Genomic DNA, 57,671 nt, shown 5'->3' with positions numbered 1-57,671 from the left:
GCCCGAGTCGGTCTGTGAGGGCCATGACCATGCTGCGCATCCTGCTGATCGACGACACCCAGAAGCAGCTTGGCCGCCTCAAGGCCGCATTGCGCGAAGCCGGATTCGAAGTGATCGAGGCGCCAGACCTGACCATCGACCTGCCCGCCTGCGTCGAAACGGTGCGCCCGGACGTCATACTGATCGATACCGATTCACCTGACCGTGACGTGATGGAGCAGGTGGTGCTGGTCAGCCGCGACCAGCCACGGCCCATCGTGCTGTTCACCGACGAGCATGACCCGACGGTGATGCGCCAGGCGATCCAGGCCGGGGTCAGTGCCTACATCGTCGAAGGCATCCAGGCGGCGCGGCTGCAGCCCATTCTCGATGTCGCCATGGCGCGCTTCGAGAGCGACCAGGCACTCAAGGCTCAGTTGCTGGCCCGTGACCAGCAACTGGCAGAGCGCAAGCGCATCGAGCAGGCCAAGGGGCTGCTGATGAAGATGAAGGACTGCAACGAAGAACAGGCCTACACCTTGATGCGCCGGCAGGCCATGAGCCGGCAGCAGAAGCTCATCCAGGTGGCCGAGCAGATCATCGCCATGCACGAAATGCTCGGCTAACGCTGCAGGCGCCTGCCTTTTGGTCTCTGGCGCCTGTGAGATCGAGCGCCGCGCGGGCGGCGCTCGATCTCACAGGCGCTAAAAAACCAAAGGCAGGCACCTGCCAGCCCTGACAGTGCCGACAAGGCTGACAAAGTTGGCCCAGCTCTTGCTGAACATAATTCACCGGTAGCCAACGGCGGTTGCCTCATACCCCCCCGACAAAGACGTCGCTCTTCGCTCCACGCCAGTGGACCGGGCAGCGGCGTCTTTTCGTTTCCGCTGCATTGCCGAGTGAGGTGTTCGATGAGTACCAGCTTCTGGAAATCCGGGCATGTGCCCACGCTGTTCGCCGCGTTCCTGTATTTCGACCTGAGCTTCATGGTCTGGTACCTGCTTGGCCCGCTGGCGGTGCAGATCGCTGCCGACCTGCAACTGAGCGCCCAGCAGCGCGGCCTGATGGTGGCTACGCCGATCCTTGCCGGTGCAGTGCTGCGCTTCGTCATGGGCGTGCTGGTCGATCGCCTGTCGCCAAAGACCGCCGGGCTGATCGGCCAGACGATTGTCATCGTCGCCCTGACCGGCGCCTGGTACCTGGGGGTGCACACCTATGAGCAAGCCCTGCTGCTGGGCGTGTTCCTCGGTGTGGCCGGCGCCTCGTTCGCCGTGTCGCTGCCGCTCGCCTCGCAGTGGTACCCGCCACAGCACCAGGGCAAGGCCATGGGCATCGCCGGTGCAGGCAACTCCGGCACGGTGTTCGCCGCCCTGCTGGCCCCGGTGCTGGCTGCCGGGTTTGGCTGGAACAACGTGTTCGGCTTTGCCGTGCTCCCGCTGTTGCTGACCCTGGCGCTGTTCGCCCTGCTGGCCCGCAATGCCCCGCAGCGGCCCAAGCCAAAGGCAGCAGCCGATTACCTCAGTGCCCTGGGCGACCGTGACAGCTGGTGGTTCATGTTCTTCTACAGCGTCACCTTCGGCGGCTTTATCGGCCTGGCCAGCGCCCTGCCCGGCTACTTCAGCGACCAGTACGCCCTGAGCCCGGTGACCGCCGGCTACTACACCGCCGCCTGCGTGTTCGCCGGCAGCCTGATGCGCCCGCTGGGTGGTGCCCTGGCCGACCGCTTCGGCGGCATCCGCACCCTGCTCGGCATGTACAGCGTGGCTGCCATCTGCATCGCGGCAGTTGGCTTCAACCTGCCCAGTGCCGCAGCCGCCCTGGCGCTGTTCGTCAGTGCCATGCTCGGCCTCGGCGCTGGCAATGGCGCGGTGTTCCAGTTGGTACCGCAACGCTTCCGCCAGGAGATCGGCGTGATGACCGGGCTGATCGGCATGGCCGGTGGCATCGGCGGCTTCCTGCTGGCAGCGGGGCTCGGCGCCATCAAGCAGCACACCGGCGACTATCAGCTGGGCCTGTGGATGTTCGCCAGCCTCGGCGTGCTCGCCTGGTTCGGCCTGCACGGGGTCAAGCAACGCTGGCGTACCACCTGGGGCTCGGCAGCGGCTACCGCTGCACGGGTCTGAGGATGACCATGAGCCTGCAGCTCAGCTTCGCCCAGGCCAGCGCCACCGGGCCACGCATGGAAAACCAGGATGCCCTGCGCCTGGTCACGCCGGCGGCAGAGCTGGCCGCCAGCAAGGGCTACCTGTTCGCCCTTGCCGATGGCGTCAGCCAATGTGCCGACGGTGGCCTCGCCGCTCGCGCCAGCCTGCAGGCGCTGGCCATGGATTACTACGCGACGCCCGCCACCTGGGGTGTGGCCCAGGCCCTCGACCGCCTGCTGCTGGCACAGAATCGCTGGTTGCGTGCCCAAGGCAGCCAGCCGCTGCTGACCACACTGAGCGCCCTGGTGCTGCGCGGGCGCCGTTTCACCCTGGCCCACGTGGGCGATTGCCGGGCCTATCGCTGGCAGGCCGGGTGCCTGCAATGCCTGAGTGAAGACCACGTCTGGGACCAGCCCGGCATGCAGCATGTGCTCAAGCGCGCCCTGGGCCTGGACCAGCATCTGCTGGTCGACTATTTGGAGGGCGAACTGCAAGCTGGCGAGTGCTACCTGCTGCTCAGCGACGGCGTCTGGGCCAGCCTTGGCGACCAGCACATTCAGGCCATTCTGCGCGAGCAGCCCGACCTGCAGACGGCCGCCGACACCCTGGTTGCCAGCGCCCATCACAACGGCAGCCAGGACAACGCCAGCGCCTTGCTGGTGCGGGTCGAGCAACTGGGCACGGTCAACCTCGGCGACACCCTGGTGCAACTGCAGCAATGGCCATTGCCTGGCCCGCTGCGCGAGGGCCAGGCGCTCGATGGCTGGCAGGTCGAAACGTGCCTGGCGCACAGTCGCCAGTCACTGCTTTACCGCGTACGTGATGCCAACGGCCAGCCCTGGCTGTTGAAAACCTTGCCCGCCGAGCGGGAACAGCAACCTGGTGCAGCCCAGGCCCTGCTGCTGGAAGAGTGGTTCCTGCGCCGGGTCGCCGGCCGCCACTTCCCCGAACTGCATGCCGCCGGCCGGCGCCAGCACTTGTATTACGTGATGCGCGAACACAGCGGCAAGACGCTCGCCACGCACCTCGAAGCCCATGGCCCGTTAGCGCTGGCACAATGGCTGGAAATCGCCCGTCAGCTGCTCCAGGCCATCGGCGTGCTGCACCGACGAAACCTGCTGCACCGCGACATCAAACCGGAAAACCTGCACCTGGGCGACGACGGCCAGGTACGCTTGCTGGACTTCGGCCTGGCGTATTGCCCGGGGCTGTCCGAGGAACCGTTGCACGAATTGCCCGGCACGCCGTCGTATATCGCCCCGGAAGCCTACCAAGGCCAGCCACCGAGCCCGCGCCAGGACCTGTACGCCGCCGGCGTCACGCTCTATCGCTTGCTGACCGGGCATTATCCTTATGGGGAGATCGAGGCCTTCCAGCGCCCACGCTTTGGTCAGGCGGTAAATCCATCCCGCTATCGCCCCGACCTGCCCGAATGGTTGCAGCACCATTTGCTGCAGGCCGTGGCGGCGGACCCGGCGCATCGCTTCGAGACCGCCGAGCAATGGTTACTGTTGCTCGAACGCGGCGACCGCCAGGAACTGCCCAGCCGCCCTCGCCCGCTGCTGGAGCGTGAGCCGGTGAAGGTGTGGCGCAGCTTGGCCCTGCTGTCCCTGGTGTTGAACGTGATGCTGCTGTTCGCCCTGCTAAAAGCTTGAACGGGCCTTGCCGGGCATACAGTGGCTGCATAAATGACAGACAAAGAAAAACCCGGCCGAGGCCGGGTTTTTCATTGAAGCGTCAAACCAATTACTTGGCCTGGGCTTCTACCTGAGCTTCAACGCGACGGTTGATAGCGCGGCCTTCTTCGGTGGCGTTGTCAGCAACCGGACGGGTTTCGCCGTAGCCAACCGACTGAACGCGGCTGGATTCAACACCGTACTGCTGGGTCAGAACCTGCTTCACAGCATTGGCACGACGCTCGGACAGCTTCTGGTTGTAGGCGTCTGGACCAACGGAGTCAGTGTGACCTTCAACCACGGTGGTGGTCTGTGGGTACTGCTTCATGAAGTCAGCCAGGTTCTTGATGTCGCCGTAGCTGTTTGGCTTGACGACCGACTTGTCGAAGTCGAACTTGACGTCCAGCTCAACGCGAACGACTTCGGCAACAGCCGGGCAGCCATCAGCGTCAACGGTTACGTTGGCTGGGGTGTCTGGGCACTTGTCGACGTTGTCGCAAACGCCATCGTTGTCGGAGTCGGAGCAGACTTCAGCAACTGGAGCCGGAGCAGCAGCCACTTTGCCACCGCTACCACCGAAGTTCAGACCAACACCAACGGTTGGGCCCCACTCGGTGTTGCCGTCGTCGATGTTGTACATGGCTTCAACGCCAGCACGGGCGAAGAACATGTCGGTGATGTACCACTTGGCGCCAGCGCCAACGTTGGCGAAGGTGGAGTGGTCGCGGCCGCTACGAGTGGCCTGGCCCAGGCTCTCGTGAGCGAAACCGGCGGAAACGTACGGACGCAGAGCGTCGCCAACGGTACCGAAGTGGTAGGTAGCGTCCAGCTTGGCCTTGGAACCTTTGATGTCTTTGTTGAAGACTTCGCCACGAGCGTTGTGAGTCTCGTTGTAGCCCAGGTCCAGGGAGACGTCGTCAGTCAGGAAGTAACCCAGACGAACACCAGGGTTGGTGCCGTCGTTCTTGAAGTTACGCTCGCTGTCGTAGTACTGCTTGGTCACGTTGCCTTCGACTTCGACCGCGCCTTGGCCTTGAGCCAGAACGCCGAACGAAGTAGCAGCGACGAGCGAGCCAATGGCCAAGCCCAAGGTGTTTTTCAATTTCATCCGTTAAATCCCCATCTGGTGATAGTTAAGCAGTCCCACCAACATCCGGGGGACAACTCGACGGCAAGTCTAGCAGAACTCGCCGATCCGTTAGAGATATTTGCAGAGGGCTAAGTTTCATCCAGCCCTGCAAATTTCTCACGAAGCTTGTCTAGCGCGCGCTTGTAGCGCATTTTCGTTGCGCTCAAGCCCATGTGCATGATATCGGCGATTTCCTGAAATTCCAGTTCTGCGACAAAACGCAGCACCAGAATTTCCCGATCAATCGGGTTCACATGCACCAGCCACTTGTCCAGACCGCCTTTTTCTTCCGGCTTCGGAGCCTTCTCTTCGGACGCCTCTTCTACAGGGTCCAGGCTCAAGGCATCCATCAACCGGCGTTTACGACGCTCCTTGCGGTACTGGGTAATGCATTCGTTATAGGTAATGCTGTAGAGCCAGGTCTTGAACTTGGACTTGCCCTCGAAGTTCTTCAGACCGTAGAGCACCTTCAGCATCACTTCCTGACAGACATCATCAGCATCGCGGTCGTTCCCCAGATAACGCGCACAGACGTTGAACAGGGTCCGCTGGTAGCGCCGCATGAGCTCCTCATAGGCGCGGGTTACGTGATACAGCTCTTCATGCGAACGCGCCACCAACTCCTCGTCGGTGAGTTCGCGGGGGTCGTAACGCATGGGCGGCGAATGAACTTTATTCAAAACGGATCTGGCCGACAGTCAGGTCAATGTCGCCGCTCAACCCCTGGGGCTGATTTCGCGGCGGCATACATTAACAGCTTTTGTGCGGTTAGCGGCTATTGACTCGTTGCTCGAGCAGCTCGCGATTGGACAGCGACACCAGCTCGCCCTCATCGGTCAGCAGCGTCGTCTTGACCGTGCCGATCTCTTCGATCATTCCTTCAACCTCTCCAATCCGCACCTGCTGGCCGACCTGGTAGAGTTCGCGAACATAGATGCCGGCCAGGATCTGCCCGGCGATTTCGCGGCTGCCAAGGCCCATGGCAAGCGCAACGGCCAGACCAACGGTAATCAGCCCGATGACGATCACGTGGTTGAGCAGGTCGGTCTTGACCTCCAGCTGGCTGATGGCCACCGAGATGCTGATGATGATCACCAGGCCCTGGGTGATGCGCCCAAGGCCGGCGGAATACTCCAGGCCGATACCTTCGGCCGCACCGCGCACCAGGCCATTGGCCACCTGCGCCAGCAGCACGCCGGCCAGCAGTACCAGGGCTGCGCCGAACACCTTGGGCAGGTACAGGGCGAGCATGTCCAGGGTCGCCGAAACCCGCTCCAGGCCCAACGACTCGGCGGCCGAGACGAGGAAGATGAGCAACACGAACCAGTAGACGATCTTGCCGACCAAGGTCGAGATCGGCACCTGGATGCCAACCCGGCCAAGCATCTTGGTCAGCCCGGTGCCAGCCATGAGACGGTCCAGGCCGAACTTGGCCAGGAGCTTGGAAAGCAGTGTGTCGAGCAGCTTGGCCACCACGAAACCGAGCAGCACCACGACCAGCGCGCCGAACAGGTTGGGGATGAAGTTCGCTACCTTGGTCCATAGGGCGGTCATGGCAGTGACCAGGCTCTGGGTCCAGAGATCGAGTTCCATATTCAATCGGCCTTATCTGCTTTGCTGCCATGGGCAGCGTTGCGGGTAGAGTGTCGACGCACCGGCGCAACGTGCGCCGAGCCATTGTTCACGGCGATCAGCAGCGCCTGGCTCCAGCGGCCAAGCAGGCTGAACAGATCACCGGCACCGACCTGGCGGTTGGCGGTTTTCAGCACGCGACCCAGGCACGCGGCATCGTCTCGCTCCTCACCGGAGGGCGACGCCTTGAGCAGGTCACGCAGTGATTCTTCAAACGGATCGTGCATGGGCACCTCGCGCAGTGTCACTCAGAGACGAGGCGGCCGGGCGATGGGTCACACATCGCAGTGGAACGATTGTTTCATGACGACTCGGCATGTTCATACCCAGCGCAACCGCCGGAACAACCACCACTGCCCCACTGCCAGGCCGAGCACGACGATGCAGGCCAGCAGGAAGCCATAAGGGTTGCTCGCCCCCGGAATGCCGCCGACATTGATACCGAGCAACCCGGTGACGAAGCTCATGGGCAGGAAGATGCAGGTGATGATGCCGAAGCGGTACATGGTCCGGTTCATCCGCTCGCTGCGCCGGCGGTCTTCGCTTTCCAGCACCAGCGCTGCCCGCTCGCGGGTCAGCTCAAGCTCTTCGAGGTAGCGGATCAGGCTGTTGTTCAGCTCGTTCCAGTAATCGGCATCGGCATCGCAGAACCAGCTCCATTTGCTGCGTGAGAGCTGGGCGTAGATCTCACGCTGAGGTGCCAGGAAGCGACGCAAGCCCGCCGCGCGGCGGCGAATCTGCTGCAGGCTGCCGTGCTCCGGTGTATACCGTTCGTCAGATTCAACCTTCTCTTCTTCCAGATCGACCAGCTCCGAGAGGTCGCTGACCAGGCTCTGGACTTTCTCGGTCAGCAACTCCCCCATCAACAGCAACAGCTCGGACGCCGATTTCGGCCCCCTGCCCTCTTCAAGCTGCTGAAGGATTTCATCGCTGGCACGCAATGGCCGCAAACGCAGCGAAATGACCCGCTGCGCCTGGGCATGAATGCGTACCGAAACCATGTCCTCGGGCTCTGCCCCCGGGTTGAGGTTGACCCCGCGCAGGAACAGCAACATCTGCTCACCGGCCTGCGGTAACAGCCGTGGCCGGGTGTTTTCTTCCAGCAGCAGGTCGCAGGCGAACTCGCTCAGGCCACTGTCCTGCAACAACCAGGTGCGGGTTTGCGGATGACTGCGATCCCAGTGCAACCACAGGCTTTGCTGTGGTTGCAGCTGCAGGCCGTCCAGCTCGGTCCGTGCAATCGAACGCGCGCCACCTTTACCATCGAGCACCAGGGCATGCACCAACCCCCACTGCGCGTTGTCTTCCTCGAACATCAAAGCTCCATCAGCGCGTACCGCGCGTCACTCCGGCATTTTCAGCGGGCTTGGCGAGATGATCACGCCATTGTTGTCGGCATACAGGTACTCGCCCGGGCGGAAGGTGACACCGGCAAAGGTCACGGCCACGTTAAGGTCGCCGATGCCGCGTTTGTCGGTTTTCATCGGGTGGCTGGCCAGCGCCTGTACACCGACGTCGGTCTGGATCAATACATCGACGTCACGCACGCAACCGTAGATCACCAGGCCTTCCCAGCCGTTCTTGGCTGCCTTTTCGGCGAGCATGTCACCCAGCAGCGCACGGCGCAGCGAGCCACCCCCGTCGACCACCAGGACCTTGCCCTTGCCATCGAGCTCGACCTGCTCCTTGACCAGCGAGTTGTCTTCGAAGCACTTGATGGTCACGATCTGGCCACCGAAGGAGTCGCGGCCACCGAAGTTGCTGAACATGGGTTCGAGCACCTGAACCAGGTCCGGGTAGGCGTCACACAGGTCGGGCGTTACGTAATGCTGCATGGGAAGCTCCTGTCAGTCACAACGAAGGCGGGTATCGGCCAAGGCTACACCGTAGAAGCTGTTGCAGTCATCCGCGACTGAGCGGTCGTGTTTTGCCTGTGCCGGCCACTTCGCGGGCCAACCCGCGAAGAGACCACGACAAGTGAAGCAGGATCAACTGACCGGCACGGGCTCACGCACCAGCGTCGACTCATGCACCGGCAACAGCGGGTCGCGCAACCAGCGCTCAACCAACGGCCATACCTGCACCTGCGCCGCCTTGCTCACCAGCATGTCGACATGGCCAAAGGCCTCGAACCCCTCTTCACGGCCCAGGCGCAGGAACTGCTTGCGCTCCCCGCCCAGCTGATCGAACAGTTTGCGGCAGGCCCATACCGGGTCCTGGAAGTCCCCCGCGCCGGCCACCGCCAGCAACGGTACGTCCACTTCGGCCAACCCCGCCCACCAGTCGTTCTGCTTGTCGCCAAAACGCCCGAACAGGCCATGCCAGCGCATGCTCTCCAGCGCCAGGCCAATCGGCTCGTCCTCCGGCCCACGCTTGAAGCGCGGCCCGGAAATCTGCCCCCAACGCTTGAGCAGCAGCTTTGCCCCCCAGGTCAGCGGAGGCACCTTGAGCGGCCAATAGACTCGGCTGACCTGGGTTCCGAAAAGCGCCACGCTGGCCACCTGTTCAGCCTTTATAAAGCCGCCACCCAAGGCTGCCACCAAGGTAGTGCCACCCAGAGAGTGGCCGACCCAGTGCGGCGCCTGGCCAGACTGCTCGCGCACGAATGCACCGATCAGTGGCAGATCGTCGCGGGCATAATCGGCCACGCTGTTGTGCTTCCAGTTGCGGTTACGCGGCGACAGCCCGTGGCCGCGCATTTCCGGGATCCATACGTCGAACCCGGCCCGCGCCAGATGGGCCCCAAGGCCGATACCCTTGGGCGAGTACCAGAAGCGCCGGTTGGAGAAACTGCCATGCAGCAGAATCACCGGCACACCTTGGGGCCGGCCTTGATCGGCCAGTCCCAGGCGGGTCACGGCCAGCTCGACGCTGGGGTCCGGGCCGTTGCCGGCCTTGATCCGGTACACGTCTTCGCTGAGGTCGCCGCGGCGCTCGGCACTGAGCAAGGCCACGGGAAAAAGGTTGCTGCTGCTTTGCATAAGGTTGCTTGGTGCACAAAAAAGGGCGGGATCCATCACTGGAGCTCGCCCTGGAAAAAACCAGGCGGAGGCGCGCCAGACGCGCCCCCGCAATTTACCGCATCAGGCCGCGCCCTGGCCTTCGGCCAGGAAGAACCAGGTCTCCAGGACCGAGTCCGGGTTCAGCGACACGCTTTCGATGCCCTGCTCCATCAGCCACTTGGCCAGGTCCGGGTGGTCCGATGGGCCCTGGCCGCAAATGCCGATGTACTTGCCGGCCTTGTTGCACGCCTGGATGGCGTTGGCCAGCAGCTTCTTCACCGCCGGGTTACGCTCGTCGAACAGGTGGGCGATGATGCCCGAGTCACGGTCCAGGCCCAGGGTCAGCTGGGTCAGGTCGTTGGAGCCGATGGAGAAGCCGTCGAAGTATTCGAGGAACTCTTCGGCGAGGATGGCGTTGGACGGCAACTCGCACATCATGATCACACGCAGGCCGTTGTCGCCACGGGCCAGGCCGTTTTCGGCGAGCAGGTCGACGACCTGGCTGGCTTCGCCCAGGGTACGCACGAACGGCACCATGATCTCGACGTTGGTCAGGCCCATCTCGTTGCGCACGCGCTTGAGCGCACGGCACTCGAGCTCGAAGCAGTCGCGGAACGACTCGCTGATGTAGCGCGAGGCGCCGCGGAAGCCCAGCATCGGGTTTTCTTCTTCCGGCTCATAGAGCTTGCCGCCGATCAGGTTGGCGTACTCGTTGGACTTGAAGTCCGACAGACGCACGATGACCTTTTTCGGGTAGAAGGCTGCCGCCAGGGTGCTGATGCCCTCGACCAGTTTCTCGACATAGAAACCGACCGGGTCGTTGTAGCCAGCGATGCGCTTGTCGACGCTTTCCTTCAGCTCGGCGGGCAGGCCGGCATAGTTCAGCAGTGCCTTGGGGTGCACGCCGATCATGCGGTTGATGATGAACTCCAGACGTGCCAGGCCGACACCGGCGTTCGGCAGCTGGGCGAAGTCGAAGGCGCGGTCCGGGTTGCCGACGTTCATCATGATCTTGAACGGCAGCTCCGGCATGGCGTCCACCGAGTTCTGCTTGACGTCGAAGCCCAGCTCGCCCTCGAAGATGAAGCCGGTGTCGCCTTCGGCGCAGGATACGGTCACGCCCTGGCCGTCCTTGAGCACCTGGGTGGCATTGCCGCAACCGACCACGGCCGGGATGCCCAGCTCACGGGCAATGATCGCCGCGTGGCAGGTGCGCCCGCCACGGTTGGTGACGATCGCGCTGGCGCGCTTCATCACCGGTTCCCAGTCCGGGTCGGTCATGTCGGAAACCAGCACGTCGCCGGGCTGCACCTTGTCCATCTCGGACACGTCGTTGATCACGCGGACCTTGCCGGCGCCAATGCGCTGGCCGATGGCGCGACCTTCGACCAGCACGGTGCCCTTCTCTTTAAGCAGGTAACGTTCCATGACGTTGGCGCTGGCGCGGCTCTTCACGGTCTCAGGGCGAGCCTGGACGATGTACAGCTTGCCGTCATCACCGTCCTTGGCCCACTCGATGTCCATCGGGCGCTGGTAGTGCTGCTCGATGATCATCGCCTGCTTGGCCAGTTCGTTGACTTCATCGTCGCTCAGGCAGAAACGGGCGCGATCGGCACGGTCGACCTCGATGGTCTTGACCGAGCGGCCGGCCTTGGCTTCGTCGCCATAGACCATCTTGATCGCCTTGCTGCCCAGGTTGCGGCGCAGGATGGCCGGGCGACCAGCCTGCAGGGTTTGTTTGTGCACGTAGAATTCGTCAGGGTTGACCGCGCCCTGCACCACGGTTTCACCCAGGCCGTAGGCGCCGGTGATGAACACCACGTCACGGAAGCCCGACTCGGTGTCGAGGGTGAACATCACGCCGGCGGTGCCGGTTTCCGAACGGACCATGCGCTGCACGCCGGCGGACAGGGCCACCAGCTTGTGGTCGAAGCCCTGGTGCACGCGGTAGGCGATGGCGCGGTCGTTGAACAGCGAGGCGAACACTTCCTTGGCCGCGCGGATCACGTTGTCGACGCCACGGATGTTGAGGAAGGTTTCCTGCTGGCCGGCGAACGAGGCGTCCGGCAGGTCTTCGGCGGTGGCCGAGGAACGCACGGCCACGGCCATGTTGTCGTTGCCCTGGGACATTTCGGCGAAGGCGGTGCGGATTTCTGCATCCAGGCGGGCCGGGAAGTCGGCCTCCATCACCCACTGGCGGATCTGCGCGCCGGTCTTGGCCAGGGCGTTGACGTCATCAACGTCCAGCGCATCGAGCGCAGCGTGAATCTTGTCGTTCAGGCCACTCTGTTCGAGGAAGTCACGGTACGCCTGAGCCGTAGTGGCAAAGCCGCCCGGCACCGACACACCGGCACCAGCGAGGTTACTGATCATCTCGCCCAGGGATGCGTTCTTGCCCCCCACATGCTCCACATCGTGGACGCCGAGCTTATCGAGGGAAACTACGTACTCTACCAAGGTGATCTCTCCACTAACTGTATTGGAAAAGCTCAAGGGCGCCCGCCTGCCTTCGTTGACTGGGCCGGACGCTTGTGGCCTGTACCTGGAATATAGGTTCGCAAAATATGGCAGAATTGCTGACAGCCGCATTCGGCAAACCGAACTTATCATATCCAAGAAACGTCATCAGCTTAAGGCCCAGATCGCAAATGAAACGAACCGCGTTCTTCATCTCCGATGGCACCGGCATCACCGCCGAAACCCTGGGCCAGAGCCTGCTCGCTCAATTCGAAAGCATTCCGTTCAATAAATTCACTCGTCCGTACATCGACAGCCCGGAAAAAGCGCGGACCATGGTGCAGCAGATCAATGCCGCCGCAGAGCGCGATGGCATGCGGCCGATCATCTTCGACACCATCGTCAATCAGGACATCCGCGAGATCCTGGCGACGTCGAACGGCTTCATGATCGACATCTTTTCTTCGTTTTTATCCCCGCTCGAGCAGGAACTGACGGCCCATTCGTCGTATTCCGTCGGCAAATCGCACTCGATTGGTGGCAACTCCAACTACATGGAACGCATCGAGGCGGTGAATTTCGCCCTGGACAACGACGACGGCGCGCGCACCCACTACTACGACAAGGCCGACCTGATCCTGGTCGGCGTATCGCGCTGCGGCAAGACGCCCACCTGCCTGTACATGGCCATGCAGTTCGGTATTCGCGCCGCCAACTATCCGCTGACCGAGGACGACATGGAGCGCCTGCAATTGCCGGCGGTGCTGAAGAAGCACCACAGCAAGCTGTTCGGCCTGACCATCGACCCCGACCGCCTGACCGCCATCCGCCACGAGCGCAAGCCCAACAGCCGCTATTCGAGCTTCGCCCAGTGCGAATTCGAGGTGCGCGAGGTGGAGAACCTGTTCCGCCGGGAGAACATTCCCAACATCAATTCGACGCATTTTTCGGTGGAAGAGATTTCGGCGAAGATCCTGGTGGAAAAAGGCGTGGAGCGCAGGTTCAAGTAGGACAAAAGGCTCGCCACCAGATCTTTATCGCCGGTGAGATCGAGCGCTACCACAAATTCCACGCCAGTCGCCCATGAAAAAGCCCCGACATCGCTGCCGGGGCTTTGTTTTACCTCACTGAAAGTTTCAGGACGGCAGCACCGCCGCCTGGCCACTCAGCGCCAGGTCGACCAGCTCGCGGTTGGCCACCGCGTACATCGCATAGTCGGTGCCGGTGGCGTTGCGCAGGTCGTCGAGCATGGCGCGCCAACGCTCGACCATCACCCGGTGCTGCTCGGCCCACAGCGCCACCCGGGCGTCCATGTCTTCCGGCGCATCGGCCATCTGCAAGACCGAGATGGTGATCGCCCGCTGCTGCAGGTCGATGTCGTCACGGAACGCCTCGCGGGCCAGGGCCTGCCAATTGTTCTCCACCGGCAGGTTGCTGATTTCCTGCAGGTACCAGGTCAGGTCCAGCGCGCTGCCCACGGCGAAGAACGCCTTGGCCACCTGCGCCGGGTCATGGCCGGTCACGTCCGAGGCCTCGATGATCGGCAGCAGGGTGTACAGGTGGGTGGTACCGGCAACCATGCGCGCCAGCAGCTCCGGCACACCGGCATCGACGAAGCTCTGGTAGCGCACCATCCAGCGCTCGCGGGTCGGGCCTTCCAGCAGCTCGTCGAGCTTGAGCCCCAACTGGGCGATCTTCGGCCCGAAGTGCGCGCTGTCACGCCCGGCATCCTGCTCGTTGCGGCGGCTGCGCAGGAACCAGCGGGTGGCGCGGCGGCCCAGGCGCATCAGCTCGTCCATCAAGGTCAGCTGGATCTCCGCCGGCACCTGATAGTCCAGCGCCTCGATCTGACGGAACCAGTGCGGCAGGTGGAAGATGTCACGCACGATCACATAGGCCCCGGCGACGTTGGCCGGGCTCATGCCGGTCGACTCCTTCAGGCGCTGGACGAAGGTGATCCCCATGTTGTTGACCAGGTCGTTGGCGATCTGGGTGCTGACGATTTCGCGCTTCAGGCGGTGACGGCGCATGGCGTCGGCGAACTTGCTGACCAGCGACGGCGGGAAGGCGGTTTCCATGTCGCGGGTCAGGTAGTCGTCGTCCGGCACCAGCGACTTGAGCAGCTGCTCCTTGAGGTCGATCTTGCTGTACGAAATCAGCACCGACAGCTCGGCGCGGGTCAGGCCCTGGCCAGCGGCCAGTCGCTCGGCCAGCTGTTCCTCCGACGGCAGGAACTCGATGGCGCGGTCCAGCTTGCCACGGCTTTCGAGGTCGGCCATCAGGCGCTTGTATTCGGCGATCCGCTCGCGGGCGCGGCGGGCTGCCAGCGACAGGGCCTGGGTCTGCTTGTAGTTGTTGCCCAGCACCAGGCCAGCCACTTCGTCGGTCATGCTGCCGAGCAACTGGTTGCGCTGTTTCTCGGTCATGTCGCCACCCTGCACCACTTCGTTGAGCAGGATCTTGATATTGACTTCGTGGTCGGAGCAGTCCACGCCACCGGCGTTGTCGATGAAGTCGGTGTTGGTGGCGCCGCCATGCAGGCCGAATTCGACACGACCGAGCTGGGTCATGCCGAGGTTGCCACCCTCGCCTACCACCTTGCAGCGCAGTTCGTTGCCGTTGACGCGCAGGGCATCGTTGGCCTTGTCGCCGACATCGGCGTGGCTTTCAGTGCTGGCCTTGACGTAGGTACCGATGCCGCCGTTCCACAGCAGGTCGACCGGTGCCTTGAGCAGCGCGTGCAGCAGTTCGGTCGGGGTCAGGCGGTCGGCTTCGATGGCGAAGCGTTCCTTCATCTGCGGGCTGATGGCGATGCTTTTGGCGCTGCGCGGGAAGATCCCGCCGCCTTCGGACATGATGCTGGTGTCGTAGTCGCTCCAGGCCGAGCGCGGCAGGTCGAACAAGCGCTTGCGCTCGACGAAGCTGGTGGCCGGGTCCGGGTTCGGGTCGATGAAGATGTGCAGGTGGTTGAACGCCGCCACCAGTTGCAACTTGTCGGACATCAGCAGGCCGTTGCCGAACACGTCGCCGGCCATGTCGCCGATGCCGATCACGGTGATCGGGTCCTGCTGCACATTGATGCCGCGCTCGCGGAAGTGGCGCTGCACACCGACCCAGGCGCCACGGGCGGTGATACCCATCTTCTTGTGGTCATAACCGGCCGAGCCACCCGAGGCGAACGCGTCGCCGAGCCAGAAGCCGTAGTCGATGGCGATGCCGTTGGCGATGTCGGAGAAGGTCGCGGTGCCCTTGTCGGCCGCCACCACCAGGTACGGATCGTCGTCATCGTGACGCACCACGTTGGCCGGCGGCACCACGCCACCGTCCTTGAGGTTGTCGGTGATGTCGAGCAGGCCGGAGATGAAGATGCGATAGCACGCCACGCCCTCGGCGGCGATCTCGTCGCGGCTACCGCCCAGCGGCAGCCGGCGCGGCAGGAAGCCACCCTTGGCGCCGACCGGCACGATCACCGAGTTCTTCACCTGCTGGGCTTTGACCAGGCCCAGCACTTCGGTGCGGAAGTCTTCCTCGCGGTCCGACCAGCGCAGGCCGCCGCGGGCGACATTGCCAAAGCGCAGGTGCACGCCCTCGACCCGTGGCGAATAGACGAAGATCTCGAACTTCGGCACAGGCTTGGGCAGCTCGGGAATCAGCTTGGGGTTGAACTTGAAGCTGAAGTACGACTTGTTCTGGCCGTTGCCATCCGGCTGGTAGAAGTTGGTGCGCAGGGTGGCCTTGATCAGGTCCAGGTAGCGGCGCAGGATGCGGTCCTCGTTGAGCACCTGAACATTGTCCAGGGCGGTGAGGATCGCCTGCTCCAGGCGTTGCTGCTTGTCGTCCAGGTCTTCGGTGGTGAGCTTGCGCGCCAGGTAGAAGCGGGTCTTGAACAACCGGGTCAGTTCGCGGGCGATCTCGGTGTGGTTGTTCAGGGTGCTGGCGATGTAGCCAAGGTCGAAGCCCAGGCGGATCTGCTTCAGGTAACGGGCATAGGCACGCAGCAACGCCACGTCACGCCATGGCAGGCCGGCGGTGAGCACCAGACGGTTGAAGGCATCGTTCTCGGCGTCGCCCTTGACGATGTGGATGAAGGCATCCTGCAGGATGTCGTTGAGCTGCTGGATGTCCAGGTCCAGGCCTTCGCTGTAGGTGAAGGCGAAGTCGTGGATCCAGAACTCGCGCCCGCTGGTGTGGCGCAGGCGGTATGGGAATTCGCCGAGTACGCGCAGGCCAAGGTTTTCCAGGATCGGCAGCACGTCCGACAGCGCCAGCGGGGTATCGGCATGGTACAGCTTGCAGTGCAGCAGGCGGTCGCCCAGGCGGGTCAGCGGCTGGTAGAAACTCATCGCCAGCGGCTTGTGCTCGGACAGCGCCACCACGTGCTGCAGGTCGACCACCGCCGAATGCGCCGGGAAGCGCTCGCGGTAGCCAGCCGGGAAGCCTTTGGGGAAGTCCGCCAGGATGTTGGTGCCCTGGGCTTCGCCGAAGTTCTCGATGACCAGCGCCGAGTAGTCGTCATGCCACGAGCGGCAGGCCTGGATCACTTCGTTTTCCAGTAGCTGCGGGTCGATGTCGATGCGGTTCTTCGGGTCGACCCGCAGAATCAGCTGCACGCGCGCCAGAACCGATTCGGAGAAGAAGGTCCAGAACTCGCAGTCGCTGGCCTTCAGGCGCTCCATCAGCACCTGCTGGATCTTCTGCCGCACTTCGGTGGAGTAGATCTCGCGCGGCACGTAGGCCAGGCAGTAGCAGAAGCGCCCGTACGGGTCCTTGCGCAGGAACACGCGGATCTTGTTGCGTTCCTGGATCTGCACGATCGACATGACGGTGTTGAACAACTCGTCGATCGGGGTCTGGAACAGGTCGTCGCGTGGCAGCACTTCGAGCACCTGGGCCAGTTCCTTGCCCAGGTGCGCTTTCGGGTCGAAGCCGGACCGGCGTTCGACTTCGGCGACCTTCACGCGAATGTAAGGGATGGCATGCACGCTCTCGCCGTACACCGACGACGTGTACAGGCCCATGAAGCGGTGCTCCTTGATGACCTTGCCGTCGGCATCCAGCTGGCGGATCGACACGTAGTCCGGGTAGGCCGGGCGATGCACGCGGCTGGGCAGCGCGGCCTTGGCGAACGACAGCAGCAGCGGCTCGTTGAGGTAGGCCACGGCGTAGTCTTCGATGCGCAGTTCTTCCGCCGTCAGGCCCACCCGCAGGCGGCGCGGCAGGCCGAGGAACGACTGCTCGTCGTAGTCCATCTGGCCACCGTCGCTGTCGGCCTGGACGGTGAATTCTTCATAGCCGAGGAAGGTGAAGTGGTTATCCAGCAGCCATTCGAGGAAGGCCTTGACCTCGCCCTTTTCATGCTGGGCCGGGCCGTAGGCGGTGTTTTCCACCTCGGCGAGGATTTCGCGCAGCTTGGCTTTCATCGGCTCGAAATCAGCCACCGCCACGCGTACCTCGGCCAGCACCTGCTCGATCTCGCGGGCCAGCACGGTCAGTTCGGCGGCATTGGCGCAGCGGTCGATCTCCAGGTACATCAGCGACTCATGGCGCACACCTTCGCCCTGGGTGCCCTTGGGCAGCAGTTCGAGCAGTTCGCCCTTGGCACCGCGGCGCACGCTGAGCACCGTGGTCTGCAGGGTGTGGATGCTGTAGCCGCGGCGGTTGAGCTCGGTGCGCACCGAGTCGACCAGGAACGGCAAGTCGTGATGCAGCACTTCGACCACGGTGTGGGTCGACTGCCAGCCATTGCGCTCGTAATCAGGGTTGTACACCCGCACTTGCGGGTATTCGGGGTCGAAGCGCTCGATGATGCGCCACGCCGAGAGGGTACAGCCGGCAAGGTCCGAAAGCCTGCGCTGGGTGAGTTCGTCCAGAGAGATGATGCCGAAGAACTGCTCGGCGAACAGCGCCACTTGTGGCAGGGACTGTTCGCTGATGTGCTGCGCCAGGGCCGCTTGCAGTTGGTGCTGGAAGTCGGCTTTGCTGGCTGCGGTGAAGAACGCCATCTGTGGTACTCCGCTTGGGCTTTGTAATAGTTGAAGCGTCGCGCATGTCCGCCATGTACGGATCAACGATAGCCAACCCATGGCAAGCCGGACGGTAAAAACCAGACGTTGAACGTGGCAGGCACGTCCAGGGCTCGCCGAAGCTTAACGACTGAGCGGTCATCGCCGCTTGCGAGGCTGCGACAATTTCGGTCAAGGGCTGGCAACTTTACGTTTATGGATGGCTGCAAGGCTGTCAGAATTCCCTCCCATTACCCTTGACCCGAGTCGTAGCCATGCAAATCCACACCGCCGTGCTGTTCGCCACCCCTTGCGATGACGAGGAAGACAACATGGCGACCTTGTGCTGCCACAGCGACAAGGGGCAGATGTTCTTGCTGACCCGCTATCCGGATGAAGACACCGTCGACCTGACCCTGGATGATGAGCCGTCGACGCTGGATGGGTTGAAGGTGACCTTGAGCGCGCAGCGCCTGCTGATCGAAGTGGCAGCCGGTGATCGGGATGCACTGAAAGGGGACGAAGCGCTGGAGATCGTGCTGACTTCGGCGGGGACTGACCTTGAGGAGGTGGCGCTGACATTGCGAAATATCCTCGATGGCACCGGCACCTTTGTCAGCGAGCTGTGATTTTTTAGTGGGTGCCGGGTGCACGCCGGTCGATTTGCAGCGCAGATGAGACCAGACACTCATGCACCCGTAGCTCCCACTGACCCCATTGACACCCCGCCCCCACTACAGGCATTGTCTGACAACCTGATAACTAGGCAAGCGTTCCCATGCTAGAGCTCCAGCGCCCTGACACCTTGGTAGACCGGGTCGTCAGCGCCATCCGCGCCGAAATCGATTCCGGTCGCCTGGCCGCCGAATCGCGCCTGCCCACCGAACAGCAACTGGCCGAACAGCTGAACGTCAGCCGCTCGGTGGTGCGCGAGGCCGTGGCGCAACTCAAGGCCGATGGCGTGCTGATCGCCCGTCGCGGGCTCGGTTCCTACATCTCGCAGACACCCGCCGGCACCGTGTTCCGCTTCCCCGGTAGCCAAGGCCGCACGCCGGACCTTACGCAGATGTTCGAAATGCGCCTGTGGATCGAGACCCAGGCCGCCGCCATCGCCGCCCGCCGTCGTGACGAGCAGGACCTGGCGCACATGGCCAAGGCCCTGCAGGCAATGCTCGACAAGCGCAGCGACTTCGCCACCGCCTCGGCCGCCGACGTGGCCTTCCACCGGGCGATTGCCGAAGCCAGCAAGAACGATTACTTCGTGGCCTTCCACGACTTCCTCGGCGGCCAGCTGGCCAGCGCACGGCGCACCGCCTGGGAAAACTCCGCGGCCCACTCGGTGGGCGGTTCGGCCGATGCCAACCGCGAACACCAGGCGCTGTACCGGGCCATCGCCGATGGCGACCGCCAGGCCGCCGCAGCCTGCGCTGAAGCGCACCTGCGCGCCTCGGCCAAGCGCCTGAAGATCGACCTCCCCGCCCTCGACTGATCCCGGAGAATCCGACGCGGCCTGCCACGGGCCCTTTTACGCATTACTTAGTCTGACAACCTGATAAGCAGATCCACCGATAAGAACACCAAGGTACCCCTGCATGACTTATGACTACTGCATCATCGGCGGCGGCATCGTCGGCCTTGCCACCGCGATGGCCCTGCTCGAACAACGCCCGGGCGCATCCCTGCTGATCCTGGAGAAGGAAGCCAGCCTCGGCCGCCACCAGACCGGCCACAACAGCGGGGTGATCCATGCGGGCATCTACTATGCGCCTGGCAGCCTCAAGGCCGAACTGTGCAAGCGCGGCGCCCAGGCGACCAAGGACTTCTGCACCGAGCACGGCATTGCCTTCGAAGTCTGCGGCAAGCTGCTGGTGGCCTCCAGCGACCTGGAAGTGCAACGCATGCAGGCGCTGTACGAGCGCTCGCAACAGAACGGCCTGAACGTCGAGCGCCTGGGTGCGGCCGCCCTTGCCGAACGTGAGCCGAACATCGTCGGCAAGGGCGCGCTGTTCCTCGATGCCACCGGCATCGTCGACTACACCCAGGTGTGCAACGCCATGGCCAAGGTGATCCGCCAGGCTGGCGGCGAAGTGCACCTGTCCACCTGCGTGCGTGCCATCCAGGAGCACTCCGACCATGTCGCCGTCGGCACCGACAGCCACACCTGGCGCGCACGCCAGCTGGTGGCCTGCGCCGGCCTGCAGTCCGACCGCCTGGCGCGCCTGGCCGGGGTGAAGATCGAGCATCAGATCATCCCCTTCCGCGGTGAGTACTACCGCCTGCCGGCCAGCAAGAACCAGATCGTCAACCACCTGATCTACCCGATCCCCGACCCGGAGCTGCCATTCCTCGGCGTGCACCTGACGCGCATGATCGACGGCAGCGTTACCGTCGGCCCGAATGCCGTGCTCGGCTTCGGTCGCGAGAACTACCGCAAGTTTTCGCTCAACTGGCGCGACGTCGCCGAGTACGCCAGCTTCCCGGGCTTCTGGAAAACCCTCTGGAACAACCTCGGCTCCGGCACCACCGAAATGAAGAACTCGCTGTTCAAGCGCGGCTACCTGGAACAGTGCCGCAAGTATTGCCCGTCGCTGCAAGTGGAAGACCTGCTGCCCTGCGAGGCGGGTATTCGCGCCCAGGCGGTGATGCGCGACGGCACCCTGGTGCATGACTTCCTGTTCGCCGAGACCCCGCGCATGGTGCATGTCTGCAATGCCCCGTCGCCGGCTGCCACCTCGGCCATTCCCATCGGCCAGATGATCGCCGCGAAGATCCTCAAGGCCCGCTGAAATCTGCTTCACCCACAACTACAAAGACAATAAGGAACCCCCCATGTCGGTACATGAGGCGGCCCCGGCCGCGCACGAGACCCCGCAACAGCAACGCAAGCGCCTGCACAAGGTGGCGGCGGCGACCATCTTCGGCTCGATGCTGGAGTGGTACGACTTCTACCTCTACGCGACGATGGCCGCGATCGTGTTTTCGAAGATCTTCTTTGATGCCAGCAACCCGGCGGTGGCCTCGCTGCTGGCCTTCTCCACCTTCGCCATCGGCTTCATTGCCCGCCCCTTCGGCGGCATTCTGTTCGGCTACCTGGGCGACCGTTTCGGGCGCAAGCACGTGCTGGTGATCACCTTCTGCATGATGGGCGTGTGCACGGCGCTGATCGGGCTGATCCCAAGCTACGCCAGCATCGGCATCTGGGCACCGATCCTGCTGGTGGTGATCCGCATCATCCAGGGCCTGGGCGCGGGTGCCGAGCTGTCCGGCGCGGCGGTCACCTCCTATGAACATGCCAGCGAAGGCAAGCGCGGCAGCCAGGGCGCCTGGCCGGCGCTGGGGCTGAACCTGGGACTGCTGCTGTCGTCGCTCACGGTGTACCTGCTGACCATGAACGGTAACGAATTCCTCCTGGCCGGTGGCTGGCGCATCCCGTTCATCGCCAGCATCGCCCTGGTGGCGATCGGCCTGTGGGTGCGCAAGAGCATCCCGGAGACACCGGACTTCAAGGAGCTGGACAAGGCCGACAGCAGCAAGCCACCGGTGTCGCCATTGAAGCTGTTGTTCAGGAACGACCTCAAGGGCCTGGCCGTGGTGTTCTTCGTGGCCATCGGCTACAACGCCCTGAGCTACATCTTCAAGACCTTCTCGCTGGCCTACCTGACCCAGTTCAAGGGCGTGGAGGCGCATGTCACCTCGCTGTCGGTGACCATCGCCAGCCTCGTGGCGATCTTCGCCGTGCCGTTCTTCGGCTGGCTGTGCGACCGTTGGAGCAGCAAGACCGTGCTGATGCTCGGCGGGGGCCTGTCGGCACTGTTCGCCTACCCGTTCCTGCAGCTGCTGGGCACCGGTGAGCCCACCCAGATCTACATGGCCATCGCGATCGGCACCGGCATCCTCGCGCCGATGATGTTCGCCCCGCAAGGTTCGTTCCTCAGCCGCCAGTTCCCGACCCAAACGCGCGCCTCGGGCTTCGGTACAGGCCGTGAGATCGGCACGGCGGTGGCCGGTGGCCTGGCACCGCTGGGCGGCCTGGCCCTGGTGGCCGGCTCGGCGACCCATTCCACCGATGGCGTAGCGCTGATCCTGGCAATCGCCGGGGTGCTGGTCGTGCTGTTCGCCCTGTGCGACCAGGGGCGCAAGCACTCCGCCTCGAAGAACTGAGCCGAAAAGCGTGCGGGCGCGCCCTGCAGCGACTGTGGCAGCGATAAAAATCCCGCCCTTCATTGGTCGGCGCCCCCCTGGATAGATTAAAGTATCAGCCCCTGCCAGGTCGTCCGCGACCTGGCGCAAACCCAGGAACCGCCGCCGATGGAACACCGTGAAGCGCTGATCGCGCTACGCACCTTTCTTTCCTCCCAGATCCTAGGCCAGGAGAAGCTGGTCGAGCGGCTGTTGATCGTGCTGTTGGCCGACGGCCACATGCTGGTCGAAGGGGCCCCGGGGCTGGCCAAGACCAAGGCCATCAAAGAGCTGGCCGAAGGCATCGAGGCGCAGTTCCATCGTATCCAGTTCACCCCCGACCTGCTCCCCGCCGACATCACCGGCACTGAAATCTATCGCCCGGAAACCGGCAGCTTCGTGTTCCAGCAGGGGCCGATCTTCCACAACCTGGTGCTGGCCGATGAAATCAACCGTGCCCCGGCCAAGGTGCAGTCGGCGCTGCTCGAAGCCATGGCCGAGCGCCAGGTCAGCGTGGGCCGCAGCACCTACGACCTGTCGCCGCTGTTCCTGGTGATGGCCACGCAGAACCCGATCGAGCAGGAAGGCACCTACCCGCTGCCCGAAGCCCAGCTCGACCGCTTCCTGATGCACGTGAAGATCGGTTTCCCCGATGCCGCCGTAGAGCGCCGCATTCTCGCCCAGGCCCGTGGCGAAGCACTGGGCGGCGAAGTGAAGCCCGAGCGCCGGGTCAGCCAGCAGGCAATCTTTGCCGCGCGCAAGGAAATCCTCGGCCTGTACATGGCCGACGCCGTGGAGGAGTACCTGGTGCAGCTGGTGATGGCTACCCGCACCCCGGCCAAGTTCGATGCCGAGTTGGCCGACTGGATCGCCTACGGTGCCAGCCCGCGCGGCTCGATTGCGCTTGACCGCTGCGCCCGTGCCCATGCATGGCTGGCCGGGCGCGACTTCGTCAGCCCCGAGGACATCCAGGCGGTGCTGTTCGATGTGCTGCGCCACCGCATCATCCTGTCGTTCGAAGCCGAAGCCGCGGGGATCGACCAGGACCGCGTGGTCCAGCGCATTCTCGACGTCGTGGCCGTCGCCTGACCCATGCCCACCGCGCTGCAGGCCGAACCCGGCATCCGCATCGGCCTCGCCGAACTGATCGACATGCGCCACCGCGTGCGCGAAATCCAGTTGTTTTCCCGCCCTGGCCAGCGCAGCCCGCTGGTCGGCCTGCACCATTCCAAGCTGCGCGGGCGGGGCGTGGACTTCGACCAGGTGCGCGTCTACCAGGCCGGTGACGATGTACGCAACATCGACTGGCGCGTCACCGCACGCACCCAGGAGCCGCACACCAAACTGTTCCACGAAGAACGCGAACGGCCGATCTTCATCCTCGTCGAACAAAGCCAGCGCCTGTTCTTCGGCTCGGGGCTGATGTTCAAATCGGTGCTCGCAGCCGAAGCTGCCGCGCTGTTCGGCTGGGCCGCGCTGGGCCACAACGACCGTATCGGCGGGCTGGTGTTCGGCGATAACGAGCACCACGAGATCAAACCCCGGCGCAGCAAGCAGAGCCTGCTGCAGCTGCTCAACCGCCTGGCCAAGGTCAACCAGGCCCTGCACACCGAAGCCGCGCCCCAGGCTGACAGCCTCGGCCTGGCCCTGCGCCGCGCCCGTGAGGTGCTGCGCCCTGGCAGCCTGGCCATTGTCATCTGCGACGAACGCTCGCTCAGCGCCCAGGCCGAGCAACACCTGGCCATGCTCTCGCGCCATTGCGACCTGCTGCTGATGCCGGTGTCCGACCCGCTCGACCACGCCCTGCCCGCCGCCGGCCTGCTGCGCTTCGCCCAACGCGGCGCGCAGCTGGAGCTCGACACCCTCGACGCCAACCTGCGCCAGGCTTACCGTCACCAGGCCGAAGCGCGCATCGAACGCTGGGAGCTGATGGCACAGAAGCTGCGCGTGCTGCTGATGCCGCTGAGCACCCAGAGCGAGATGATCGAACAACTGCGCGAATACCTGAACGCCCAGCGCCCTGGGAGTGGCCAGTGAACCCGTTGGACCAGCTGCAACCGCTGATCGCACCGCCAGCGATCGGCCTGTGGCCGCCGGCACCGGGCTGGTGGCTGTTGCTTGCGCTGTTGCCGCTGCTGGTCTGGGGCCTGTGGCGGTTGCGCCGCTGGCGCCCGGGCAAGCGCCCGGTGGTACGCGCCGAGCTGCCGCTCGACCCGGTGCGCCTGGAAGCACTGGCCGAACTCGCCCGCCTGCCGCGCCCCTACGACGGCGCGCCGGCCGGCGCCTGGCTGCAGCAGATCAACGCCCTGCTCAAGCGTCTGTGCCGCAACCACTACCCCGGCGCCAACAGCCATACCTTGAACGGCCGCCAATGGCTGGCCTTTCTCGACAACCGCTGCCCGGCCGCCGGCCTGACCCGCTGGATGGTGCTGGTCGAAGGCGCCTACAAGCCCGAGTGCAAGCTCGACGACAAGGCGATCGTCGGGCTCAGCCAGGCGGTCGAAACCTGGATTCGCAAACATGTTTGAACTGGCCTGGCCGTGGATCTTCGTGCTGCTGCCGCTACCGTGGCTGGCGCGCCTGCTGCTGCCCGCCGCCGACAGCGGCGAGCCGGTGCTCAAGGTCGGTTTCCTCGACGAACTGGAGGGCCTGGCCGGGCGCCGTGCACGGCTGAACCTGCCGACCCTGCGCCAACAGGCGCCGTATGTGGTGATCTGGCTGTTGCTGCTGCTGGCCGCCGCGCGCCCGCAATGGCTTGGCGAGCCGGTGCCGGTGGCCTCCAGTGGCCGCGACCTGCTGGTGGCGGTGGATGTCTCGGGCTCGATGGACTTCCCCGACATGCAATGGAAAGACGAAGACATCAGCCGCCTCGACCTGGTCAAGGCACTGCTCGGCGACTTCCTGCAGGACCGCGAAGGCGACCGTGTCGGTTTGATCCTGTTTGGCAGCCAGGCCTACCTGCAAGCCCCGCTGACCTTCGACCGGCGCACCGTGCGCACCTTCCTCGACGAGGCGCAGATCGGCATCGCCGGCAAGAACACCGCCATCGGCGACGCCATCGGGCTGGCGGTCAAGCGCCTGCGCCAGCGCCCGGCGCAAAGCCGGGTATTGGTGCTGGTCACCGATGGCGCCAACAACGGCGGGCAGATCCACCCGCTGACGGCCGCCCGCCTGGCTGCCCAGGAAGGCGTGCGCATCTACACCATTGGCATCGGTGCCAACCCCGAGGCCAGCGGTACGCCCGGCCTGCTCGGCCTGAACCCGAGCCTGGACCTCGACGAAGCCTCACTCAGGGAAATTGCCGAAATCACCCACGGCGCCTATTTCCGCGCCCATGACGGCGCTGAGCTGAACGCCATCGGCGACACCCTCGACCAGCTTGAACCGGTGGCCCAGCAGCCAACCCAGGCGCGTACGGCCAAAGCCCTGTATGCCTGGCCGCTGGCCTTGGCCCTGCTGCTCAGCGTGTTGCTGGTAGTGGCCGTGCAATGGCCCGACAACCTGCTGCACAAGGTGCTGCGCAAACCCCGCTTCCTGCAGCCCCATCCGGAATGGCGCCAGCGCCTGAAACGCCTGCGCCTGAGGAAACGGCGATGATCGATCTCTGGCCACAATGGTTGCGCCCGCTCTGGCTGCTGGTCGTGCCCCTGCTCGGCTGGCTGCTGTTCAAGCTCTGGCACCGGCGCAAACGTGCCGGGCGCTGGCAGATGATCCTGCCGCCAGCGTTCCACCCGGTGCTGCTCGGCGGAGGCAGCGGCAGCAACAGCAAGTTGCCCTGGGTGGCCCTGGGCCTGGCCTGGTTGCTGGTGATGCTGGCCCTGCTCGGGCCGAGCTGGCAGCGCCTGGAAGAAACCCGCCAGCGCCCCGCCGACCCGCTGGTGATCCTGCTCGAGCTGACCCCGCAGATGCTGGCCGAGGATGTTCCGCCCAACCGCCTGGAGCAGGCGCGGCGCAAGATCCTCGACTTGCTCGAACACCGTAACGACAGCCAGACCGCGCTGATCGTCTACGCTGGCAGTGCGCACACGCTGGTGCCGCTGTCGGATGACCTCGGCACCACGCGCAACCTGCTGGAAGCCATCGACCCATCGATCATGCCCAAACCGGGCCAACGCGCCGACCTGGCCGTGCAAAAAGGCCTGGCCCTGCTGGCCCAGAGTGGCCTCGGCCAGGGCCGTCTGCTGCTGGTCGGCTCGGCGCTGAGCGCAGCGGAGCGCCAGGGCATCAGCCAGGCCCTCGGCCGCCAGGGCCCGAGCCTGTTGATGCTTGGCATCGGCACCGGCGACGGCGCGCCGGTGCGCCAGGCCAATGGCGAATACCTCAAGGATGACCAGGGGGGCATCCTCCTGCCACGGCTCGACAGTGCCAGCCTCAAGGCCTTCATCAGCGGCACCGGCGGGCGCTACCGCCATGCCCGCATCGACGACCTCGACCTGCGCGGCCTTGGCCTGTTCGACAACCCGCGCCGCCTGCACGATGCCGGCCAGACCCTGCAGCTGGACAGCTGGGCCGACCAGGGCTACTGGCTGTTGCTGCCATTGTTGTTGCTGGCCGCCTGTGCCGGGCGCCGCGGCTGGCTGTTCTGCCTGCCGCTGCTGCTGGCCCTGCCACAACCGAGCCAGGCCTTCGAGTTCAACGACCTGTGGCTGCGCCCCGATCAACAGGGCCAGATGCTACTGGACAAGCAGCGCCCGGCAGACGCGGCCCGGCATTTCCAGGACCCGCAATGGCGCGGCATGGCGCTGTACCAGGCCGGCGACTATGCCGCTGCCGCCGAAGCCTTCGCCCAGGGCGACAGCGCCGCAGCCCACTACAATCGAGGCAATGCCCTGGCCCGTAGCGGCGAGCTGGAAGCCGCCCTGGATGCCTACGAACAGGCCCTGGAGCGCCAGCCCGACCTGCAGCCGGCCCTGGCCAACCAGGCGCTGGTGCAACAGTTGCTGCAGCAACGCGAGGCCCAGGCCGAGGAACAACCGGCCGAGAGCGACGCCCAAGGCACTCCGGGCAGCGAAACCGAAGGCAACAGCAGCTCGGCCAGCAGCCCTGGCCAAGGGACGCCGAGCGGGGAGGAACAGGCCAGCGCCGAACAACCCGGGGAAGGCGACAACAACAGCCAGGCGGCGCCTGGCAACCAGAGCGGCGATGACGACAGCATCACCCAACCGCCGCAGCGCCCGGTATCGACCAGCCTCGATGCCGAACAGCGTCAGGCTCTGGAACAATGGCTGCGCGAGATCCCCGACAACCCGGCGGAGCTGTTGCGGCGCAAATTCTGGTATGAACAGCAATTGCATCAGGAAAACACACGATGAGTCGCTTCGGCGTCTTTGTTCTCGGCCTGTTGTGGGCCGTCATGGCCCAGGCCCTCCCGACACTGCAGGCCAGCGTCGACCGCACGCGCCTGGAGGCCGGCGAAACCCTCGAGCTGACCCTCGAAAGCCAGGACGTGACCCAGTTCGGCAAGCCCGATTTGCGTGCCCTGGAAGGCGACTTCGAAGTGCGCGGCACGCGCCAGTTGAACAGCTTGCACACCCTCGACGGCGAAACCCGCGCCAGCACCCGCTGGATCATCACCCTGCTGCCCCGGCGCAGCGGCAGCCTGCGTATTCCCGAGCTGCAACTGGGCCAGTCGCGCAGCCAGGCCATCGACCTGCAAGTGCTGCAGGCCGACAGCAGCCGCCCGGAAGTCGCCTCGCAAGTCTTCGTCGAAGCCACCCTGGACAGCAACGAGGTGTACGTCCAGGCACAGGCCGTGCTGACCCTGCGCATCTACCACTCGGTGTCGCTGTACGACGACAGCAGCCTGAGCCCACTGCAGCTGGAGAATGCCAAGGTCGAGCCGCTGGGTGAGTCGCGCACTTACGAGAAGGAAATCAACGGCGTGCGCCACGGGGTGATCGAAACCCGCTACGCGGTGTACCCGCAGCAGAGCGGCGACCTGGACATCCCGCCGCTGACCTTCACTGCCACCGCCGCCGACAACAGCCAGCAACCCGCTGGCACCGCCCGGGTCGGCCGCCAGGTGCAGGTCAGTTCGCTGCCGCTGCGCCTGGCGGTCCGCCCCATCCCCGCTGCCTGGCCGGCCAACGTGCCCTGGCTGCCGGCGCGAGACCTGAGCCTGGAAGAACACTGGAACCCGGACCCGGCGAGCCAGCAGCCTCAGATTGGTGACTCATTGACGCGCAGCATCACCCTGCGCGCCGAAGGCCTGTCGAGCACCCAGCTGCCACAACTGCCCGCCACCGAGATCGTCGGCCTGCGCCGCTACCCGGACCAGCCGGTGCTGCGCAACGAGATCAACGAACGCGGCATGACTGCCAACCGCGAAGAGCGTGAAGCGCTGGTGCCGACCCACAGCGGCAAGCTGGCCCTGCCGGCCGTGGAAGTCACCTGGTGGAACACCCGCGAAGACCACCTGGAACACAGCAGCCTGCCGGCGCGCACGCTGGATGTGCAGGACAACCCGGCGCTGAGCGCCGACACCCCGGTTGGCGACCTTGGCGGTGCGAATCAGCTGCTCTGGCCCTGGCAGCTCGCCACCCTGCTGTTCGCCCTGACCACCGTGCTGGGTTTCGCCCTGTGGTGGCGTGCCCGCTCGCAACCGGCGGTGCTGCGTGCGGCGCAGAACGGGCCGAGCCCGCGTACCTTGCTGGACGATCTCAAGCGCGCCTGCCAGGCCAACGACCCACAGGCTACGCGCCAGGCGCTCGATGCCTGGGCGAGGCAGCAGCCGGAGACCCTGGCCGAGATGGCGGCGCGGTTCGTGCCGTTGTCGGATGCGCTGGATGGGTTGAACGGGGCGCTTTATAGCGAGAGTGGGCAGTATTGGCAGGGGGAGGATTTGTGGCGGGCGATCGGGACCATACCGCCGGCGGAGCAGGTGTTGTTGCCTGCTGGGGAGAGTGGGAGCTTGCCGCCGCTTTATCCGAAGTGAGGGGTGTGGCTCAGAGGTGCATGCCTTGGGATCTTCAGCGCCCTTGAGATCGAGCGCCGCCCGCGCGGCGCTCGATCTCACAGGCGCTGAATTTCTCCCGCCAAGCATCTGGCAGCCCTGACGCAATCGTGATTCAAACCCATCTTGGGTTACCATACCGCCCTTGCGCAACGCCCACTCCCAAGCCAAGCCCCGGCTTGCTGACTCGACACCAACAGGTCATCCATGCGTCTGTTTCACACCTCCGACTGGCATCTGGGCCAAAGCCTGCACGGCCAGGAACGCGACTTCGAACACGCCTGCTTCCTCGACTGGCTGCTCGGCCAGCTGCGCCTGCGCCAGCCGGACGCGCTGCTGATCGCTGGCGACATCTTCGACACGGTCAACCCGCCGGTCAAAGCCCAGGAGCGGCTCTACGACTTCATCGTCCAGGCCCACGAGCAGCAGCCGAAGCTGGACATCGTGATGATCGCCGGCAACCACGACTCCGGCTCGCGTATCGAATTGCCTGCGGCACTCATGCGCCGCCTGCGCACCCACGCGCTGGGCCGGGTGCACTGGCTCGACGAGGGCCAGCTGGATGCCGAGCGCCTGTTGATCCCGCTGACCAACGGCCGTGGCAAGGTCGCCGCCTGGTGCCTGGCCCTGCCCTTCCTGCGCCCGGCCGAAGTGACCGGCCCGCAGCTGGGCGATGACTACCTGCAAGGCATCACCCAGGTGCACCAGCAGCTGATTGGCGCGGCGCAGAAAAAGCGCAAGAAAGACCAGGCACTGATCGCCATCAGCCATGCGCACATGGCCGGTGGCGCGGTGTCGGAGGACTCCGAGCGCAGCCTGATCATCGGCAACGCCGAGGCCTTGCCGGCCAAGCTGTTCGACAAGTCGATCAGCTACGTGGCGCTCGGCCACCTGCACAAGCCGCAGAAGGTCAACCGCGAAAACCGCATCCGCTACAGCGGCTCGCCGATCCCGCTGTCGTTCGCCGAAATCAACTACTCGCACCAGGTGCTGGAAGTCGAACTCGAAGGCAGCGAGCTGGTCAGCGTCGAGCCGCGCCCGGTACCGCGTGCGGTGGCCCTGCAGCGGGTCGGCCCGGCGCCGCTCGGCGAACTCCTCGAACAACTGGCCGAGCTGCCGGTGATCGACCTGCTCGAAGACCCCAACCGTCAGCCCTGGCTGGAGGTGCGGGTGGTTCTCGACGAGCCGCAACCCGACCTGCGCCAGCAGATCGAAGCTGCGCTTGAGGGCAAGGCCGTACGGTTGATCCGCATCAGCGCCGAATACGCCGGCCGCACCAACAGCGAAGACGACGACCTGCAATTCGTCGAGTTGGCGCAGATGACCCCGCAGGACCTGTTCAGCCGCGCCTGGGAACAGGCCTACGGCAACCCCGTCGACGAGCAGGCCCTGGCAGATTTCGCCCTGCTGCTGCAGGACGTCCAGCTGGAAGAGGAACAGCCATGAAGATTCTCGCCATCCGCCTGAAGAACCTGGCATCCCTGGCCGGCCCGGTCGATATCGACTTCACCGCCGAGCCGCTGGCCAGCGCCGGCCTGTTCGCCATCACCGGGCCTACCGGCGCCGGCAAGAGCACCCTGCTCGATGCTCTGTGCCTGGCCTTGTTCGGTACCGTACCGCGCCTGAGCGACATCGGCCGCGAAGCCAAGGTGCCGGACGCCGACGGCGAAATCCCCACGTCCGACCCCCGCAACCTGCTGCGCCGGGGCACCGGCAGCGGCTTTGCCGAAGTCGACTTCGTCGGCATCGACGGCCACCGCTACCGCGCCCGCTGGGAAGCCAACCGCGCCCGCGACAAGGCCAACGGCAAGCTGCAGTTGAGCCGCCAGAGCCTGTATGACCTGGACAGCGAACAGCTGCTGGGCAGCGGCAAGAACGAATACAAGCAACTGATCGAAGCCCGCCTGGGCCTGAATTTCGAGCAGTTCACCCGCGCGGTGATGCTGGCACAGAGTGAGTTCGGCGCCTTCCTCAAGGCCGACGACAAAGAACGCAGCGAGCTGCTGGAAAAGCTCACCAACACCGCCATCTATACCCGCCTCGGCCAACGTGCCTTCAGCAAGGCGCGGGACGCTGCAGAAACCTACAACGCCCTCAAGGAGCGTGCCAGCCACCTCCTGCCGATGGCCGCAGAGGCCCGCGCCGAACTCGACCAGCGTGTGGAACAGGCATTGCAGCAGTTCAAGGCCGACCAGGCCGGCGAGCGCCAACTCGAGCAGCAACGCAACTGGCTCGATGAACAACGCCAGCTGCAGGCCCAGCACGGCGAAGCCAGCGCCACCCTTCAAGCAGCCGAACACGACTGGCAACAGCTGGCTGAGCAACGCCTCGACCTGCAACGCCTGGAGCGCCTGGCGCCGCAGCGCCACCAGTTCCACCGGCAGCAGACGCTCGGCGCGCAACTGGCACCACTCGCGGCACAAATCGCCGAGCAACAGCGCCAGCAAACCGAATTGCAAACGCGCACCGTAGAGCTGGAACACGCATCGCTGGCGTCTCGCGAGGCCCTGGCACAACGCCAGGCCTTGCACAGCGAAAATGCCCCGCGCCTGCGCCAGGCCTTCGCTGCCCAGGACAACCTGATACGTCTTGACCAGGAACTGGCGGGGCAGCGCAGCGCCTTGGAGCTGGCTACACAGCAGCTTGCCGAAGGCCAGCAGCAACTGCAGCAAATGCAAGCAAACCAGCAGCGCAGCCAGCAGCAACTGGCCCAGATCGACAGCGCCCTGGCCGACAGCCAGCATTTGGCCGACCTGGCCAGTGCCTGGCAGGCCTACCTGCCACAACTCAAGCAGGTAATGCTGATCGGTGGCCGCCTGGCCAAGGGCCGCGACGAGCTGCCTGGCCTGCAGGCCCAGGCCAGCCAGGCCAATGTTCAATTGCAGGCCCAGCGCGAGCACTTCGAGCTGCTGTTCCGCGAAGCCAAGGCCGAACCACAGGCCCTGGCCGAACAGATCGACCTGCTCGGCAACATGCTGCAGGACAACCGCAGGCAGCAACGCGCCGTCGAAGAGCTGTCGCGCCTGCACGGCCGTGAACAGGAGCTGCGCCAGCAGCTCGATGCCCTGCGTGAGCGTCAGCAGCAGGCCATGCAGCAACGCCAGCAACTGATCGGCGAAGGCACTGCGGCCAAGGCCGAGCTGGAAGCTGCCGAAAAAGCGCTCAACCTCACTCGGCAGTTGCTGGAGCGCCAGCGCCTGGCGCGCACTAACAGCGTCGAGGAGCTGCGCGCCCAGTTACGCGACGGCGAACCCTGCCCGGTATGTGGCAGTGCCGAACACCCGTTCCATCAACCCGAGGCCCTGCTGCAAAGCCTCGGTCGCCATGACCAGGCTGAAGAAGCAACCGCGCAGAAACAGGTCGAAACCCTCAACGGCAAGCTGGTCGACCTGCGCACCCAGCTGGGCGTGGTCAACGCTCAGCTCAAGGACTATCAACAGCAACAGCAGCAACTTGCCGAACAGGTGCAACCGCTGGTGGCCCAGCTGCAGGCGCACAGCCTCTGGCCCGCCCTCGCCCCGCAGGACGACAAGGCCCGCAGCGCCTGGCTCGACAGCCAGCTGCGGCGCCTGGACGAAGAGATCGGCAAGGACGAGAAGCGCCAGAGTGCCCTGCTTGCCCTGCAAAAGGATGCCGCGCGCCTCAACCAGCAACTGCAGGCGGCGCAGGAGGCCCAACAGCAGGCCCAGCGCCATCTCGACCAGCAGCACCAGGCCTTGGCCAGCGATGAACAACAGCTCAAGCAGGGCCTGGACGGCCTGGCCAACGTGCTGCCGGGTGATGTGCTCAAAGCCCTCGGTGATGATCCGGCCAACGCTTTCCTGGCCCTCGACCAGCAAATCGCCCAGCGGCTGCAGCAACTGGAGCAGCGCAAGGACGAGCAGGAAGAACTGCAGGCACGCCAGGTGCAACTGGACAAGCTGCGCGATCAGCAGCAAGCCCGCGAGCAAACCCTGGCACAGGTGCAGCAGCAGCTCGCCGCCCTCGAAAGCCAACGTCAGCAGGCCCAGGCCGCGCTGGCCGAGCTGCTCGGTGAGCAGGCCAGCGCCGAAGCCTGGCAGCAGCACATGGACAGCCAGCTGGAGCAGGCCCGTGCCATCGATGCGCAAACCGCCCAGCACCTGCAGGATCTGCGCACCCAGGGCGTGCAACTGGCCAGTGAAATCAAGGCCAATACCCAGCAACAGCAGGCGCTGGAAAGCGAGTACCAGCAGCTGCAGGGCGACATCGCCCAGTGGCGCGCCGAGCATCCAGAGCTGGACGACGCCGGGCTGGATCGCCTGCTGGCTATCGACGACGCCCAGTTGGGCGAGCTGCGCCAGCGCCTGCAACTTGCCGAGAAGGCCGTCGAGCAGAGCCGTGTGCGGCTCCAGGAACGCGACCAGCGCCTGCAGCAACACGCCGCGCAGATGACCGTCGAAGCGTCGGCCGAAGACCTTGAGCAAGCGCTGGGCGAACTGCGCGAGCGCCTGGCCGGCCATGAGCAGCAATGCGCCGAATTGCGCGCGCAGCAGGCCGACGATCAGCGTCGCCAGCAGGCGAGCCAGGCGCTGGCCGGGGAAATCGAGCAGGCCTACCAGCAATGGCAGCGCTGGGCGCGGCTGAATGCGCTGATCGGCTCGGCCTCCGGCGACGTATTCCGCAAGATCGCCCAGGGCTACAACCTCGACCTGCTGCTGCACCATGCCAATGCCCAGCTGCGCCAGCTGGCGCGCCGCTACCGCCTCAAGCGCGGTGGCAGCGCCCTGGGCCTGTTGGTGCTGGACACCGAAATGGGCGACGAACTGCGTTCGGTGCACTCGCTGTCCGGCGGTGAAACCTTCCTGGTCTCGCTGGCATTGGCCCTGGGCCTGGCATCGATGGCCTCGAGCACCTTGCGTATCGAGTCGCTGTTCATCGATGAAGGTTTCGGCAGCCTTGACCCTGAGTCGCTGCAACTGGCCATGGACGCCCTCGACGGCCTGCAGGCGCAGGGCCGCAAGGTCGCGGTGATCTCCCACGTGCAGGACATGCACGAGCGCATTCCGGTGCAGATTCAGGTACGCCGCCAGGGCAATGGCCTGAGCGACGTGGAGGTGTGCGGGTGATCCTCTATTCGTTCCGCCGCTGCCCGTGGGCCATGCGTGCGCGCCTGGCGCTGCGCTATGCCGGTTGTGCAGTGGAGATCGTCGAGGTGGCGATGAAGAACAAGCCGGCAGCACTGCTGGCCTTGTCACCCAAGGGCACGGTGCCGGTACTGGATACCGGCGCCGCGGTACTGGAAGAGAGCCTCGACATCATGCGCTGGGCGCTCGAGCAACACGACCCACAGGATTGGCGCCTGCACGCCGACCCGGCCGCCGCGCAGCATGCCGAGGTGCTGATTGCCCGCAATGACAGCACGTTCAAGGCGCAGGTGAACCTGTACAAGTACGCCGAGCGCTACCCTGAGTATTCCCGCGAGCACTATCGCCAGCAGGCCGAAGCCTGGCTGGCGGAGCTGGAACAACTGCTCGAAGGCCGGCCATATCTGCTGGCCGCTCACCCGAGCCTGGCCGATGCCGCCCTGTTGCCCCTGATGCGCCAGTTTGCCGGGGTCGAACCGCAGTGGTTCGCCGAGGCGGCTTATCCGCGGCTGCGGAGCTGGCTGGAGGGGTGGCTGGCTTCAGACCTGTTCAAGTCAGTGATGGCTCGCTGAACATCTTCTTCAGGCATGTCACGGCGCCTGTAGGAGCGGGTTTACCCGCGAACACCGGCGAAACCGGTGCCATCCACCGTGGTGGCTTTTGCGCGGGTAAACCCGCTCCTGCAGGGGCCGGGTCAGCCGGGGTCAGTGGCTGTGCTTGCCACTCAAGGCCGCATGGAAATTGGCGCTCTGGCGCAGGTACTGCTCGGTGTAGCTGTGGGTGGACGTGGCCTTGCGGGTATCGGCATGGGCATGGGCCGGCAGCACGACGGAAGCGGAGATGGCAGATGCGGCAATCACAGGGAAGAGATTGAAGTTCATGGTGGCTGACCTCGACAGATGGGGTTTGACATTCAGCCGCTTGGGCCTTGGGTCAAACTTACGCCGCTGAGGTCAGCCGCAGAAATTCATTGCGCTGGTAGGCGTTATCACCGCCATCGATAGTCAGTCGATGAACTTGAGGTCCGAAGGCGCATCCTGGGGCAAGGTCTGTACCGTCTCGCCAAGCTTGCCGCTGCGCGGGTCGCGGCGCATGACCACGATCTGGTTGCTCTTCTGGTTGGCCACCAGCAGGAAGTTGTCGCTCGGGTCCAGGGCGAACTCGCGCGGGTGGTCGCCTTCCACCGAACGGCGCTGCAGCAAGGTCAGCTGGCCATCGTCCTTGCCCACGCTGAACACCACGATCTCGTTCACCGTGCCACGATTGCTGACATACAGGAAGCGCCCGTCCGCCGACAGGTGCAGCCCACCGGACGCCTTGGCGGCGGCATCCTGCTGTTCGGTCAGCGGCAAGCGCTGGCGTTCCAGCAAGGCATCATCCCGGACCTCGAACATCACCACTTCACCACTCATTTCCAGCGTCAGGTACGCATGCCGGCCCTTGGCATCAAACAGCAGATGCCGCGGCCCGCTGCCAGGCGGCAAATCGACCGCAGCGGGGATCGCCGGGCTCAACGGGTGATCGACGCTGGCGCCGTCGTAGCGATAGATGAACACCTTGTCGGCGCCCAGGTCGCAGGCATACAGATGCTGGCCATCCGGTGACAGCACCAATGAATGCACATGGGCGCCGGCCTGGCGCTCGGGGTTGACGCCGCTGGGCTTGTGCCGCAACTGCTGCACCACGTCCTTGAGCTTGCCGTCCCTGGTCACCGGAATCACCGCCAGGCTGCCGCCCGGGTCGGCGGCGACAGCGTAATTGGCGACGAACAGGTAGCGCTGGTCACGGCTCAGGCTGGCGTGGGTCGGCTCGTCGCCACGGCTGGCCACCTGGTTCAGCGGCTTGATCTCGCCCTTGGCACTGACACTGAAGCTGCTGACATGGCCATTGACGGTTTCATTGACCGCGAACAACTGGCGCTGGTCGGCCGACAGCACCAGCCACGACGGGCTGACGCTCTTGACCACCTGTTGCGGCGTCGGGTCGATCTGCCCCGTCTTGCTGTCGAAGGCGTAGCGGTAGATGCCCTGGCTCTGGCCATCGGTGTAGCTGCCCACCAGCAACGTGGCGGCGTGGGAGGTGATTGTCAGGCTCATCAGGCTAGCGCTCAGCAGGCTGGTCCAGATCCGCTTCATCGTCGTCTTCATCCGGGGCGCGAAAGGCACTCATACAGACTAGACGATGCTCGCCCTGAGCATCGGCGAGTTGCCATTGATCATCGGCACCGACGGCGGCAGCGATCTGCTCGGGAGTGAAGGACCACCGGCGCAGCTGGCGGCCATCCATGCATTCGATGGTCAGGCCGGTTTCGTCGCACGTGAAGTCGAAGGCATGCAAGCCGTCGATCAGCAGCATGTCGCAGGATTGCAGGGCAGTGGCGAGGGGAGACATGGGAATACCGATCAGAAATGAGCCGGCAGTATAACCCGAGGGCCGCAATGCGGCCCTCGGTGATGGCTCAATGGGCGAAGATCGAACCGCCCTCCTTGCCCACCATCTTCTCCGGCTTGATCAGGAACCGCGCCAGCGCCGGCAGCAGCCACAGCGCGCCGAACATGTTCCACAGCAGCATGAAGGTCAGCATCAAGCCCATGTCGGCCTGGAACTTGATGGCCGAGAAGATCCAGGTGCACACGCCGATCGCCAGGCACAAGCCGGTGAACAGCACCGCTTTACCGGTCGAGCGCAGGGTCTGGTAGTAAGCCTCCTGCAGCGGCAGGCCAGCACGCAGGAAGCTTTCCAGGCGGCTATAGATGTAGATGCCGTAGTCCACACCAATGCCCACTCCCAAGGCCACCACCGGCAAGGTGGCAACCTTGACGCCGATGCCCATGAACGCCATCAGCGCGTTGCCCAGCACCGAGGTCAACACCAGCGGCAACACAATGCACAGGGTCGCGGCGAACGAGCGGAAGGTGATCATGCACATCACCGCCACGCACAGGTAGACCAGGATCAGGATGGTCAGCTCGGCCGACTTGATCACCTCGTTGGTGGCCGCCTCGATCCCGGCGTTACCTGCCGCCAGCAAAAACTGCAGGCCCTCCTTGTCGTGGCTGTCGGCGAACGCCTTGGCGACGGCGGTCACGCGTTCCAGGGTCTCGGCCTTATGGTCGTTGAGGAACACCAGCACCGGCGCCAGCGAGCAGTCGGCGTTGTACAGGCCATCGGCGCGGGCGATGGAGTTGTTGAGGATGTCCGGGTTGCGTGACAGCGTCTCCCACTTCAAGCTGCCCTCGTTCATGCCCTTGATCACCTGCTTGGACACGGTCACCAGGGAGATCGCCGACTGCACGCCGGGGGTGTTCTGCATGGTCCACATCAGCTCGTCGATCGGCGCCATGGTCGAGTGGATCGAGCAGCTCTCTGCCGGTGTCCTGACCATGATCACCAGTACGTCGGAACTGGTCGAATAATTGCTGATGATGAAGTTGTTGTCCTGGTTGTAGCGCGAATCCGGGCGCAGCTCCGGCGCGCCCTGGTCAAGGTCGCCGATCTTCAGGTTCTGGCTGTACCACAGGCCGCCGGCGAAGGCGATCAGTGCCAGGGTGATGGACACCGGGGCCACCTTGGCGCTGGCAAAGTTCGACAGCAGGCGCCAGAACGGGTGCTCGCGGGTCGCGTCCTTCTTGCTGCGCTCGATGGCCTTTTTGCTGATGCCGACGTAGGAAATGGCCACCGGCAGCAGAATCAGGTTGGTGAACACGATCACCGCCACACCGATGGACGCGCCGATGGCCAGTTCGCGGATCACGCCGATGTCGATGATCAGCAAGGTGATGAAGCCCACGGCGTCGGCGAGGATGGCGATCATTCCCGGCAGGAACAGCTGACGGAAGGTGCGCCGGGCGGCGGTCAAGGCATTGTCGGCGTCACTGGACTGCAAGGCGATGCCGTTGATCTTCTGTACCCCATGGGAAATGCCGATGGCGAAGATCAGGAACGGTACCAGCATCGAGTACGGGTCAAGGCCGAAGCCCACAGCATGCATCAGGCCCAGTTGCCAGACCACTGCCACCAGGGTGGTGATGAGCACGGCGATGGTGCTGCGGATGCACCAGGTAAACCAGTACAACAGGACCCAGGTGATCACCAGAGCCACGCCGAAGAACATCGCCACCATGACCAGGCCGTCGATCAGGTCGCCGACCTTCTTGGCGAAGCCGATGATGTGGATCTTGACGTTGGGGTTCTGTGCCTGGAACTTGTCGCGGATCTTCTCTTCCAGCTGGTGCGAGAACTGCTGGTAATCGAGCTTGACCTGCTTGCCAGGGTCCTGCGGGTCGGGGAAGCTCTCCAGCAGCGGCACGTCGACGATGCTGGACTTGAAGTTGTTGCCTACCAGGCGCCCGACCTGGCCAGACTTGAGCACGTTGTCGCGCAGGGTGTCGAGGCTGTCCTGGGAGCCGTTGTAGGTATTAGGGATGACTTCACCACCGGAAAAGCCCTCCTCGGTGACCTCGCTCCAGCGCACGCTCGGGCTCCACAGCGACTTGAGGCCGGCGCGGTCGACCCCGGGGATGTAGAACACCTCGTCATGGATCTGCCGCAGCGTTTCCATGTAGTCCTTGTCGAAGATGTCGCCGTTGACCGCCTCGACCGAAATGCGCACGGTGTTGCCGAGGTTGGCCAGGTCGTTGCGGTGCTCCATCATCTGTTCGATGAACGGGTGCTGCAGCGGGATCATCTTCTCGAAGCTGGTCGAGGGGCGGATCTGCGTGGCCTGCCAGAACAGGAAGATGCTGACCAGGAGGCACAGGGCGATGACCACCGGGCGGTTGTTGAAGATCAGCCGTTCAAGCAGCGTGGCCTTGTCCTGATGGTGCGGGTGCATGGTAATGCTCTCCCTGCTGGTCATGGACGCACCTCCCCGGCAGCCGGTTCTGCACCTTCGGCGTTGGCCAGGTGCACACCGCCCTGCCCCACCAGCAGCAAACCACCATTGGCCAGGCCACTGACACCGGCCAGGGCGATGCGGTCGCTGCGGTTGTAGACGCTGAAGGTCTGGCCATCATCGGTGCTGCGCAGCACGCTGCCGCCATTGCCGACCAGCACCAGGCTGCCATCTTCGACAAGCGTAGCGCCTGCCAGGCCGAATTCGAGCTCACCACGGGCGGCCTTGAGCGTGATCGGCTGCCAGCTGTCACCGAAGTCGGTGGAGCGGAACAGGTTGCCGCGCAGGCCATAGGCCAACAATGTATTGGCTTTGGTGGTCGCGATCACCCCGAACAGCGACCCCTCGTAGGGACCCTGGACCTTGGCCCAGGTCTGGCCGGCGTCGCTGGAGCGGTACATGCCGCCCTGCTCACCGACGATGAACAGGCCGGCATCGCGCACCCGGGTAATGCCGTTGAGGTGCAGCTGATCAGGATTGTCCAGGCGTTCGGCGATGTCCTGCCAATGCTGGCCGCCATCAGTGGTTTCCAGCAGCGCGCCGTAGGCGCCCACGGCGAAGCCATGCTGGGCGTCGAGGAAAGTGATGTCCAACAGCGGTGCTTCACGGGACAGGTCTTCGAACTGCTTGCTCCAGGTCGCGCCGCCGTCGCTGCTGGCGAGGATCTGCGCATCGTGGCCGACCGCCCAACCGCGCTTGTCGTCAAGGAAGAACACGGCGGTGAGCAGTTGCCGGGTGGGTACCCGGGCCTGGGTCCAGGTATTGCCCTGGTCGTCGGAGAACAGAATGTGGCCGCGATCACCGACCACCACCAGGCGCTTGCCGGCATGGGCGGCGCCGATCAGCAGGCTCTGGCTGGCCTTGGCCGATTCGGTCGAGTATTCGTCGGCCGCAGCGGCCTGCGCGCTGTCGGCCCACATCCCCAGTGCCAGCGCCAGCATCGCGCCGGCCGCCAACGGCCAGGCACCACGCCTGGCCTGCGTCATCACCCGCTGCTTCATGACCATCCCCTGTTGTGTTCTTGTTGGTGGGTCTGTGCTGTGAAAAGCCTGTGTTAGAGGCTTGGGGGGATCGTATCGGGGAAGGTTGAACGATTACAACGCGCGGGACGTTATGTTTTGTTAACCGGAAAAACGGGGGCTGCTGTGCAGCCCTTTCGCGACACAAGGCCGCTCCCACAGGAGACCGCATCCATTTGAAATCATGCGGTCTCCTGTGGGAGCAGCCTTGTGTCGCGAAAGGGCCGCAAAGCGGCCCCAGGATCTACCAGGCTTACGCCAGGCTCTTGCTCACCACTTCATACACATCGCTGGACAGCTCGCCAGAAGCGAGAATCCGCTCCAGTTCGCCCTTCATCAGCACCTGCCGCGCATCGTCATACTTGCGCCAGCGGGTCAGCGGTGCCAGTTGACGCGAGGCAATCTGCGGGTTCAGGGCATTCAGCTCGATCACCAGGTCCGCCAGGAAGCGATACCCCGAACCATCGGCAGCATGGAAGTTGACCAGGTTCTGCCCGGCAAAGGCACCGATCAGCGCCCGTACCTTGTTCGGGTTCTTCAGGGTGAACGCCGGGTGCTCCATCAGCGCCTTGACCCGCGCCAGCCCGCCCGGCAGCGTGCTGGCCGCCTGCACGCTGAACCATTGGTCCATGACCAGCGGGTTGTCCTTGAAGTGCTCGGCAAAGCTTTCCAGCGCCTTGGCACGCTCAGCCTCGAACGGCGAGTTCACCAGCACGGCCAGCGCGGTGAGGCGCTCGGTCATGTTGTCGCAGTGTTCGAACTGCTCCAGGGTCGCCTCCAGTACCTGCGGCTTGCCGCTCAACATCAGGTACGACAGGGCGATGTTCTGCAGGCTGCGGCGAGCGAAGTGTTCGGCAGCGGCCACATAAGGGGTGTTGCGCGACACTTCACGGTGGGCCTGGTAGCGCGCCCACAGGGCGTCGAACAGCTGCGCGGCGATCTGCTGGCGGGCGAACTCGCGGGCGGCGTGAATGGCATCGACGTCGGCCACCTGGCTGATCTCGGTCAGGTAGGCCTCGCCTGGCAGCGAGAGCATTTCGGCGACCATGGCAGGGTCCAGCGAAGCGTTGCCCAGCACGGTGCCGAGCGCGGTGATCAGGCGCTGGTCAAGCGTCAACGCCTCCCCGCGCTGATGCTGGCCAATCAGTTCCTGCAGCACCTGCACCGACAGCTGCTGGCCCGCCTCCCAGCGGTTGAAGCCATCGCTGTCGTGCTGCATGAGGAACATCAGCTGGTCGCGGTCGTACGGGAAGCTCAGCTTGACCGGCGCGCTGAAGCCGCGCAGCAGCGACGGCAGCGGCTTGGCCGTGATGCCCTGGAAGGTGAAGGTCTGCTCGGCTTCGGTCACCGACAGCACGCGGCTGGTGCCGGCAGCCGAGCCCTCGCCGGCCAGTTGCAGCGGCAGGTCGTTGCCCTCTGCATCGAGCAGGCCCAGTTCGACCGGGATCACGAACGGCAGCTTCTGGGCCTTGTCCGGGGTCTGCGGGCAGCTCTGGCGGAAGGTCAGGCTGTAGGTCTGCGCGGCCGCGTCATAGGCTTCGCTGACGTCCAGGCGCGGGGTACCCGCCTGGCTGTACCAGCGCTTGAACTGGGTGAGGTCGACGCCGTTGGCATCTTCCATGGCCTTGATGAAGTCGTCCGTGGTCACCGCCTGGCCATCGTGGCGCTCGAAGTACAGGTCGCTACCTTTGCGGAAGCCATCAGCGCCCAGCAGAGTGCGAACCATGCGCACCACTTCGGCCCCCTTCTCGTACACGGTCAGGGTGTAGAAGTTGGAAATCTCGATGAAGCTGTCCGGGCGCACCGGGTGGGCCATGGGGCCGGCATCTTCGGCGAACTGGTGGGTGCGCAGGTAGGCGACGTCCTCGATGCGCTTGACCGTGCGCGAGTTCATGTCAGCGCTGAACTCGGCATCGCGGAACACCGTGAAGCCTTCCTTGAGCGACAGCTGGAACCAGTCGCGGCAGGTCACGCGGTTGCCCGACCAGTTGTGGAAGTACTCGTGGGCGACCACACCTTCGACGCGCTGGTGGGCGGCGTCGGTAGCGGTTTCGGCGCGGGCCAGTACGCAGCTCGAGTTGAAGATGTTCAGGCCCTTGTTTTCCATGGCGCCCATGTTGAAATCATTGACCGCAACGATCATGAAGATGTCCAGGTCGTATTCGCGACCGTACACCTCCTCGTCCCAGCGCATGGACTTCTTCAGGCTGACCATGGCGTGGTCGCACTTGTCGATGTTCTCGGGTTCGACGTAGATGCGCAGGGTCACGTCGCGGCCGGACTGGCGGACGAAACTGTCCTCGACGCACCACAGGTCACCGGCCACCAGCGCGAACAGGTACGCCGGTTTCTTGAACGGGTCTTCCCAGGTCGCCCAGTGGCGGCCATCTTCTGCCGGCCCGCTGTCGATCGGGTTGCCGTTGCTGAGCAGCACCGGATAGCGATGCTGCTCGGCGATCACCGTGGTGGTGAAGGTGCTCATCACGTCCGGGCGGTCGAGGTAATAGGTGATCTTGCGGAAGCCCTCGGCCTCGCACTGGGTGCAGAACATCTTGCCGGACTTGTACAGGCCTTCCAGTGCGGTGTTGCTTTCCGGGTGGATCTTCACGCTGGTGTCGAGGGTGAAGCGTTCGGCCCTGGGCTGTACGATCAGGCTGTCGGCGTCAAGCTGGTACTCGCCCGGCTGCAGCTCCTGGTCGTCCAGCGCGGCGCGCAGCAGCTCCAGCTGCTGGCCGTCCAGCTCCAGCGGCGGCAGGCCGGCACCGCGTGCCGGGTTGCGGCGCATGACCAGTTGCGCGTGGACCAGAGTGTGGTCCTCGAACAGCTCGAAGGTCAGGTGCGTCTCGTCGATGAGGTACTCGGGCGCCTGGTAATCCTTGAGGTAGATCACTTGCGGTTGTTCGGTACGCATGTGCAGGTCCTTTTTACTGGAGCACGGCCAACTGGTAGGCCGTGTACTTGCGAATATTGATCACGCCGGTGTCGAAGATCAGGTACTGGCCCTTGATGCCCAGCAGCGTGCCTTCGGCCACGGGGTCCTTGTCCAGGTTGAAGCTGACGATTTTCTTCGGGTAGGCCTCGACCGGATAGCGGATTTCTACCACTTCAGCGTCGGACAGAGGCTGGATCGCCTGTAGACCAAAGCGCCCCTGCAGTTCACGCAGGCCGTCGGCGCAGGCCTCGAAGATCTGTTCGCGGATGGCCGGCAGGTCGAGTACCTCGGCGTCGCCCTTGAGCAGCGTGCGCCAGTTGGTGCGGTCCGGCACCTGGCTGCGCAGGATGTCTTCGACCAGGCCCGATTGCTGGCGGGTAGCCACGCGCATGATCGGCAGGGCCTGGCTGGCACCCTGGTCGAGCCAGCGGGTGGGCAGCTGGGTGGCACGGGTGATACCGACCTTGATACCCGACGAGTTGGCCAGATACACCACGTGGTCGGTCATGCAGAACTGTTCGCCCCACGACGGCTCACGGCAGGTGCCGGCGTCGTAATGGCATTTTTCCGGGGCCATGATGCACACGTCGCACTGGGCCAGCTTGGTCATGCACGGGTAGCAATAACCCTGGCTGAAGCTGGTCTTGGTGCGCTTGCCGCAATGGCTGCAGTGAATGGCGCCAAGGTATTCCAGGCGCAGGCGCTGGCCGATCAGCGGGTTGACCGGCACCTGGGTGTCATCCAGGCGGAAGCTGTATTGCACCACGGGGGCCTGCAGGCTGACCGCCATCTTGCTCAAAGAGCCACGAGCGAGTTCGATCAATGTACCGAGTCCGACTTGAACAGAATGTTGGCGATGGGGGCGGACTTCGACGCGCACTCCTGCGGGCCCATGTAGCCGGTGCGCTGCTCTTCGGGCAGGTTCTTCATCTCCCAGGCGATCACCGCCTGCAGCGACAGCTCTTTCTGCTCGGCGGTGAGCTTGCGCCCGTCCGACCATTTGCCGATTTCCACGGCCAGCTTCAGGCTCTGGTAGATTTCCGGGGTGATGTTTTCGATCATTTGCGCGAAAGTGGACATAGTGTCTCCTGATTCAAGCCGACAGTTTACGCCGGGCCAGCGCCCCGCCCAAGAGCCCGGTCAGGCATCCGATGAGCAGCCCGCCGACGTGGGCGGCATTGGCGATCTGGCCGAAGCCAAGCTGGCCGACCACGCCGGTCAGGCAGATCACCAGCCAGATGAGCATCATCACCAGCACGCCCTTGGGCAGGTTGAAATAGGGGTTGGGCGCCAGCCACTGGTACAGCCAGACGTGGCCGAGCAGACCGTAGAGCACGCCGGACAGGCCGCCGAACAGGCTCGGCCCACTGGTGTAGTGCTGGGCCAGGTTGGACACCAGGCTGAACAGTAGGGTCAGGCCGAGCAGCAGCCAGGGGCCCTGGCGCAGCTCGATACGCTTGCCCAGTTCCCAATACCACAGGCCGTTCATGGCCAGGTGCAGCACGCCGAAATGCAGCAGCATGGGCGAGACCAGGCGCCACCACTGGCCTTCGGTGAGGCCCTGGGCCAATGGGGTGAAATGCAGGTACTCGCCCTGGACGCGGAATTCGAGGAAGGTGAACCAGCTAATGGCGTTGAGGTTGTCGCCCAGGCCGGTGAGACCGGCGACGATCAGGCAGAGGACGAGGACGCTGGCGGTGACCTTGCAGGCTTTGGCCTGGTCGGCCAGGGAGGGCTGTGGGGTGGCCATCGCGGATAAATCCGCGCCTACCTCGGCGTTACCGTCGGGGAAGCGCTGGTAGAGCTCGCGCACGTCGGCGACCAGGGTGTCGGGGGCCCAGAGCACCTGCTCCTCACCCTCCTCGCTGACCCGGTGCGGTACCTGCAGGCGCTGCAGCAGGTTGACGAAGCCGCTGAGGTCGACCGACAGCGGCAGGCGCATCACTTCGATGATTTTCATTGGTTGGCCTGGGGGCGTTCGACGTCGACCCAGACGAACTTGTGCGGGTCGATGCGGGTTTCATCATCCAGCCGGTAGGCCGCCAGCTTGCCATACAGCACCGCGCTGTAGTCCAGGCACGCCAGGTTGGCACGGATCGGTGCCGGGCGGCCGCTGCGCCAGTAGTGGCCAACGAACAGCAGGGGTTCGTCCTCGGCGTAGCGCAGCAGGGCATTTTTTTCGCTGTGGCTCAGTGGCGTGCGGGCTACGTCTTCGGGCAGCGCATCAGGCTGGAAGACGATGTCGCCGTAGGTCTGCGGGTCTTCTTCCCAGAACTTGGTGCGGAAGAAGGCGCGGGTCAGGCCATCGCCGCCGGTCAGGGTCAGGCCGTCCGGCAGGCGCATGTCGGTACCGCGCAGCAGGCGGTTGCACACGGTGGCGGCAAAGCTGCCGGGCACCGCCGATGCCTGGATGAAGTGCTCGTCGATACGCCCGCCCGGGTACTGCTGACGCAGCGGTTCGATCAGCCGTGGGTCCCAGCAGGCGTGCACCAGGCGGAAGCGCCCGGCATCGACGAACAGCGGCAGTTCATAGAACCACTGCACGAAGTCGTGCCAGTCGCCCGGATGATGGGCGAACTGGGTCAGGGTTTCGTCGATCAGCCGGGCGTGGCGCGGGGTGTGTTCGCGCACGAACGACTTGCCGCTGCCGGGCAGTGCCGGGGTGACCCAGCCAAGCGCGTTATACTCGTGGTTGCCCATGATGCAGAACGCCTGGCCGGCCTCGACCATGTCATGGACGATGTGCAGCGCCTCGCGGATGCGCGGGCCACGGTCGACGATGTCGCCCAGGAACAGCGCCTGACGCCACGGGTGACGCCAGACCCCGCCGACACGTTTGTAGCCGAGGGCGTCGAGCAGGCGTTCGAGGGTCAGTGCACAGCCGTGCACGTCGCCGATGATGTCGAAACTGCGCGCCGGATCGAGCATCAGTCGTCCCTGCCTCCCAGGCGGCTGCCCCAGCCGAGTTTGGTGCGGCACACCTCATAGTAATTGTGGTCGAGCGGGTGGATCAGGCGCAGCTTCTGCGGCTTCTTGCTGACCGTGATGGTGTCGCCCGGCGCGCAGGTGAAGTGGTTCTGGCCGTCGCAGGACACTTGCGGGTAAATCTGCAACTCCTTGGACACCACGATCTTCAGCTCACTGTTGCCGTCGACCACGATCGGCCGCCCCGACAGGGTGTGCGGGTACATCGGCACGATGACGATGGCATCGAGCTTGGGGTGCATGATCGGTCCACCGGCCGACAGGGCGTAGGCGGTGGAGCCGGTCGGGGTGGCGACGATCAGGCCGTCGGCCTTCTGGCTGCAGACGAACTGGCCGTCGATGTAGATCTCGAACTCGATCATCCGCGTCGACTTGCCCGGGTGCAGGACCACGTCGTTGAGCGCATCGCCCTGGCCAATGGCCTCGTGATGGCGGCGCACCTCGGCCTGCAGCAGGAAGCGGTTTTCCACCAGGTAATGGCCGTCGAGCACTTCGGCAACCTTCTGTTCCAGCTCGTCCGGGCGGATATCGGTGAGGAAGCCCAGGTTGCCGCGGTTGATGCCCAGCACCGGCACATTGTGCCGGGCCAGGGCGCGGGCGGCGCCGAGCAGGCTGCCATCGCCACCGACCACGATGACCAGGTCGCAGACCTCGCCCAGCAACTTGCGCGTGGAGGTTTGCAGGCCGTGGCCGGGCAGCACTTCGGCGATGGTGTCCTCGAGGATCACGTGCAGGTGGCGCTCGAGGAGGAATTTTTTCAGTCGGCGAATGGTGTCGAGCACCTGCGAGCTGCCAAGGCGGCCGATGATACCGATATTGCGAAATTGCTCCATGGGGCTCCTGCAAGGCTCTGCGGCGGGTGACGATGTCGCGATTATGGGCGAAACGACCGGGTAGCGGCAAACCGGCTATGCTCGCAGCATGATGCCTTTCGCCGAGCTCCATGAGCTGCCCCGTCGCTTGCGCCGACCTGCCGTGCGCGACCTGGCGTGGACCCTGCTGTCGCCCGCGCTACTCAGCGCCCCGCCCTGCCCCCAGCGCCATCCGCTGGCGGGTAGCGCGTGGGCGGCCGATCCGCAGCACCTGCACGACTGGTTGCGCGCACTGGATGCGGATGACCTGCCCTTGCGCGACTGGCTGGCAAGGATCACCAGCCGGCGCCTGGGGCTGTACTACGAAGGTCTGTGGCAGTTCGCCCTGAAACAAGCGCCCGGGGTCGAGCTGCTGGCGGCCAACCTGGCGATTCGCACGGGGGGACGGACCCTGGGCGAGCTGGACATTCTGCTGCGCGATGGCGAGGGCACGCATCACCTGGAGTTGGCCATCAAACTGTACCTGGGGCCGACCGCAGGCAACGGAGGCGATCCGGCGCACTGGCTCGGGCCTGGCTGCCACGATCGCCTCGGCAGCAAACTGGCCCACCTGGCCGGGCACCAGCTGCCCATGTCGGCGGATGCGCAGAGTCGCGCAGCACTGGCTGCCGCAGGGGCCGACCAGGTGCAGGCGCACCTGTGGCTGGGCGGCTACCTGTTCTATCCCTGGCCGGGGCACGCCGAGCCGCCTGCGGGTGCCAATGCCGAGCATTTGCGCGGGCGCTGGGTGCGCCGACAGCACTGGGAAACCACAGCAGACCAACGCTGGCAACCGTTGCCGAGGCTTGCCTGGCTGGCACCTGCGCGGGCAGAGCCCGACGCATGCTGGACCGTGCCGCAGTTCGAGACTTGGCTGGCCGGGCTGGATGAGCATGCCCCGGCGCAGTTGCTGGTCAGGCTGGAGCCGGATGGCGAGGGTGCCTGGCAGGAAGTCGAGCGGGTGTTTCTGGTGGCGGATTGTTGGCCACATTTACCCGACAACAGAATTTTCACAGATCCAGCGCAAAGATTTGTTTCAAATAGCCAGTAGAGTGCTATCTGAGCGCCACCAAGAGCGCCATTACCCACTGATGACGAGGACCGATCATGGTTTCATCCACCCCAGCGCCCCATTACGCACGCCTGTCCATCGCCCTGCACTGGCTGATGGTGCTGCTGCTGGCCGCCGTGTACGCCTGTATCGAATTCCGCGGCCTGTTCCCCAAGGACAGCGCTGAACGCAACCTGATGAAAGACCTGCACTTCATGCTTGGCCTGAGTGTGTTCGTGCTGGTCTGGCTGCGCCTGGCCGTGCGCCTGAGCCGCCCGACCCCGCCGATCGTGCCCAAGCCAGCGGCCTGGCAGACCGGTATTGCCCACCTGGTGCACCTGGCGCTGTACCTGTTGATGATCGGCCTGCCCGTGGCCGGTTGGCTGATCCTCAGTGCCGCCGACAAACCCGTGCCCTTCTTCGGCCTCGAGCTGCCGCACCTGATCGGCGCTGACCCTGACCAGGCCAAGTTCATCAAGGGCTGGCACGAGCGGGTCGCTAGCTGGGGTTACTGGCTGATCGGCCTGCATGCACTGGCCGGGCTGTACCACCATTATGTGCAACGCGACAACACGCTGCTGCGCATGCTGCCCTACAAGTAACCGCGGCGGCCCTGCAGGCCACCGGTGTGGACGAAGATCAGGCGGGTACCGGGCGCGAACAGCCCGGCCTCGACCTGATCATGCAGGGCCAGCAAGGCCTTGCCGGTATACACGGCTTCCAGCGGCACGCCAGAGTGCCGCTCACCCTCAGCGATGAAGGCCAGCAGCTCATCATCGAACCTGGCAAAGCCACCGCGGCTGGCGTCGTGCAGTTGGTAGCCTTGTGAGCCAGCCAGTGCAGCGACTGTCTGCGCCACGCCATGACCCTGCGGCACCGCCAAGGCGCCATGCACAAGGTGTTCACCTGCTTCGGCACGGACCAGGCCGGCCACTGTGGTGCCGGTACCTGCTGCCAGCCACCAGGCGTCGTAGCCAGACCACCCCAGCGCTGACAGCTGCGAACGGGCTTGCTCGACGATCAGCGCACAGCCTTCGGCACCCGCCGCCCCGCCGCCTCCCTCGGGAATGCAATGCCAGCCTGGATATCGAGCCTGCCAAGGCGCCCAGAAGCCCGGCTCATGACGTGCCCGATAACCGCCGTAGCCCAGCCAGTGCAATTGCATGCCCAGGGCTTGCAGGTCGCGCACCGTCGGGGTGTCTTGCCGCTGGCCGCGCAGCAGGCCGGCGGTGGCGAAGCCAAAGCGTTTGCCCGCGGCAGCCAGGGCGTGCAGGTGGTTGGAGTGGTTGCCGCCGAGGCTTATCAGGCCGGGGGCGCCTGCGCCATGGGCATGCTGCAAGTGGTGGCGGAGCTTGAACCATTTGTTGCCGCTGATCAGGGGGTCGATCAGGTCCAGGCGCAGGATCGCGGCTTCAACCTTGGCTTTTGTCAGCCAAGGGAGAGCCAGATGTTGCAACGGCGGTTGAGGTAGATGAAGGTACATAGAGCGGAGTTTATCAGTGAAACCCCTGGGGGCGCGTTGCGCCCCTTTCGCGACACAAGGCCGCTCCCATAGGTCCTGCAAAAAACCTCAAGGGCCGCGGTACTCCTGTGGGAGCGGCCTTGTGTCGCGAAAGGGCCGCAAAGCGGCCCCGGCGATCTCACAGTTCGGCAGCGAGTCGCGAGCCTTGGTTGATCGCCCGCTTGGCGTCCAGCTCGGCCGCCACGTCGGCACCGCCGATCAGGTGCACCGATTGCCCCGCCGCAACCAGCCCTTCATGCAGCTCGCGCAACGGCTCCTGCCCGGCGCAGATCACCACGTTGTCCACCGCCAACACCTGCGGTTCGCCTTCACCAACGCGAATGTGCAGGCCAGCATCGTCGATCTGCAGGTACTCGACGCCATTGAGCATCTGCACCTGCTTGTTCTTCAGCCCGGTACGGTGAATCCAGCCCGTGGTCTTGCCCAGCCCGTCGCCGACCTTGGTCTTCTTGCGCTGCAACAGGTACACCTGGCGCGCCGGCGCATGCGGCTCGGCCGTGATCCCGGCAACGCCACCGCGTGCTTCCAGGTGGGTATCGATCCCCCACTCTTTCCAGAACGCGTCGCGGTCCTGGCTGCTGGCCACGCCCTGATGCACCAGGTACTCGGAAACGTCGAAACCGATGCCGCCCGCACCAATCACCGCGACCGACTTGCCCACCGCCTTGCGCTCGAGCAGCACGTCCAGGTAGCTGAGCACCTTGGCATGCTCGACACCCGGGATGGCCGGAGTACGCGGCGCGATACCGGTAGCCAGGATGATGTCGTCGTAGCCACCCGCCACCAGCGCCTGCACATCGACCCGGGTATTCAGGCGCAGATCGACGCCGGTGCTTTTCACCTTGTTGCGGAAGTAACGCAAGGTCTCGTGGAATTCCTCCTTGCCCGGTACCCGCTTGGCCACGTTGAACTGCCCGCCAATCTCGCTGGCGGCATCGAACAGCGTCACTTCATGGCCACGCTCGGCCGCGACGGTGGCCGCTGCCAGGCCGGCAGGGCCTGCGCCGACCACGGCGATGCGCTTCACGGCACGCACCGGCAGATAGTTGAGCTCGGTTTCGTGGCAGGCGCGCGGGTTGACCAGGCAACTGGTCAACTTGCCACCGAAGGTGTGGTCCAGGCAGGCCTGGTTGCAACCGATGCAGGTGTTGATCTCGTCGGCACGCCCTGCGGCCGCCTTGTTGACGAAGTCGGCGTCGGCGAGGAACGGCCGGGCCATGGAAACCATGTCGGCATCGCCCTCGGCCAGCACGGTTTCTGCCACTTCCGGGGTATTGATACGGTTGGTGGTGATCAGCGGAATGTTCACGGCGCCGCGCAGCTTGGCGGTGACCTTGCTGAACGCCGCACGCGGCACCTTGGTGGCAATGGTCGGGATGCGCGCCTCGTGCCAGCCGATACCGGTGTTGATCAGCGTCGCGCCGGCCTGCTCGATGGCCTTGGCCAGCAGCTCGATCTCGTCCCAGGTGCTGCCGCCCTCGACCAGATCGAGCATCGACAGGCGGAAGATGATGATGAAGTTCGGCCCTACGGCCTCGCGCACACGGGTGACGATCTGCACCGCCAGGCGCATGCGGTTCTCGTAGCTGCCACCCCAGCGGTCGGTGCGATGGTTGGTGTGGGCGGCGAGGAACTGGTTGATGAAGTAGCCTTCGGACCCCATGATCTCGACGCCATCGTAGCCGGCACGCTGGGCCAGCACGGCACAATTGACGAAGTCGGCGATCTGCTTCTCGATGCCCGCTTCATCCAGCTCCTTGGGCTTGAATGGGTTGATCGGTGCCTGGATCGCGCTGGGCGCCACCTGGCGCGGGCTGTAGGCGTAGCGGCCGGCATGCAGGATCTGCAGGCAGATCTTGCCGCCGGCTGCATGCACGGCCTGGGTGACGATGCGATGTTTGTCGGCTTCTTCCTCGGTGCTGAGCTTGGCCGCGCCGGAATACACACCGCCTTCATCGTTCGGCGCGATGCCGCCAGTGACCATCAGGCCAACGCCACCCCGGGCGCGCTCGGCAAAATACGCCGCCATGCGTTCGAAACCGCCCGGGCGCTCTTCGAGGCCGGTGTGCATCGAACCCATCAGGGTGCGGTTGCGCAAGGTGGTGAAGCCCAGATCGAGCGGGGCCAGCAAATGCGGGTAGCGGTCGGCGGCCATGGAATGTCCCCAGGTGGCGTGATCACGGATGCGGGTACCTCACCGGCCGGCGGGTCCCGTCGTTTGTCTGCCTGCGACATTAAACAGCCGTTTGAACGGGCTCAATGATCGAAACTGACAAGATGATGATCCTGGTGCACAGCACTTCACCGTCTGTGCCTGGAACCGCCTGCCCGGTGCCTTCAAGGGGAGGTCACGACCACCACATAATGGCCACGGGTGAGCGGCTCGCCGTGCTCATCGACCAGCCTGTAACGCTGGTCCACGCCGTGCCCGCGATCGATGCGTAGCGCCTGCGCCGGCGGCGCCTGCTCATCCACCCGCTGGATGCCAACGACGCTGTCCCGCGCCAGCGCAGGACAGTTATCCATGCGCCAACCGGCACCGGCCACGGTGGTCGTGCAGGACGGTTCGACGATGCTGCCGCTGAAGCGCAACATACCCGAGGCCACGGCGCCGCCTGCCTGGGCCTGGCCAACCAGCGCCAGGCAAACTGCAACACTGACTGCCAATCGCTTGCCGCTCATGATTTCCACTCCCCGATACCCACCGTTGAGCCTATCGGATGAGCAGTGGCCGGCCCGGCTGCGCGCGTGAAGCAGTTCACAAAGCAGGAAAATTAAACCACGCGGGACTTTAAGAAACGTCTCAAAGCCGGCGCCGGGCCAGTTGTCTAGGATGGCCAGACTGTCCCAGCCAGCCGCACCGGAGCCCTCTCTCGACCATGTCGCGCCTGCTTCATACCCTGTTGCGCCCCGCCCTTGCGGCATTCGTCTTGCTGAGCCTGGCCTCCACCGCCTGGGCCCAGCTCAAGATCGAAGGCACACGCCTGATCTACCAGGGCTCGGCCAAGGAGGCGAGCATCAACCTGGTCAATCGCAGTGACCTCGACACGGTCGTGCAAAGCTGGGTCAGCAGCCCCGACGAGGGCCGCGATACACCCTTCGCGGTGGTCCAGCCATTAGCCTTGATACCCCCCAACGGCCAGCAGATGCTGCGTGTGCTGTACGCCGGCCAAGGCCTGCCCGAGGACAGGGAATCACTGTTCTGGTTGAACATTCTGGAGATCCCGCGCAAACCCGAACAGGCCGACACCCTGCAGTTCGCCATCCGCCAGCGCCTGAAGCTGTTCTACCGGCCACCCGGCCTGCCTGGCTCGGCCAGTGCGGCAGCCGATGGGCTGCAATGGCGCACGCCCCAGCCTGGCCGGATCGAAGTGCGTAACCCGAGTGCCTTCCATGTCTCGCTGGTGGACCTGCGGCTCGACACCCCTGGGCAGACGCAACAGCTAACGGGCTATCTCCTCCTGCACCCGGGACAATCGCTCACCCTCGAAGCACCTTCACCCTTGCCCGCGCAGCGCCACCTGACGTTCAGCGAACTCACCGATATCGGCCTGCAGAAGCCCCACCGCATCGCCCTGCCGTGAACACACCGCTACAGGATAGCTACCCCATGACCCTGATCCGCAAACACCTGCTGGGCCTGTTATTGATCATCGCCAGCTGCCCCGCCACCAGTTACGCCCTGTCCTGCAAGCTGGACCCGTCCAAGGCGTCGGTATTCAAGGAGGCACTGGGCACCGCACTGGCGGTACCGGCCGACGCGCCCGACGGCACGATCATCTGGGAGTCGGCGCCACACGCGCTTCCAGTCGTCTGCGCCGACGACTACGAAACCGGTATCCGGGAAGACGTCTATTTCTACGTGAACCCGGCCAAGGCCAATATCGGCAAAGGCATACGGGTCGGGATTCGCTACGGCTCGCAGACCATTACCCAGAGTTCGGGCGCCGTCACCACGGGCTACAACTCGCTTCATGGTTGCAACTGGGCGAACTGTGCGGGCTGGGACAAGGCCCGTTTCACCCTGAACTTCACCGTGTTCATCGAAAAGTACGGCGCAACGCCAACCGATGGACAAGCCAGCGCGCTCGGCGAATACCGGGTATTCCAGCTGGACGGTCGGGGCGGCCTCAACCCAAAGCCCGACAGCAACCTCAATTATGTGGTCACCGGTATGAACAACATCCGCTTCGTGCCCTGCTCTCCTGAGCTGACCATCCTCCCTTCGGTGGTCAATTTCCGCCGCGCCCTGGCCAGCTCGGCACAGGTCGGCCAGGTCGCCAGCTCCGCCGATTTCAGCCTTGACCTGTTCCGCTCCTGTGATACGCCCTACACCGTCAATGCTCGCTTCACCCCGGTCGCCGGCAGCGCGAGTGTCATCGACAAGTTGCTGGTGCCCAGCAACAACACCTCGGTCGGCATCGCCCTGACCCAGCAGGACAGCAACCAACCGGTACCCTTCAACAGCTGGTTCAAGCTGGCCGAACTGACCACACCGAACGGGACCCACAGCGCATTCCGCGCCGACTTGATCTGGCGTTCGGCGCCCATCCCCGGTCCTTTCGAAGCCATGGCGCTGGTGGACCTGTATTACAAGTAAGCCCAAGGCCAGACGGCCTTTAAGGATCGTCTGATGTCCAGTTGCCAGCAGCCAGCCTACATTCGCCGCATGCGACTCAAAGCCTATCTGCAACAGATCAATCCCCTCCTCTCCGACCCCGAGGCAGCGCGCCGGCTGCTTCGGCTGCTGGCGATCGTGCTGTCGGCCGGCATTCTCGCCGCGGCCTACAATTTCCTGTCCTTCACCTTCAATACCGACATCGCCCGGCGCCACGGCGCCATGAGCAGCGCGATTGCCGAGGCCCACACCTTTTTCACCAACCGGGAGGCTCTACTGGAGAGCCTGAGCCTGGCGACCGTGCGCCACGCGGCTGCGGGCGCCACCTGGTTGCCGCTGGCACCGGGCGAGGAAGTGCACCTGCAACTGGGCAGCCAGCCGCACAAACGCTGGAGCCTGTGGCTGACCCAGCGCATGTGCGCCTACCTCAAGGCCCGACAGGTCAATCTGCTGTATGCCGACACTGCGGCTCAGGCCCCGATGCGCTGGCTGTACAACGCTGACGCCCAGGCTGCATTACCTTCACCTGCCCTGCTCGAGCAGCTGCGTGCCGCTGAGCAACGTTCCACTGTTCCCCAGGAGTTGTGGCTGGCCGACCACGAGCTGCACCGCTCACGCCTGTTCATCTTCCAGCGGCTGGACGAGCGCGACCCGGATTCTGGCTGGCTGGGCCTGGAAATCGACAGCCAGGCAGTGGCGCCGGTGCTCAAGGATGCCAGCGCGGGGGAGTTCATGATGTTCAACGCCGACGGCATGCTGGTGTTCACCAACAGCCCGGAGCCGACGCTGAGCCGCTCGCTGCGCCACCCCGTTGGCAAGGAATTCTTCGGCTTCGCTGGGCAGGGGTTGCTGCCTGAGTACCTGGTCATCAGCAAGCCGTTGATGTCCTCGGACTGGCAACTGGTCTATGCGATCGACCTGTCCGCCATCCTTGCCAGCCTGTGGCAGCAACTGCTGGGGGGCGTGTTGTTCTGCGTGCTCAGCATCACCTTGATACGGGTGTTGATCCAGCGTTTCGACCGGCGCTTCTTCACCCCCACCATCGAGCGCATCCGCGCACTGGTGGAAAGCGAGATGTTCAGCCGTGACGTGATTGAAACCGCGCCCGTCGCCCTGTGCGTGCTGCGCCGCAGTGATGGCCAGGTAGTGCTGGAGAACCACCTGGCCCAGCAGTGGCTGGGCCAGGACCCGACACGCAGGGTGCGCAGCGCACAGTGGATCGAGCAAGCCTTCGGGCAGCCCGATGGCCAGCGCAGCGACTATTTCGAGAGCGCCGATGGACGCCACCTGTACCTGAGCAGCTCACCAAGCCGCTACAAGGGCGAACCGGTGCTGCTTTGTGCGTTCAGCGACATCAGCGCACGCAAGCAGATCGAGGCGGCGCTGGAGGACGCCCGGCGCGCGGCCGACACCGCCAACGAAGCGAAGACGCAGTTCCTGGCAACCATGAGTCACGAAATCCGCACGCCGCTGTATGGCGTGCTGGGCACGCTGGAGCTGCTCTCGCGTACCGCCCTCGACGCCCAGCAACGCGATTACCTGAGGGCGATCGAAGGTTCGTCCTCGACCTTGCTGCAGTTGATCTGCGACGTGCTTGACGTGTCCAAGATCGAGGCCGGCCAACTGGCCCTCGAGCTCAGCGAGTTCAGTGCCCCGGACCTGGTCCGCGAAGTGATCCAGAGCTACAGCGCGGCCGCCACGAGCAAAGGCCTGCAACTCTACAGCTGCCTGGACCCGGGCCTGCCGCAACACCTGATCGGCGACGTCAACCGGATCCGCCAGATCCTCAACAATCTTCTGAGCAATGCGGTCAAGTTCACCGACTGCGGCCGTGTGGTGCTGCGAGCCAGGCTGCTCAACCGCGACGGCGAAAGGTCCTGCCTGCTGTGGCAGGTCTCGGACACTGGCAAGGGTATCGCCGAGCAGGACCAGCCGTTCATCTTCGACGCCTTCTACCAGACCGAAGGTCATACCCAGACCATCCCCGGCACCGGGCTCGGGCTGCCGATCTGCCAGCGCCTGACGCAACTGATGAACGGCCATCTGCGCCTGGTCAGCGAGCTCGGCCTGGGCAGCAGCTTCAGCTTGAGCCTGCCGCTGGAAGAGGCGTCAGGCCGCGCCAGCGCCCCGTTCAACCTGCTGGCCGAGCGCATTCACGTGGTATCGCCGGTACACGAACTGGCCGAAGCCATCAGTGGCTGGCTGTGCCGCTGGGGCGCACGCGCCCAGGTCGGCGTGCCGCCACCGGGCAGCGCCCTGGCTGGCGAACTGCTGGTCGAACTGCACCCCGGCAGTGTCGAGCGCTGGCTGGTCGCCGAATGGCCAGGCCCGCGTATCCTGGCATGCGCCCAGGACTGCTGGGAGGCGCGGCACGAGGCTGGCCACTGGCAGGTCAACCTCAACGACCTGGCTGCCCTGCACCAGGCCGTCGGCCAGGCTCAGGGCCTGCGTCGGCGCAGGGACCAGACCGTGCCGGCCCCCTTGACCGAACCACTGGGGCTGCACGTGCTGGTGGCCGAGGACAACGTCATCAACCAGCTGATCCTGCGTGACCAGCTCGAAGAACTCGGCTGCAGCGTGGTTTTGACCAACGACGGCGAGCAGGCCCTGCAAGCCTGGCAGCACGAGGCATTCGACCTGCTGCTGACCGACGTCAACATGCCCTGCATGAACGGTTACGAACTGGCCCGGGCCCTGCGCCGGCTGGGCAGTACCCGCCCCATCGTTGGCGCCACCGCCAATGCCCTGCGCGGCGAGGAAGAACTGTGCCTGGCCGCCGGCATGGATCGCTGCCTGATCAAACCCTTCAACCTGCAAGCCCTGTTCAACTGCCTGGCCCCGTATCGAGGTAGCCGTCTTGAAGCCCTTTAACATCCTGATCGTCGAAGACCACCCGTTCCAGCATATGTACCTGCAACACCTGTTCAGCGAACTCGGCAGCTTCAACCTGGAAGCGGCCCGGGATGGTCAGGAAGCCCTGGAGCGCCTGCGCCAGCGTGACTTCGACCTGGTCCTGACCGACCTGCTGATGCCCGGCATGGACGGTGTGCAGTTCATCCAGCACCTCGCCGGGCTGCGCCACAAGCCAGGCCTGGCGATCATGAGCGCGGCCTCGCGGCGCATGCTGATGGCGGCCAGCCTGGTTGCCAAGAACCTTGGCGTGCACGTGCTCGGGCTGATCTCCAAGCCTGTCGAGCCCAGTGCGCTGCGCAGCCTGATCGACCAGTTGCAGTTGCATCATCAGGCGCCGGCCCAGGCGGCCACGCCCGAGTTCGATCGCCAGACCTTGGTCGATGCACTGAACAACCGGGCGTTCCAGGCCTGGTTTCAACCCAAGAAGTCCTTGCACAACGGCCGCATCGTCGCAGCCGAGGCGCTGGTACGCTGGATGCATCCGGAGCAAGGCGTGCTGCTGCCAGGCACCTTCCTGCCGGCACTCAATGCTTTCGGCCTGGAGGAACGGCTGCTGTGGGTGATGCTCAAGCAAGCCATGGATGCCCAGGCGCGCTGGCGGGAACGGGGCTATGACATCCCGGTCTCGA

At 64.7% G+C, this 57,671-nt stretch carries 47 protein-coding genes (2 of these 47 running past the window's edge); 24 read left to right on the top strand and 23 right to left on the bottom strand.

Annotated features, from left to right (window positions below; translation table 11 throughout):
- From HU738_RS02065 to HU738_RS02050, 4 genes are all read left to right on the top strand, one after another.
- Positions 1-18: the 3' portion of a CmpA/NrtA family ABC transporter substrate-binding protein gene (locus HU738_RS02065; RefSeq protein WP_186603770.1), read on the top strand. 1,185 nt of this gene lie to the left of the window's left edge; 18 of the gene's 1,203 nt are visible here — the last part of the coding sequence; its start codon lies beyond the left edge, outside the window; it ends in the stop codon at positions 16-18.
- Positions 19-29: 11 nt separating this feature from the next.
- Positions 30-605 (top strand): ANTAR domain-containing response regulator, encoded by a 576-nt coding sequence (locus HU738_RS02060; RefSeq protein WP_054883656.1) that lies wholly within the window; start codon positions 30-32, stop codon positions 603-605.
- 285 nt (positions 606-890) lie between these two features.
- Entirely contained in the window at positions 891-2,102 is a 1,212-nt protein-coding gene (locus HU738_RS02055) for a nitrate/nitrite transporter (RefSeq protein ID WP_186603771.1), read from the top strand.
- Positions 2,103-2,110: 8 nt separating this feature from the next.
- Positions 2,111-3,778: a bifunctional protein-serine/threonine kinase/phosphatase gene (locus HU738_RS02050; protein ID WP_186603772.1), complete on the top strand. Its 1,668-nt coding sequence runs from the start codon at positions 2,111-2,113 to the stop codon at positions 3,776-3,778.
- 91 nt (positions 3,779-3,869) lie between these two features.
- Here HU738_RS02050 and HU738_RS02045 read toward each other — a convergent pair whose 3' ends face one another.
- The 8 genes from HU738_RS02045 to ppsA all read right to left on the bottom strand — a co-directional run bounded on the left by HU738_RS02045 (position 3,870) and on the right by ppsA (position 12,019).
- Positions 3,870-4,907, bottom strand: coding sequence for an OmpA family protein (locus HU738_RS02045; protein ID WP_054883443.1), 1,038 nt, complete (start codon positions 4,905-4,907; stop codon positions 3,870-3,872).
- 110 nt (positions 4,908-5,017) lie between these two features.
- A complete protein-coding gene (gene sigX / locus HU738_RS02040) occupies positions 5,018-5,584 on the bottom strand; it encodes an RNA polymerase sigma factor SigX (RefSeq protein ID WP_033696348.1) in 567 nt (188 codons plus the stop codon).
- A gap of 112 nt (positions 5,585-5,696) precedes the next feature.
- The gene (locus HU738_RS02035; RefSeq protein ID WP_186603773.1) at positions 5,697-6,521 is read right to left on the bottom strand and encodes a mechanosensitive ion channel family protein; all 825 of its coding nucleotides are present in this window, start codon (positions 6,519-6,521) and stop codon (positions 5,697-5,699) included.
- A gap of 2 nt (positions 6,522-6,523) precedes the next feature.
- The gene (locus HU738_RS02030; RefSeq protein ID WP_186603774.1) at positions 6,524-6,787 is read right to left on the bottom strand and encodes a CrfX protein; all 264 of its coding nucleotides are present in this window, start codon (positions 6,785-6,787) and stop codon (positions 6,524-6,526) included.
- 93 nt (positions 6,788-6,880) lie between these two features.
- Positions 6,881-7,876 (bottom strand): divalent cation transporter CmaX, encoded by a 996-nt coding sequence (gene cmaX, locus HU738_RS02025; protein ID WP_186603775.1) that lies wholly within the window; start codon positions 7,874-7,876, stop codon positions 6,881-6,883.
- Between the two features lie 27 nt (positions 7,877-7,903).
- Positions 7,904-8,395, bottom strand: coding sequence for a ribonuclease E activity regulator RraA (rraA, locus tag HU738_RS02020; protein ID WP_054883439.1), 492 nt, complete (start codon positions 8,393-8,395; stop codon positions 7,904-7,906).
- A 153-nt stretch (positions 8,396-8,548) separates the two neighbouring features.
- Positions 8,549-9,541 carry an alpha/beta fold hydrolase gene (locus tag HU738_RS02015; RefSeq protein ID WP_225923372.1) on the bottom strand — a complete coding sequence of 331 codons (993 nt, stop codon included), beginning with the start codon at positions 9,539-9,541 and terminating at the stop codon, positions 8,549-8,551.
- Between the two features lie 102 nt (positions 9,542-9,643).
- Positions 9,644-12,019, bottom strand: a complete 2,376-nt coding sequence (gene ppsA, locus HU738_RS02010) for a phosphoenolpyruvate synthase (RefSeq protein WP_176507282.1) — start codon at positions 12,017-12,019, stop codon at positions 9,644-9,646.
- Between the two features lie 191 nt (positions 12,020-12,210).
- Here ppsA and ppsR point away from each other — a divergent pair, with 191 nt between their 5' ends.
- Positions 12,211-13,029, top strand: coding sequence for a posphoenolpyruvate synthetase regulatory kinase/phosphorylase PpsR (gene ppsR, locus HU738_RS02005; protein ID WP_054885785.1), 819 nt, complete (start codon positions 12,211-12,213; stop codon positions 13,027-13,029).
- Between the two features lie 126 nt (positions 13,030-13,155).
- Here the strand turns inward: ppsR and HU738_RS02000 are convergent, their stop codons facing one another.
- Entirely contained in the window at positions 13,156-18,021 is a 4,866-nt protein-coding gene (locus tag HU738_RS02000; RefSeq protein WP_186603777.1) for an NAD-glutamate dehydrogenase, read from the bottom strand.
- Between the two features lie 275 nt (positions 18,022-18,296).
- On the opposite strand from HU738_RS02000, the gene HU738_RS01995 reads away from it, so the two are divergent.
- The 13 genes from HU738_RS01995 (at position 18,297) to HU738_RS01935 (ending at position 34,829) form a co-directional block, all read left to right on the top strand.
- The gene (locus HU738_RS01995; protein WP_176507280.1) at positions 18,297-18,650 is read left to right on the top strand and encodes a hypothetical protein; all 354 of its coding nucleotides are present in this window, start codon (positions 18,297-18,299) and stop codon (positions 18,648-18,650) included.
- Positions 18,651-18,799: 149 nt separating this feature from the next.
- Entirely contained in the window at positions 18,800-19,510 is a 711-nt protein-coding gene (locus tag HU738_RS01990; RefSeq protein ID WP_186603778.1) for a FadR/GntR family transcriptional regulator, read from the top strand.
- 103 nt (positions 19,511-19,613) lie between these two features.
- Positions 19,614-20,807: an L-2-hydroxyglutarate oxidase gene (gene lhgO, locus HU738_RS01985; RefSeq protein ID WP_186603779.1), complete on the top strand. Its 1,194-nt coding sequence runs from the start codon at positions 19,614-19,616 to the stop codon at positions 20,805-20,807.
- A gap of 43 nt (positions 20,808-20,850) precedes the next feature.
- Positions 20,851-22,182 (top strand): MFS transporter, encoded by a 1,332-nt coding sequence (locus tag HU738_RS01980; RefSeq protein ID WP_186603780.1) that lies wholly within the window; start codon positions 20,851-20,853, stop codon positions 22,180-22,182.
- Between the two features lie 147 nt (positions 22,183-22,329).
- The gene (locus tag HU738_RS01975; protein ID WP_027919334.1) at positions 22,330-23,289 is read left to right on the top strand and encodes an AAA family ATPase; all 960 of its coding nucleotides are present in this window, start codon (positions 22,330-22,332) and stop codon (positions 23,287-23,289) included.
- Between the two features lie 3 nt (positions 23,290-23,292).
- Positions 23,293-24,237 carry a DUF58 domain-containing protein gene (locus tag HU738_RS01970; RefSeq protein ID WP_054885779.1) on the top strand — a complete coding sequence of 315 codons (945 nt, stop codon included), beginning with the start codon at positions 23,293-23,295 and terminating at the stop codon, positions 24,235-24,237.
- A complete protein-coding gene (locus tag HU738_RS01965; protein WP_027919336.1) occupies positions 24,234-24,728 on the top strand; it encodes a DUF4381 domain-containing protein in 495 nt (164 codons plus the stop codon). Before HU738_RS01970 ends, HU738_RS01965 begins: the two co-directional genes overlap by 4 nt.
- Positions 24,721-25,797 carry a vWA domain-containing protein gene (locus HU738_RS01960; protein ID WP_176510164.1) on the top strand — a complete coding sequence of 359 codons (1,077 nt, stop codon included), beginning with the start codon at positions 24,721-24,723 and terminating at the stop codon, positions 25,795-25,797. Before HU738_RS01965 ends, HU738_RS01960 begins: the two co-directional genes overlap by 8 nt.
- On the top strand, positions 25,794-27,512 hold the full coding sequence (locus HU738_RS01955; protein WP_186603781.1) for a vWA domain-containing protein: 1,719 nt from the start codon (positions 25,794-25,796) through the stop codon (positions 27,510-27,512). The genes HU738_RS01960 and HU738_RS01955 overlap by 4 nt, the downstream gene beginning before the upstream one ends.
- Positions 27,509-29,134, top strand: coding sequence for a BatD family protein (locus HU738_RS01950; RefSeq protein WP_186603782.1), 1,626 nt, complete (start codon positions 27,509-27,511; stop codon positions 29,132-29,134). The genes HU738_RS01955 and HU738_RS01950 overlap by 4 nt, the downstream gene beginning before the upstream one ends.
- 225 nt (positions 29,135-29,359) lie before the next feature.
- Entirely contained in the window at positions 29,360-30,598 is a 1,239-nt protein-coding gene (locus HU738_RS01945) for an exonuclease SbcCD subunit D C-terminal domain-containing protein (RefSeq protein WP_176510167.1), read from the top strand.
- Positions 30,595-34,239 (top strand): AAA family ATPase, encoded by a 3,645-nt coding sequence (locus tag HU738_RS01940; protein ID WP_186603783.1) that lies wholly within the window; start codon positions 30,595-30,597, stop codon positions 34,237-34,239. The genes HU738_RS01945 and HU738_RS01940 overlap by 4 nt, the downstream gene beginning before the upstream one ends.
- Positions 34,236-34,829 carry a glutathione S-transferase gene (locus HU738_RS01935; RefSeq protein WP_186603784.1) on the top strand — a complete coding sequence of 198 codons (594 nt, stop codon included), beginning with the start codon at positions 34,236-34,238 and terminating at the stop codon, positions 34,827-34,829. Before HU738_RS01940 ends, HU738_RS01935 begins: the two co-directional genes overlap by 4 nt.
- A 132-nt stretch (positions 34,830-34,961) precedes the next feature.
- Here HU738_RS01935 and HU738_RS01930 read toward each other — a convergent pair whose 3' ends face one another.
- The 11 genes from HU738_RS01930 to HU738_RS01880 all read right to left on the bottom strand — a co-directional run bounded on the left by HU738_RS01930 (position 34,962) and on the right by HU738_RS01880 (position 46,920).
- Positions 34,962-35,138 carry a hypothetical protein gene (locus tag HU738_RS01930; RefSeq protein ID WP_176510170.1) on the bottom strand — a complete coding sequence of 59 codons (177 nt, stop codon included), beginning with the start codon at positions 35,136-35,138 and terminating at the stop codon, positions 34,962-34,964.
- A gap of 123 nt (positions 35,139-35,261) precedes the next feature.
- Positions 35,262-36,392 carry a lactonase family protein gene (locus HU738_RS01925; protein ID WP_186603785.1) on the bottom strand — a complete coding sequence of 377 codons (1,131 nt, stop codon included), beginning with the start codon at positions 36,390-36,392 and terminating at the stop codon, positions 35,262-35,264.
- Positions 36,358-36,648: a DUF5629 family protein gene (locus HU738_RS01920; RefSeq protein WP_176510172.1), complete on the bottom strand. Its 291-nt coding sequence runs from the start codon at positions 36,646-36,648 to the stop codon at positions 36,358-36,360. The genes HU738_RS01925 and HU738_RS01920 overlap by 35 nt, the downstream gene beginning before the upstream one ends.
- 67 nt (positions 36,649-36,715) lie before the next feature.
- Positions 36,716-39,091, bottom strand: coding sequence for an efflux RND transporter permease subunit (locus HU738_RS01915; RefSeq protein ID WP_186603803.1), 2,376 nt, complete (start codon positions 39,089-39,091; stop codon positions 36,716-36,718).
- A 20-nt stretch (positions 39,092-39,111) separates the two neighbouring features.
- The gene (locus HU738_RS01910) at positions 39,112-40,137 is read right to left on the bottom strand and encodes a WD40/YVTN/BNR-like repeat-containing protein (RefSeq protein WP_437182016.1); all 1,026 of its coding nucleotides are present in this window, start codon (positions 40,135-40,137) and stop codon (positions 39,112-39,114) included.
- Positions 40,138-40,423: 286 nt separating this feature from the next.
- Complete coding sequence (gene pepN / locus HU738_RS01905; RefSeq protein WP_186603787.1) at positions 40,424-43,081, bottom strand: aminopeptidase N; 2,658 nt, start codon at positions 43,079-43,081, stop codon at positions 40,424-40,426.
- Between the two features lie 13 nt (positions 43,082-43,094).
- Entirely contained in the window at positions 43,095-43,925 is an 831-nt protein-coding gene (locus HU738_RS01900) for a DUF2797 domain-containing protein (RefSeq protein WP_176510175.1), read from the bottom strand.
- Positions 43,922-44,182: a YeaC family protein gene (locus HU738_RS01895; RefSeq protein ID WP_054885767.1), complete on the bottom strand. Its 261-nt coding sequence runs from the start codon at positions 44,180-44,182 to the stop codon at positions 43,922-43,924. The genes HU738_RS01900 and HU738_RS01895 overlap by 4 nt, the downstream gene beginning before the upstream one ends.
- Before the next feature lie 13 nt (positions 44,183-44,195).
- Positions 44,196-45,062, bottom strand: coding sequence for a rhomboid family intramembrane serine protease (locus tag HU738_RS01890; RefSeq protein WP_186603788.1), 867 nt, complete (start codon positions 45,060-45,062; stop codon positions 44,196-44,198).
- Positions 45,059-46,030: a metallophosphoesterase gene (locus HU738_RS01885; RefSeq protein WP_054885765.1), complete on the bottom strand. Its 972-nt coding sequence runs from the start codon at positions 46,028-46,030 to the stop codon at positions 45,059-45,061. Before HU738_RS01885 ends, HU738_RS01890 begins: the two co-directional genes overlap by 4 nt.
- Positions 46,030-46,920 (bottom strand): NAD(+) kinase, encoded by an 891-nt coding sequence (locus HU738_RS01880; RefSeq protein WP_054885764.1) that lies wholly within the window; start codon positions 46,918-46,920, stop codon positions 46,030-46,032. Before HU738_RS01880 ends, HU738_RS01885 begins: the two co-directional genes overlap by 1 nt.
- An 88-nt stretch (positions 46,921-47,008) precedes the next feature.
- Here HU738_RS01880 and HU738_RS01875 point away from each other — a divergent pair, with 88 nt between their 5' ends.
- The gene (locus HU738_RS01875) at positions 47,009-47,989 is read left to right on the top strand and encodes a DUF1853 family protein (protein WP_186603789.1); all 981 of its coding nucleotides are present in this window, start codon (positions 47,009-47,011) and stop codon (positions 47,987-47,989) included.
- Positions 47,990-48,045: 56 nt separating this feature from the next.
- Positions 48,046-48,591 carry a cytochrome b561 gene (gene cybB / locus HU738_RS01870; RefSeq protein ID WP_186603790.1) on the top strand — a complete coding sequence of 182 codons (546 nt, stop codon included), beginning with the start codon at positions 48,046-48,048 and terminating at the stop codon, positions 48,589-48,591.
- Here the strand turns inward: cybB and HU738_RS01865 are convergent.
- The 3 genes from HU738_RS01865 to HU738_RS01855 all read right to left on the bottom strand — a co-directional run bounded on the left by HU738_RS01865 (position 48,582) and on the right by HU738_RS01855 (position 52,193).
- Entirely contained in the window at positions 48,582-49,472 is an 891-nt protein-coding gene (locus tag HU738_RS01865; protein ID WP_186603791.1) for a 1-aminocyclopropane-1-carboxylate deaminase/D-cysteine desulfhydrase, read from the bottom strand. The two genes, cybB and HU738_RS01865, sit on opposite strands and share 10 nt — an antisense overlap.
- A gap of 157 nt (positions 49,473-49,629) precedes the next feature.
- Complete coding sequence (locus HU738_RS01860; RefSeq protein ID WP_186603792.1) at positions 49,630-51,666, bottom strand: NADPH-dependent 2,4-dienoyl-CoA reductase; 2,037 nt, start codon at positions 51,664-51,666, stop codon at positions 49,630-49,632.
- A 182-nt stretch (positions 51,667-51,848) separates the two neighbouring features.
- Positions 51,849-52,193 (bottom strand): hypothetical protein, encoded by a 345-nt coding sequence (locus HU738_RS01855; protein ID WP_186603793.1) that lies wholly within the window; start codon positions 52,191-52,193, stop codon positions 51,849-51,851.
- A 197-nt stretch (positions 52,194-52,390) separates the two neighbouring features.
- On the opposite strand from HU738_RS01855, the gene HU738_RS01850 reads away from it, so the two are divergent.
- From HU738_RS01850 to pvrR, 4 genes are all read left to right on the top strand, one after another.
- A complete protein-coding gene (locus HU738_RS01850; RefSeq protein ID WP_186603794.1) occupies positions 52,391-53,095 on the top strand; it encodes a fimbrial biogenesis chaperone in 705 nt (234 codons plus the stop codon).
- A 26-nt stretch (positions 53,096-53,121) separates the two neighbouring features.
- Positions 53,122-54,111, top strand: coding sequence for a fimbrial protein (locus HU738_RS01845; protein ID WP_186603795.1), 990 nt, complete (start codon positions 53,122-53,124; stop codon positions 54,109-54,111).
- Between the two features lie 69 nt (positions 54,112-54,180).
- Entirely contained in the window at positions 54,181-57,000 is a 2,820-nt protein-coding gene (locus HU738_RS01840) for an ATP-binding protein (protein WP_186603804.1), read from the top strand.
- Positions 56,987-57,671 carry the 5' portion of a response regulator cyclic di-GMP phosphodiesterase PvrR gene (gene pvrR, locus HU738_RS01835; RefSeq protein ID WP_186603796.1) on the top strand. It continues 503 nt past the right edge of the window, so the window shows 685 of its 1,188 coding nt (coding positions 1-685); its start codon is at positions 56,987-56,989; its stop codon lies beyond the right edge, outside the window. The genes HU738_RS01840 and pvrR overlap by 14 nt, the downstream gene beginning before the upstream one ends.

The sequence above is a fragment of the Pseudomonas vlassakiae genome, from assembly GCF_014269035.2.
In the GTDB taxonomy this organism is placed as follows: domain Bacteria; phylum Pseudomonadota; class Gammaproteobacteria; order Pseudomonadales; family Pseudomonadaceae; genus Aquipseudomonas; species Aquipseudomonas vlassakiae.
Note: the sequence above shows the minus strand (reverse complement) of the source record. Positions and strands in the feature narration are given on the sequence as shown.

What these genes read in the sequence shown, in the direction of transcription:
- HU738_RS02060 (WP_054883656.1), top strand. Translation starts at nt 30, where the DNA reads ATGCTGCGCATCCTGCTGATCGACGACACCCAGAAGCAGCTTGGCCGC.
- HU738_RS02055 (WP_186603771.1), top strand. Translation starts at nt 891, where the DNA reads ATGAGTACCAGCTTCTGGAAATCCGGGCATGTGCCCACGCTGTTCGCC.
- HU738_RS02050 (WP_186603772.1), top strand. Translation starts at nt 2,111, where the DNA reads ATGAGCCTGCAGCTCAGCTTCGCCCAGGCCAGCGCCACCGGGCCACGC.
- HU738_RS02045 (WP_054883443.1), bottom strand. Translation starts at nt 4,907, where the DNA reads ATGAAATTGAAAAACACCTTGGGCTTGGCCATTGGCTCGCTCGTCGCT.
- sigX (WP_033696348.1), bottom strand. Translation starts at nt 5,584, where the DNA reads ATGCGTTACGACCCCCGCGAACTCACCGACGAGGAGTTGGTGGCGCGT.
- HU738_RS02035 (WP_186603773.1), bottom strand. Translation starts at nt 6,521, where the DNA reads ATGGAACTCGATCTCTGGACCCAGAGCCTGGTCACTGCCATGACCGCC.
- HU738_RS02030 (WP_186603774.1), bottom strand. Translation starts at nt 6,787, where the DNA reads ATGCACGATCCGTTTGAAGAATCACTGCGTGACCTGCTCAAGGCGTCG.
- cmaX (WP_186603775.1), bottom strand. Translation starts at nt 7,876, where the DNA reads ATGTTCGAGGAAGACAACGCGCAGTGGGGGTTGGTGCATGCCCTGGTG.
- rraA (WP_054883439.1), bottom strand. Translation starts at nt 8,395, where the DNA reads ATGCAGCATTACGTAACGCCCGACCTGTGTGACGCCTACCCGGACCTG.
- HU738_RS02015 (WP_225923372.1), bottom strand. Translation starts at nt 9,541, where the DNA reads ATGCAAAGCAGCAGCAACCTTTTTCCCGTGGCCTTGCTCAGTGCCGAG.
- ppsR (WP_054885785.1), top strand. Translation starts at nt 12,211, where the DNA reads ATGAAACGAACCGCGTTCTTCATCTCCGATGGCACCGGCATCACCGCC.
- HU738_RS02000 (WP_186603777.1), bottom strand. Translation starts at nt 18,021, where the DNA reads ATGGCGTTCTTCACCGCAGCCAGCAAAGCCGACTTCCAGCACCAACTG.
- HU738_RS01995 (WP_176507280.1), top strand. Translation starts at nt 18,297, where the DNA reads ATGCAAATCCACACCGCCGTGCTGTTCGCCACCCCTTGCGATGACGAG.
- HU738_RS01990 (WP_186603778.1), top strand. Translation starts at nt 18,800, where the DNA reads ATGCTAGAGCTCCAGCGCCCTGACACCTTGGTAGACCGGGTCGTCAGC.
- lhgO (WP_186603779.1), top strand. Translation starts at nt 19,614, where the DNA reads ATGACTTATGACTACTGCATCATCGGCGGCGGCATCGTCGGCCTTGCC.
- HU738_RS01980 (WP_186603780.1), top strand. Translation starts at nt 20,851, where the DNA reads ATGTCGGTACATGAGGCGGCCCCGGCCGCGCACGAGACCCCGCAACAG.
- HU738_RS01975 (WP_027919334.1), top strand. Translation starts at nt 22,330, where the DNA reads ATGGAACACCGTGAAGCGCTGATCGCGCTACGCACCTTTCTTTCCTCC.
- HU738_RS01970 (WP_054885779.1), top strand. Translation starts at nt 23,293, where the DNA reads ATGCCCACCGCGCTGCAGGCCGAACCCGGCATCCGCATCGGCCTCGCC.
- HU738_RS01960 (WP_176510164.1), top strand. Translation starts at nt 24,721, where the DNA reads ATGTTTGAACTGGCCTGGCCGTGGATCTTCGTGCTGCTGCCGCTACCG.
- HU738_RS01955 (WP_186603781.1), top strand. Translation starts at nt 25,794, where the DNA reads ATGATCGATCTCTGGCCACAATGGTTGCGCCCGCTCTGGCTGCTGGTC.
- HU738_RS01950 (WP_186603782.1), top strand. Translation starts at nt 27,509, where the DNA reads ATGAGTCGCTTCGGCGTCTTTGTTCTCGGCCTGTTGTGGGCCGTCATG.
- HU738_RS01945 (WP_176510167.1), top strand. Translation starts at nt 29,360, where the DNA reads ATGCGTCTGTTTCACACCTCCGACTGGCATCTGGGCCAAAGCCTGCAC.
- HU738_RS01940 (WP_186603783.1), top strand. Translation starts at nt 30,595, where the DNA reads ATGAAGATTCTCGCCATCCGCCTGAAGAACCTGGCATCCCTGGCCGGC.
- HU738_RS01930 (WP_176510170.1), bottom strand. Translation starts at nt 35,138, where the DNA reads ATGAACTTCAATCTCTTCCCTGTGATTGCCGCATCTGCCATCTCCGCT.
- HU738_RS01925 (WP_186603785.1), bottom strand. Translation starts at nt 36,392, where the DNA reads ATGAAGCGGATCTGGACCAGCCTGCTGAGCGCTAGCCTGATGAGCCTG.
- HU738_RS01920 (WP_176510172.1), bottom strand. Translation starts at nt 36,648, where the DNA reads ATGTCTCCCCTCGCCACTGCCCTGCAATCCTGCGACATGCTGCTGATC.
- HU738_RS01915 (WP_186603803.1), bottom strand. Translation starts at nt 39,091, where the DNA reads ATGCACCCGCACCATCAGGACAAGGCCACGCTGCTTGAACGGCTGATC.
- HU738_RS01910 (WP_437182016.1), bottom strand. Translation starts at nt 40,137, where the DNA reads ATGACGCAGGCCAGGCGTGGTGCCTGGCCGTTGGCGGCCGGCGCGATG.
- pepN (WP_186603787.1), bottom strand. Translation starts at nt 43,081, where the DNA reads ATGCGTACCGAACAACCGCAAGTGATCTACCTCAAGGATTACCAGGCG.
- HU738_RS01895 (WP_054885767.1), bottom strand. Translation starts at nt 44,182, where the DNA reads ATGTCCACTTTCGCGCAAATGATCGAAAACATCACCCCGGAAATCTAC.
- HU738_RS01890 (WP_186603788.1), bottom strand. Translation starts at nt 45,062, where the DNA reads ATGAAAATCATCGAAGTGATGCGCCTGCCGCTGTCGGTCGACCTCAGC.
- HU738_RS01885 (WP_054885765.1), bottom strand. Translation starts at nt 46,030, where the DNA reads ATGCTCGATCCGGCGCGCAGTTTCGACATCATCGGCGACGTGCACGGC.
- HU738_RS01880 (WP_054885764.1), bottom strand. Translation starts at nt 46,920, where the DNA reads ATGGAGCAATTTCGCAATATCGGTATCATCGGCCGCCTTGGCAGCTCG.
- HU738_RS01875 (WP_186603789.1), top strand. Translation starts at nt 47,009, where the DNA reads ATGATGCCTTTCGCCGAGCTCCATGAGCTGCCCCGTCGCTTGCGCCGA.
- cybB (WP_186603790.1), top strand. Translation starts at nt 48,046, where the DNA reads ATGGTTTCATCCACCCCAGCGCCCCATTACGCACGCCTGTCCATCGCC.
- HU738_RS01865 (WP_186603791.1), bottom strand. Translation starts at nt 49,472, where the DNA reads ATGTACCTTCATCTACCTCAACCGCCGTTGCAACATCTGGCTCTCCCT.
- HU738_RS01860 (WP_186603792.1), bottom strand. Translation starts at nt 51,666, where the DNA reads ATGGCCGCCGACCGCTACCCGCATTTGCTGGCCCCGCTCGATCTGGGC.
- HU738_RS01855 (WP_186603793.1), bottom strand. Translation starts at nt 52,193, where the DNA reads ATGAGCGGCAAGCGATTGGCAGTCAGTGTTGCAGTTTGCCTGGCGCTG.
- HU738_RS01850 (WP_186603794.1), top strand. Translation starts at nt 52,391, where the DNA reads ATGTCGCGCCTGCTTCATACCCTGTTGCGCCCCGCCCTTGCGGCATTC.
- HU738_RS01845 (WP_186603795.1), top strand. Translation starts at nt 53,122, where the DNA reads ATGACCCTGATCCGCAAACACCTGCTGGGCCTGTTATTGATCATCGCC.
- HU738_RS01840 (WP_186603804.1), top strand. Translation starts at nt 54,181, where the DNA reads ATGCGACTCAAAGCCTATCTGCAACAGATCAATCCCCTCCTCTCCGAC.